The organism is Streptomyces sp. ASQP_92 (assembly GCF_025399895.1).
In the GTDB taxonomy this organism is placed as follows: domain Bacteria; phylum Actinomycetota; class Actinomycetes; order Streptomycetales; family Streptomycetaceae; genus Streptomyces.
This window is the reverse complement of record NZ_JAODUA010000020.1, coordinates 1-57,398: the sequence shown is the minus strand read 5'-3', so window position 1 is coordinate 57,398 and position 57,398 is coordinate 1. Positions and strand designations below refer to the sequence as shown.

At 71.5% G+C, this 57,398-nt stretch carries 48 protein-coding genes and 1 pseudogene (1 of these 49 running past the window's edge); 23 read left to right on the top strand and 26 right to left on the bottom strand.

Features of this window, described 5'->3' with window-relative positions:
- The 3 genes from N4G70_RS30835 to N4G70_RS30825 all read right to left on the bottom strand — a co-directional run.
- Positions 1-352 carry the start of an ABC transporter substrate-binding protein gene (locus tag N4G70_RS30835; protein ID WP_261716058.1) on the bottom strand. The gene continues 767 nt to the left of window position 1, outside the view, so 352 of the gene's 1,119 nt are visible here — the first part of the coding sequence; it begins with the start codon at positions 350-352; its stop codon lies beyond the left edge, outside the window.
- A 250-nt stretch (positions 353-602) separates the two neighbouring features.
- Positions 603-3,479 (bottom strand): AAA family ATPase, encoded by a 2,877-nt coding sequence (locus N4G70_RS30830; protein WP_261716057.1) that lies wholly within the window; start codon positions 3,477-3,479, stop codon positions 603-605.
- 238 nt (positions 3,480-3,717) lie between these two features.
- Positions 3,718-5,886 carry a M4 family metallopeptidase gene (locus N4G70_RS30825; protein ID WP_261716056.1) on the bottom strand — a complete coding sequence of 723 codons (2,169 nt, stop codon included), beginning with the start codon at positions 5,884-5,886 and terminating at the stop codon, positions 3,718-3,720.
- Between the two features lie 346 nt (positions 5,887-6,232).
- On the opposite strand from N4G70_RS30825, the gene N4G70_RS30820 reads away from it, so the two are divergent.
- The 3 genes from N4G70_RS30820 to N4G70_RS30810 all read left to right on the top strand — a co-directional run bounded on the left by N4G70_RS30820 (position 6,233) and on the right by N4G70_RS30810 (position 7,981).
- A complete protein-coding gene (locus tag N4G70_RS30820; protein WP_261716055.1) occupies positions 6,233-6,715 on the top strand; it encodes a two-component system response regulator in 483 nt (160 codons plus the stop codon).
- A 60-nt stretch (positions 6,716-6,775) separates the two neighbouring features.
- Positions 6,776-7,012 carry a DUF5133 domain-containing protein gene (locus N4G70_RS30815; RefSeq protein WP_261716054.1) on the top strand — a complete coding sequence of 79 codons (237 nt, stop codon included), beginning with the start codon at positions 6,776-6,778 and terminating at the stop codon, positions 7,010-7,012.
- Between the two features lie 114 nt (positions 7,013-7,126).
- A complete protein-coding gene (locus N4G70_RS30810) occupies positions 7,127-7,981 on the top strand; it encodes an ANTAR domain-containing protein (RefSeq protein ID WP_261716053.1) in 855 nt (284 codons plus the stop codon).
- Positions 7,982-8,045: 64 nt separating this feature from the next.
- On the opposite strand, the gene N4G70_RS30805 is transcribed toward N4G70_RS30810, so the two are convergent.
- Entirely contained in the window at positions 8,046-8,495 is a 450-nt protein-coding gene (locus N4G70_RS30805; protein WP_120720088.1) for an SRPBCC family protein, read from the bottom strand.
- 192 nt (positions 8,496-8,687) lie between these two features.
- Here N4G70_RS30805 and N4G70_RS30800 point away from each other — a divergent pair, with 192 nt between their 5' ends.
- The 6 genes from N4G70_RS30800 to N4G70_RS30775 all read left to right on the top strand — a co-directional run bounded on the left by N4G70_RS30800 (position 8,688) and on the right by N4G70_RS30775 (position 15,360).
- Entirely contained in the window at positions 8,688-9,107 is a 420-nt protein-coding gene (locus N4G70_RS30800) for a phage holin family protein (RefSeq protein WP_261716052.1), read from the top strand.
- Complete coding sequence (locus N4G70_RS30795; RefSeq protein WP_261716051.1) at positions 9,104-9,550, top strand: DUF3618 domain-containing protein; 447 nt, start codon at positions 9,104-9,106, stop codon at positions 9,548-9,550. Before N4G70_RS30800 ends, N4G70_RS30795 begins: the two co-directional genes overlap by 4 nt.
- A complete protein-coding gene (locus N4G70_RS30790; RefSeq protein ID WP_261716050.1) occupies positions 9,547-9,813 on the top strand; it encodes a DUF4235 domain-containing protein in 267 nt (88 codons plus the stop codon). The genes N4G70_RS30795 and N4G70_RS30790 overlap by 4 nt, the downstream gene beginning before the upstream one ends.
- Before the next feature lie 182 nt (positions 9,814-9,995).
- Complete coding sequence (locus N4G70_RS30785; RefSeq protein ID WP_261716049.1) at positions 9,996-11,543, top strand: M23 family peptidase; 1,548 nt, start codon at positions 9,996-9,998, stop codon at positions 11,541-11,543.
- A 38-nt stretch (positions 11,544-11,581) separates the two neighbouring features.
- On the top strand, positions 11,582-13,243 hold the full coding sequence (locus N4G70_RS30780; RefSeq protein ID WP_261716048.1) for a peptidase M23: 1,662 nt from the start codon (positions 11,582-11,584) through the stop codon (positions 13,241-13,243).
- A gap of 119 nt (positions 13,244-13,362) precedes the next feature.
- Complete coding sequence (locus tag N4G70_RS30775) at positions 13,363-15,360, top strand: glycosyl hydrolase family 32 (RefSeq protein ID WP_261716047.1); 1,998 nt, start codon at positions 13,363-13,365, stop codon at positions 15,358-15,360.
- Positions 15,361-15,411: 51 nt separating this feature from the next.
- Here the strand turns inward: N4G70_RS30775 and N4G70_RS30770 are convergent, their stop codons facing one another.
- The 4 genes from N4G70_RS30770 to N4G70_RS30755 form a co-directional block, all read right to left on the bottom strand.
- On the bottom strand, positions 15,412-15,633 hold the full coding sequence (locus N4G70_RS30770) for a hypothetical protein (protein ID WP_261716046.1): 222 nt from the start codon (positions 15,631-15,633) through the stop codon (positions 15,412-15,414).
- A 46-nt stretch (positions 15,634-15,679) separates the two neighbouring features.
- Entirely contained in the window at positions 15,680-16,408 is a 729-nt protein-coding gene (locus tag N4G70_RS30765; RefSeq protein WP_261716045.1) for a nucleotidyltransferase domain-containing protein, read from the bottom strand.
- A gap of 51 nt (positions 16,409-16,459) precedes the next feature.
- Positions 16,460-17,392 (bottom strand): DUF4232 domain-containing protein, encoded by a 933-nt coding sequence (locus N4G70_RS30760; RefSeq protein ID WP_261716044.1) that lies wholly within the window; start codon positions 17,390-17,392, stop codon positions 16,460-16,462.
- Positions 17,393-17,555: 163 nt separating this feature from the next.
- Entirely contained in the window at positions 17,556-18,545 is a 990-nt protein-coding gene (locus N4G70_RS30755; RefSeq protein WP_261716043.1) for a hypothetical protein, read from the bottom strand.
- A gap of 429 nt (positions 18,546-18,974) precedes the next feature.
- Between N4G70_RS30755 and N4G70_RS30750 the strand changes: the two are divergent.
- Positions 18,975-19,607: pseudogene (locus tag N4G70_RS30750) on the top strand (class I SAM-dependent methyltransferase); the annotation flags it as partial.
- Between the two features lie 209 nt (positions 19,608-19,816).
- On the opposite strand, the gene def reads toward N4G70_RS30750, so the two are convergent.
- From def to N4G70_RS30735, 3 genes are all read right to left on the bottom strand, one after another.
- Positions 19,817-20,509, bottom strand: a complete 693-nt coding sequence (gene def / locus N4G70_RS30745) for a peptide deformylase (protein WP_261716042.1) — start codon at positions 20,507-20,509, stop codon at positions 19,817-19,819.
- A 129-nt stretch (positions 20,510-20,638) separates the two neighbouring features.
- Positions 20,639-22,135, bottom strand: a complete 1,497-nt coding sequence (locus N4G70_RS30740; RefSeq protein ID WP_261716041.1) for an IMP dehydrogenase — start codon at positions 22,133-22,135, stop codon at positions 20,639-20,641.
- A gap of 256 nt (positions 22,136-22,391) precedes the next feature.
- Positions 22,392-22,835: a MarR family winged helix-turn-helix transcriptional regulator gene (locus N4G70_RS30735; protein ID WP_261716040.1), complete on the bottom strand. Its 444-nt coding sequence runs from the start codon at positions 22,833-22,835 to the stop codon at positions 22,392-22,394.
- Between the two features lie 189 nt (positions 22,836-23,024).
- Between N4G70_RS30735 and N4G70_RS30730 the strand changes: the two genes are divergently transcribed.
- Entirely contained in the window at positions 23,025-23,312 is a 288-nt protein-coding gene (locus tag N4G70_RS30730; protein ID WP_261716039.1) for a DUF6355 family natural product biosynthesis protein, read from the top strand.
- A 97-nt stretch (positions 23,313-23,409) separates the two neighbouring features.
- On the opposite strand, the gene N4G70_RS30725 is transcribed toward N4G70_RS30730, so the two are convergent.
- On the bottom strand, positions 23,410-24,339 hold the full coding sequence (locus N4G70_RS30725) for an antibiotic ABC transporter ATP-binding protein (RefSeq protein ID WP_315904312.1): 930 nt from the start codon (positions 24,337-24,339) through the stop codon (positions 23,410-23,412).
- Positions 24,340-24,440: 101 nt separating this feature from the next.
- Between N4G70_RS30725 and N4G70_RS30720 the strand changes: the two genes are divergently transcribed.
- Positions 24,441-25,289 (top strand): NAD(P)-dependent oxidoreductase, encoded by an 849-nt coding sequence (locus tag N4G70_RS30720; protein ID WP_261716038.1) that lies wholly within the window; start codon positions 24,441-24,443, stop codon positions 25,287-25,289.
- 61 nt (positions 25,290-25,350) lie between these two features.
- Here the strand turns inward: N4G70_RS30720 and N4G70_RS30715 are convergent, their stop codons facing one another.
- Complete coding sequence (locus N4G70_RS30715; protein ID WP_261716037.1) at positions 25,351-26,208, bottom strand: NAD(P)-dependent oxidoreductase; 858 nt, start codon at positions 26,206-26,208, stop codon at positions 25,351-25,353.
- A gap of 149 nt (positions 26,209-26,357) precedes the next feature.
- Here N4G70_RS30715 and N4G70_RS30710 point away from each other — a divergent pair, with 149 nt between their 5' ends.
- Positions 26,358-30,557: a caspase family protein gene (locus N4G70_RS30710; protein WP_261716036.1), complete on the top strand. Its 4,200-nt coding sequence runs from the start codon at positions 26,358-26,360 to the stop codon at positions 30,555-30,557.
- Here the strand turns inward: N4G70_RS30710 and N4G70_RS30705 are convergent.
- The 3 genes from N4G70_RS30705 to N4G70_RS30695 form a co-directional block, all read right to left on the bottom strand.
- The gene (locus N4G70_RS30705) at positions 30,554-32,029 is read right to left on the bottom strand and encodes a trehalose-6-phosphate synthase (protein WP_261716035.1); all 1,476 of its coding nucleotides are present in this window, start codon (positions 32,027-32,029) and stop codon (positions 30,554-30,556) included. The two genes, N4G70_RS30710 and N4G70_RS30705, sit on opposite strands and share 4 nt — an antisense overlap.
- Positions 32,026-32,643, bottom strand: a complete 618-nt coding sequence (locus N4G70_RS30700) for an SIS domain-containing protein (protein ID WP_261716034.1) — start codon at positions 32,641-32,643, stop codon at positions 32,026-32,028. The genes N4G70_RS30705 and N4G70_RS30700 overlap by 4 nt, the downstream gene beginning before the upstream one ends.
- A gap of 263 nt (positions 32,644-32,906) precedes the next feature.
- A complete protein-coding gene (locus tag N4G70_RS30695; protein WP_261716033.1) occupies positions 32,907-33,974 on the bottom strand; it encodes a glucokinase in 1,068 nt (355 codons plus the stop codon).
- Positions 33,975-34,928: 954 nt separating this feature from the next.
- On the opposite strand from N4G70_RS30695, the gene rph reads away from it, so the two are divergent.
- Positions 34,929-37,526: a rifamycin-inactivating phosphotransferase gene (rph, locus tag N4G70_RS30690; protein ID WP_261716032.1), complete on the top strand. Its 2,598-nt coding sequence runs from the start codon at positions 34,929-34,931 to the stop codon at positions 37,524-37,526.
- A 106-nt stretch (positions 37,527-37,632) separates the two neighbouring features.
- Here the strand turns inward: rph and N4G70_RS30685 are convergent, their stop codons facing one another.
- From N4G70_RS30685 to N4G70_RS30660, 6 genes are all read right to left on the bottom strand, one after another.
- Positions 37,633-38,688: a threonine/serine dehydratase gene (locus N4G70_RS30685; RefSeq protein ID WP_261716031.1), complete on the bottom strand. Its 1,056-nt coding sequence runs from the start codon at positions 38,686-38,688 to the stop codon at positions 37,633-37,635.
- A gap of 252 nt (positions 38,689-38,940) precedes the next feature.
- Positions 38,941-39,600: an alanyl-tRNA editing protein gene (locus tag N4G70_RS30680; protein WP_261716030.1), complete on the bottom strand. Its 660-nt coding sequence runs from the start codon at positions 39,598-39,600 to the stop codon at positions 38,941-38,943.
- 64 nt (positions 39,601-39,664) lie between these two features.
- A complete protein-coding gene (locus N4G70_RS30675) occupies positions 39,665-40,501 on the bottom strand; it encodes a 2OG-Fe(II) oxygenase (protein WP_261716029.1) in 837 nt (278 codons plus the stop codon).
- 126 nt (positions 40,502-40,627) lie between these two features.
- Positions 40,628-41,266, bottom strand: coding sequence for a LysE family translocator (locus N4G70_RS30670; protein WP_261716028.1), 639 nt, complete (start codon positions 41,264-41,266; stop codon positions 40,628-40,630).
- A complete protein-coding gene (locus N4G70_RS30665; RefSeq protein WP_261716027.1) occupies positions 41,263-41,574 on the bottom strand; it encodes a chorismate mutase in 312 nt (103 codons plus the stop codon). The genes N4G70_RS30670 and N4G70_RS30665 overlap by 4 nt, the downstream gene beginning before the upstream one ends.
- A 43-nt stretch (positions 41,575-41,617) precedes the next feature.
- Positions 41,618-42,934, bottom strand: coding sequence for an MFS transporter (locus N4G70_RS30660; protein ID WP_399037437.1), 1,317 nt, complete (start codon positions 42,932-42,934; stop codon positions 41,618-41,620).
- Positions 42,935-43,043: 109 nt separating this feature from the next.
- Here N4G70_RS30660 and N4G70_RS30655 point away from each other — a divergent pair, with 109 nt between their 5' ends.
- Both N4G70_RS30655 and N4G70_RS30650 read left to right on the top strand, forming a co-directional pair.
- Positions 43,044-44,078 (top strand): Lrp/AsnC family transcriptional regulator, encoded by a 1,035-nt coding sequence (locus tag N4G70_RS30655; RefSeq protein WP_261716025.1) that lies wholly within the window; start codon positions 43,044-43,046, stop codon positions 44,076-44,078.
- Positions 44,075-45,379, top strand: a complete 1,305-nt coding sequence (locus tag N4G70_RS30650; protein ID WP_261716024.1) for a M20/M25/M40 family metallo-hydrolase — start codon at positions 44,075-44,077, stop codon at positions 45,377-45,379. The genes N4G70_RS30655 and N4G70_RS30650 overlap by 4 nt, the downstream gene beginning before the upstream one ends.
- 28 nt (positions 45,380-45,407) lie before the next feature.
- Here the strand turns inward: N4G70_RS30650 and N4G70_RS30645 are convergent, their stop codons facing one another.
- Positions 45,408-47,027, bottom strand: a complete 1,620-nt coding sequence (locus N4G70_RS30645; RefSeq protein ID WP_261716023.1) for a hypothetical protein — start codon at positions 47,025-47,027, stop codon at positions 45,408-45,410.
- 205 nt (positions 47,028-47,232) lie between these two features.
- On the bottom strand, positions 47,233-48,027 hold the full coding sequence (locus N4G70_RS30640) for an inositol monophosphatase family protein (protein WP_261716022.1): 795 nt from the start codon (positions 48,025-48,027) through the stop codon (positions 47,233-47,235).
- Positions 48,028-48,263: 236 nt separating this feature from the next.
- Here N4G70_RS30640 and N4G70_RS30635 point away from each other — a divergent pair, with 236 nt between their 5' ends.
- The 5 genes from N4G70_RS30635 to N4G70_RS30615 all read left to right on the top strand — a co-directional run bounded on the left by N4G70_RS30635 (position 48,264) and on the right by N4G70_RS30615 (position 54,498).
- Positions 48,264-50,243 (top strand): hypothetical protein, encoded by a 1,980-nt coding sequence (locus N4G70_RS30635; RefSeq protein WP_261716021.1) that lies wholly within the window; start codon positions 48,264-48,266, stop codon positions 50,241-50,243.
- A 15-nt stretch (positions 50,244-50,258) separates the two neighbouring features.
- The gene (locus tag N4G70_RS30630; RefSeq protein ID WP_261716020.1) at positions 50,259-51,014 is read left to right on the top strand and encodes a DUF4239 domain-containing protein; all 756 of its coding nucleotides are present in this window, start codon (positions 50,259-50,261) and stop codon (positions 51,012-51,014) included.
- A gap of 144 nt (positions 51,015-51,158) precedes the next feature.
- Positions 51,159-52,313, top strand: a complete 1,155-nt coding sequence (locus N4G70_RS30625) for a hypothetical protein (protein ID WP_261716019.1) — start codon at positions 51,159-51,161, stop codon at positions 52,311-52,313.
- A 165-nt stretch (positions 52,314-52,478) separates the two neighbouring features.
- Positions 52,479-54,014, top strand: coding sequence for a patatin-like phospholipase family protein (locus N4G70_RS30620; protein ID WP_261716018.1), 1,536 nt, complete (start codon positions 52,479-52,481; stop codon positions 54,012-54,014).
- A gap of 193 nt (positions 54,015-54,207) precedes the next feature.
- A complete protein-coding gene (locus N4G70_RS30615; protein WP_261716017.1) occupies positions 54,208-54,498 on the top strand; it encodes an SCO0607 family lipoprotein in 291 nt (96 codons plus the stop codon).
- A 98-nt stretch (positions 54,499-54,596) separates the two neighbouring features.
- Here the strand turns inward: N4G70_RS30615 and N4G70_RS30610 are convergent, their stop codons facing one another.
- Positions 54,597-55,274, bottom strand: coding sequence for a type III effector protein (locus N4G70_RS30610; RefSeq protein WP_261716016.1), 678 nt, complete (start codon positions 55,272-55,274; stop codon positions 54,597-54,599).
- Between the two features lie 128 nt (positions 55,275-55,402).
- On the opposite strand from N4G70_RS30610, the gene N4G70_RS30605 reads away from it, so the two are divergent.
- Positions 55,403-55,834: an Hsp20/alpha crystallin family protein gene (locus N4G70_RS30605; RefSeq protein WP_261716015.1), complete on the top strand. Its 432-nt coding sequence runs from the start codon at positions 55,403-55,405 to the stop codon at positions 55,832-55,834.
- A gap of 233 nt (positions 55,835-56,067) precedes the next feature.
- Positions 56,068-56,502, top strand: coding sequence for a DUF2267 domain-containing protein (locus tag N4G70_RS30600; RefSeq protein ID WP_261716014.1), 435 nt, complete (start codon positions 56,068-56,070; stop codon positions 56,500-56,502).
- A 41-nt stretch (positions 56,503-56,543) separates the two neighbouring features.
- Here N4G70_RS30600 and N4G70_RS30595 read toward each other — a convergent pair whose 3' ends face one another.
- Positions 56,544-56,876 carry a MerR family transcriptional regulator gene (locus N4G70_RS30595; RefSeq protein WP_261716013.1) on the bottom strand — a complete coding sequence of 111 codons (333 nt, stop codon included), beginning with the start codon at positions 56,874-56,876 and terminating at the stop codon, positions 56,544-56,546.
- Positions 56,877-57,398: the final 522 nt, after the last annotated feature.

Here is a 57,398-nt window from a genome sequence, read left to right as displayed (position 1 = left end):
CCGACGAGCAGAGGAACGGCACGCCGAGGGCGTCGGCCCTGGTGGCGGCGGCGCGAGCGACGACGCTGTGGTACTCACCCGCCAGGGCGGCGACCCCCAGGAGGGCCAGTTCGTCCACGGCGGCCTCGGCCCTGCGAGGATCGGCCGCGGTGTCCCGTACCACCAGTTCAAGGGGCCTGCCGCCGACCCCGCCCGCCTCGTTGGCCTCGTGTACGCCCAACTCGAGCCCGGCGAGCAGGTGTTGGCCCGCCTCGACCCAGCCGGGTCGGGTCAGTGGTGCGAGAGCACCGATCCGGACCGCCGGGGCGTCCGTCCGGTGGCCGGACGCGGTGGGCTCGGGTGGTGTGGTCATGGGCGGCGTCTCCCGGACGGTGCTTCGGTGGCCGGCGGACCGAATCCGAATCGGCGCAGTCATCTTCCGTGGCGCCGAGGGTAGCCGAGGCGAAGCCGAACGGTGACGGCGGCCCTTGGCGCCGTGGGCCGCCGCGTGGTGGGCTCGGGCCGCCGCCCGCTCCGGCTGACGTGATGGCGGCCCTTGGCGCCACGGCCCGCCGCGGCGGGCCGGCGCCCGTTCGGCCGCCGCCGTCGAGAGCATCCCGTGGTCAGGACGTGGGCCGTGTCATCACCATGCGGGTGATGTCCACCCGCGATTTGGCGCCCAGCTTGCGGTAGGCGCGGGTGAGGGCCGCTTCCACCGTCTTCACGCTGAGGACGAGTCCCGCGGCGATCTCTCGGTTGGTCGCGCCCTGGGCGACGCGGGCGACGACGCTGCGTTCCGTCGTCGTGAGGTGGTCCGACCACGAGCCGGCTTCGGGTGGGCGGATCGAGGCGTCCTCCGCCCGGTCGCGTTCGGCTCGGGTCGTCGCGATCCAGGGGCGGGCGTCCGCCCTGGTGAAGAGGCGCAGGGCGGACGCGAAGGCGGCGCGGGCGCCGGCCTCGTCTCCGGCGCTGCGCAGGACCCGGCCGAGGACGGCCCTGGTGCGGGCCTCCTCCAGCGGGTATCCCGTGGCCCGCAAGTGCACCGCCGCGCGGCTCAACTTGCTCGCGGCCAGGGCCAGTTCACCTCGGGACGCGTCGACCGTGGCGGAGGCTCGGCCGAGTACGGCCAGGACGCCGGGCCGGCCGAGCCGCTCGGCCTGGTCGCGGGCGTGAGCGATGACCGCCGCGGCCTCCTCCGGGGCGCCGTGGGCGGCCAGGGCCTCGGCGAGGTCGGCGTGCCACCGTCGGGTCGCGGGGTCGCGCTGGCCCTGCGCGGTCTCCAACCGGCCCGCACGGTCGAGGAGTTCGACGGCCGCGCCGGTCTGTCCGGTGAACAGTCTGATCCTTCCCTCGGCGTGCAGTGCCCGGGGCAGAAAGAGCCTGTCGTCGTCGTCCTCGCTGTGCCGTCCGGCCGTCTCGGCCGCGGTGAGCGCTTGGCTCCAGCTGCCTCCGGCGGTCTCGGCGAGGGAGAGCGCGTACCAGGCGGGACCCTGACTCAGACCCGCCTCTTCGATGATGCGCAGGCTCTGGCGGGCGATGCTCAGGGCCGGCCGGCACCGTCCGCGCTGGATCTCCACCTGCGCGAGACCGATGAGGCACTGGCTCAGGCTGTCGGCCGAACCGCGCTGACGGAGCCGGTAGACGAGGGAGCGCAACTCGGCCCTGGCCTCGTCCAGTTCGTCCCGCACCAGATGGAAGCGGTGTTTGAGGTAGATGGGGCCGTTGTGGTGCGTCATGGCATAGGGGTCGTGCGGCGCGGCGAGGGCCGCCGCCAGGGTCGTCTCCGCATGGGGGAGGCCCAGGAAGAGTTCCAGGGACGCCTGTTGGGTGAGGGCCATGAGCTCGGTTCGCCGGTCGCCGGTCCGCGCCGCGAGGTGCGCGGCGCGGACGGCGTGTTCGTGGGCCCGCGCCGCCGACCCGCCGACCATCCATGCGCGCCAGCTCATCCGGTAGTGCAGCGTGGCCAGCAGCTCGGGGTCGCCCGCCGCGTCGCGTACCGCCTCAGGGAAGACGTCCGCGATCTCGGCCATCGCTTGTCCGCAGGAGTCGATGACCACGTTCCAGGCCCGCACCCGGTCGGCCGGCCGATCGGCGTCCCCCAGCACCTGGTGCGCCAGCTGACGGGCGAAGTCCAGGTCACCGGCCTCGATGCCGTCCTCGGCGGCGGTGAGCCTGCGGTCGACATCGACGTACGCCTGCCCGGCCGGTGTGTACTCGGCGGCCAGCCGGCCGAGCCGTGCCGCGGTGCGAGGAGCGCCGCGACGCCGGGCCGCCGAGGCGGCCGCCGCGAGCCGGGTCGCCACCGCCGGATCGGGGCCGGCCGTCAGGCGAGCGATGTGGTGCGCGCGCTCGACGGCGTCGTCGGCCGCCTCGGCGAGTGCCCGGTGCGCGTCCATCAGGCGTTCGTACGGGGTCTCGGCGCGCAGCACCATCGGCGTCAGCGGATCGAGGAACCCGATGGTGTCGTGGTCCGACGCCGGCAGGGCGCGGATGATGCCCTGCCGGGCGCAGACGTCGAGATCGCTGTCGGCGTGGGGGCAGTCCGCGCGGCGCAGCAGCTCCACCGTGGGGCGTGCGGCGGTGGCCGCCACGACCAGGGTGTGCCGGGCCCGCGCGGGCAGGGCGCCGATCCGGTCGAGGATCGGCCGCCGCAGGGAGTCCGGGACGGGGAGCGGCTCCGTGCGGTCGGGTGGCTCGGCCCCCTCCACCCGTACGCGCTCGTCGAGAGCCGAGCTGAGCTCCAGTGCCGTACGGGGGTTGCCCCCGCTCACTCGGTGCAGTCGCGCGACGAGCGCGGGCGGCCAGGAGGGGTGGTCGTGCCGCTCCAGCAGCTCGGCCACCTCGTGGGCGGTCAGGGCGGGGACCACGATCCGGCGGACCGGGCGCGGACACAGTTCCAGCGTGCCGCCCGGGTCGACGACGGGCGACTCGGGGGCCTGCGAGCGCAGGGTCGCGAGCACCACAAGGCCCGGATCGCCGCGCCGGGCAAGGTACTTGAGGATGTCCGCCGTCGGCCGGTCGAGCCACTGGGCGTCGTCCACGACCAGGAGGAGGGGACCGGCGCCGCGCAGTGCGGCGAGCACCTTGCGGACGGCGATCCGCAGGACCAGCGCGTCGCGCCCGGCCACCGGACCGCCCTCCGCCCCGGTGCCGCCCGCCCCAGTGCGGGCGCTGCGCAGCAGGGTCTCTGCGAGTACGTCCCTTTCGTGGGCGGCCAGGGTGTCGAGGGCGGTGTCGTCGAGGTCGGACAGCAGGTCGATGAGGCCGCTGAAGGGGGTGCTCTGCTCGGCGGGGGAGGGGGAGCAGCGCAGCACGGGGTGCCCAAGTCCGGTCAGGTCCGCGGCCAGTTGGGAGACCAGGGTGGTCCTGCCGATGCCCGCGGGGCCGGTGAGCAGGACACCGCCGCCGCGCGACAGCAGGGCCCGTACGGTCTCGCGGATCCCGCCGCGTTCGACGGCGGGCGGCCGCATGCCCGCTGCCAGGGTGGACGGCTCGGTCATCGCAAGCCCTTCCGGACACAGCCTCGTTCACGGCCCGGACATCGACCGTGAACCTGCCCTTCGTGGTGCCGCGCCGAATGTAGGACCGGCCGCGGCGAAAGGTCAAGACCAATCGGGGATCTGGCGGCCCGACCGCCGACAGGGCCCCACCGGGCAACCGCGCACGGCAATCGGGCCGCCGGTCGGATGACCAACGGCCCAATTGCGTACGGAAGTTGCTAGCGGTTGGACGGCGGACTCAGCAGGCTCCCGCGTCCTTCCAGACGGCCCAGGAACCGGGTGCTCCCGGCTCGGCGCCGGTCGAGTACCACTGCGAGGACCACTTGTGGCCGTTGTACGCGACCTGGTCGCCCGGCACATAACTCCGGGAAGCGCTCCAGGCCGGCAGGTCGCCGCAGCCCTGCGGCGGGGTCCCCCCGTCGGTGATCGTCCACGTGAACGAGGCCGTACCGGTGGCGTTGTCCGTGTTCTTCGCGGTGACGGTCACCGACGAGGTGCCGGCGGTGGTCGGGGTGCCGCTGATGAGACCGGTCGAGGAGTTGATCGCAAGGCCTGCCGGAAGGCCGGTCGCGCTGTAGGTCAGGGTCTTGCCGCCGGGGTCGCTCGCCTGGATCTGCACCGAGGTGGCGGTGCCGACCGTGCCCTTCTGGTTGCCCGGGTTGGTCACCGAAGGTGAACCCGGCTGGCTGTTGCAGCTACCGGGAACGGGGTCGGCGCCGGTGACGCTGACCGCCGCCCACGCGGCGTCGACGGTGTTGTACTCGGCACAGTGCGTGCCGTACAGGTCCGCCGCGGCGCGCAGTGAGTCGGTGCGCGCCTGGTGGTAGTTCTCGCTGCTGTTGGCGTAGGAGGCGAGCGCCTTGTACCAGATCTTGGCGGCCTTGTCGTTGCCGATCCCGGTCACCGTCGAGTTGTTGCAGGTGGGGCTGTTGCCATAGCCATGGTCGCCGCTGCCGACGGCCGCGAGGAAGAACCAGTGGTTCAGCGGGCCCATCGAGTAGTGCGGGTCGAGGCCGCCGTTGGCGCTGGTCCAGCAGTTGGGCGACTGGCCGTCGAGCGAGGGGTTGTACATGTAGCGCAGCGGGCGGTTGTCGCCGTTGATGTTGATGAGCTCGCCCATGGTGTAGTCGGGCGTGTCCACCGGGTTGTTGGCGTAGAACTCGACCATCGTGCCGAAGATGTCGCTGGTGCCCTCGTTCATGCCGCCGGTCTCACCGGTCTCGTCCCAGCCGGTGAGCGCGCCGCTCACCCCGTGGCTCATCTCGTGGCCCGCGACGTCGAGTTCGACCAGTGGACGCGCGTTGTTCTGGCCGTCGCCGTACGTCATCTGGGTGCCGTCCCAGAACGCGTTCACATAGGCGTTGCCGTAGTGCGTCCGTGACGGCACGCCCCGGCCGTCGCCGAAGATCCCGTTACGGCCCTGCACGTTCTTGTAGTAGTCGAACGTCTTCGCCGCGCCGTAGTGCACATCGGCGCCGGCCGAGGCGGGGTCGCTGGTGGAGCCGTTGCCGAAGGTGCCGCTGGAGCTGGTGAAGACCGAACCGGTGCCGCTGGTCGCGTGGTTGAGGTTGGTGGTGTAGCCGTTGCCGTGCGCGGGGTCCGTCATCGAGTAGCCGCTGCCGCTCTGGGTGACGTCGAGCGCGACCTTTCCGCTGTAGATCGACTGGCCCGTGCCTGCCACCGTCGGTGCGGCGGCCCGCGCCGCCGCACCGACCTTCGAGGCGGTGGCGCGCGCGGCCCCCTCGGCCGCGAACGTGCTCACCTCGTCACTGGTCCGTACGACTCTGCCCGTGCGGGCGTCCACCAGGACGTGCAGCCGGCTCGGTGTGCCGTCCGGGCGCACCCCGCTGACGACGGTCTCCCAGACCAGCGTCGCCTCGGAGCCTTCCATCCGGACCGCGAGGCGAGAGGCCGAGACCCCGTCGACCTTTCCTTGGAACGCGGCCTTCGAGGCGTCCACGGCGCTGGAGGCGGCCAGTCGGGGCTCGGTGGAGACCGCGCCCGAGGTGTCAGAACCGGTGGCCAGCGACCGGTAGGCGCCGTCCTTGTCCAGGCGCACGACGACGTCACCGCCATAGGCGGGAAGACCCTTGTAGGTGCGGTCGAAGCGGACGGAGGCGGAGCCGTCCCGGTCGACGATCAGGTTCCGCACGGAGAAGGAGTCCCCGTCGGCCCGGTGGGCGGCGGTCGAGTGGGCTGCCAGCGCCTTCTGCGCGGCATCCACGACACGGCTGCGCACGGCGGGCGTCGGATCGGCCGTGTAGGGGGCGGCGGCGAAGGCGGACGGGCCGCCCGATGGCGCGGGGTGCGGCGCCGGGGCGGCCGTGGCGCCGGGCAGCGCGACGGCGGACGCGGACAGACAGGCCAGCGCGACCGTCAGGAGTCTCGCGGCTCTTGGTATCTCCATAGGAGTGGGGGTTCCTTTCACTTCATGCGCGGGGCGTCCACCGCTGGTACGCAAGGGCGTTGGGGAGGCAGCGGACAGGTGCGGACGGTGTGCTGACGGCGCCGCTCGTGGCGGGAGCCGCGCCAACGCACGAGTGTCCGCAGGGAGATGGGCGCCCGCCAGGCACTGGGGCGACTGTGAGGGGTTTCCCTATCTCCCCGCCCCGAAAGGGGATGCGTCGCGGGTCGGTCGGCGGATCACGGATCCCGCCCTGCACACGGCCGGATCTGGCTATGCTCGGATTCCGGAGGAGTCAGGCAGCGGCTCTCCCGCTCATCGCACAGTGACGATCAGTGGAGAGACGCCCATGCCCGCGCAACCGTCCACAGTCGGCCCGCCCGGCCCCCCGCCCCCTACCGAACGCGCGCTCCTGCTCGTCGACGACCACGAGGACAACCTCTTCGCGCTGGAGCACGTACTGGCTCCGCTCGGTCGGAGGCTGTTGAGGGCCACCAGCGGCGAACAGGCCCTCAAGGCCGTGCTGCGCCACCCGGTCGCCGCCGTGGTGATGGACGTCGCGATGCCCGGCATCGACGGCCTCGACACCCTGTCCTACCTCTCGCGCCTGGACCTGACGCGCGAGGTGCCGGTGCTCCTCATCACCGGCACCGGCCGCGACGACCGCCTCGCCGAGCGCGCCTTCCGCATGGGCGCCGCGGGGCTGCTCATCAAGCCCGTCGACCCCTGGGCGCTGCGCTGCCATGTGCGCGGGCTCGCGGATCTGTGCGCCGGTACGCGGCCCGCGGCCGCCGCGCTCCCCGCACCCGCCCACAACGGGCCCAGGGTGTAGGAATCGTGACCGGGGGCAGCAGACACCGTATCCAGACCGTGCCCGACCGGAGGTTCCCCCATGCTGCTGGCCCACCCCGCCGTGCTTCGCGAGCTCCTCGACGAATACGCCGCGCTCAGCACGCTGGAGGCGAGCGAAGGAAACGAGGCGACCCGCCGGCGCCTGGGCGACGTGGCGTACACCCTGTGCGTGTCCACCGGCACCCGGGACATCGACGCCGCCGTGATCGCCGCCCGGCACGGGCTGCCCGGGGCACGCACCTTCGACGACTCCGTGCTGGAGACCGTCGCCGGTTGAGAGCACTCCCCTCCCGCCGGAACGACACGAGTGGCGTGCAGGACGCGGGTTTCGACACATCAGTTGGGCACAGCACAGCCGGCCCGCGCCGGCCATCATTCGGAGGGACCCCGCATGACGGACAGCCCCGCCCCTGACACCCGGGACGTGGCCGTGCTACGGGAGGAACTCGCGCGCCTGCGCGAGGAGGCTCACCATCTGCGGGCACAGGTCCGCACCCGGCCCCTGATCTCGCACGCCCAGGGGATCCTCACGGAGCGCTACCGGCTGCCCGACGCCGAGAGCGCCTTCGCCCTGCTGCGGCTCGCCTCGCAGCACCACAATGTGAAACTCCGGGTGCTCGCGGAGGCCGTGACCCGGGCACCCAGACCCGAGGGCCGGACAGGCCCATGGCTTCCGCGGCCCGCGCACGAGCCCCCGCCGCTCGAATCCATCGGGGTGGACACCCCCGACGAGGTCGACCGGGGCAGGGTGCTGCGCGAAGTGCTCTCCCAGACCCTGGCCGTCACCGGCGCGGGCATGGGCAACGTACAGATCGCCGACCCGGCCGTCGCCGAGCTGCGCATCGTGCAGCACACCGGCCTGGACGCGCAGTTCATCAAGCATTTCGCCGTCGTGGGCGCCGGAACCACCTCCTGCGCCCAGGCGGCCGAGGGCGGAGAGCTGACCACCGTCCACGACGTGGCCACCCACCCCGTCTTCAGCGAGCGGGACCGGCGCGCCATCCTTCTGGCGGGCAGCCGCGCCTGTCACAGCGTTCCGCTCCTGGACGAGGACGGCATGTGCCGCGGTGTCGTCTCCGCCCACCTCGAACACCCCACCAAGGACCTGCACCCCGCCCAGGTCGCCGCGCTCGGCGCCGTCGGCCACGAGGTGGGCCGATGGCTCGGCTGGCAGGAGCGCGGCCTGATCCGCGAGGCCCTGGAACACCTCCACGTCCTGGGCCGCCAGGGTTCGGGGAACGCATAGGGCAGCCCACGGCCGACGGGGTGGGACGCGGCCGGGCCGCCGGCTCCCACCCCGCGCCATCGCGTCACACCTGGCCGCGCCAGGCACCCGTCTCCGTGCCCCGGCTCTCGATGAACGTCTTGAACCGCTTCAGGTCCTGGGTGACCTGGTGCTTGACCAGACCCAGCTTCTCGCCCGCGTTCTCGACCACTCCGTGGGGCTCGTGCTCGAGCTGCAACATCACCTTGGTGTGGCCGTCGTCCAGGCGGTGGAAGGTCACCACCCCCGCCTGTCGCACATCGCCACCCACCGAGGTCCACGCCACCCGCTCGTCCGGGATCTGCTCGACGATCTCGGCGTCGAACTCCCGGGACACACCGTCGACCTTGGTCACCCAGTGGGTCAGGGTCGGGGTCCGCTGCTCGATGCGTTCCACACCGCCCATGAACTGCGGGAACTCCTCGAACTGCGTCCACTGGTTGTACGCGACGCCGACGGGGACGGCGACCTCAACGGATTCCTCTACCTTCGACATGGTTGCGCTTCCTTTCGACGTGTTCGGCTGCGGTGCCGACCCGCGTACCCGAGTCACGCACCCGTACACACCCAACGGCTCCGCCCGACTCGCCTCCGGCCGGGGAGTGGCTTGTTGTACGCGGCCGGGATGGCCCGGCCGCATGCGGGTACTCGCGCGACGCAGGGCAGAGTAACCAGGAGGCGACCCACCATGACCACCCCACCGCCCCGGCACGGCACGGACGGCCCGTCCGAGCCGGTCAATGAACTCGTCCAGCGCGCCTCGCATCAGCTCACCGAGCTGGTACGGGCCGAAATGCGGCTGGCCCAGGCCGAGTTGAAGGAGAAGGGCAAGCGGTACGGCAAGGGCGGCGGCCTGTTCGGCGGAGCCGGACTGACCGGCTTCCTCACCTTGCAGGCGCTGGTCATCACGGCCATCTGCGCCCTCGCCGTCCCCCTCCCGGCGTGGAGCGCGGCGCTGATCGTGACCGCCCTGCTGGGGCTGATCACCGCGCTCCTCGCCCTCAGCGGCAAGAAGGAGGTCAGCCGAGGCGGCCGGCCCACGCCTCAGCAGACCGTCGAAAGCGTCAAGACCGATGTGGCGGAGATCAAGGAGAGTGCACGGCGATGACCCAGTCCCCACACGAGGACCCCAAGTCCCCCACCCGCGAGGAGCTCGGGCACGAGGTCGACGAGGCCCGCCATGAACTCGGCAAGACCGTCGAGGCGTTGGCCGCCAAGGCCGACGTCAAGGCACGGGCCCACGAACGGGCGACGGAACTCAAGGAACAGGTCGGTACCCGGGTCGCCGTCCTGTCCGACGAGGTCAAAGCCGCGGCGCAGGTAGTCCAGGAAAAACTCCCCGCACCCGTCAAGGAGCGGGCCGCGGCCGCCGGTGAGCAGTTGTCCGCCTCGGCCGGACGGCTCTGGCGGGACAAGGCGCCCGACCCGGTGCGCGACAGGGTCGCCCGAGGCGCCCGCTCGGCCCGGGAACACTCGACGGTGCTGTTCGCCGTGGCGGGCGCGACCGGCGCCTGGCTGCTGCTGCGCCGCCGCGACCGGAGGCGCCGATGAACGCGGTCAAGATCGCCTACAAGCCGGTCGGTTTCACACTCGGCATCCTGAGTGGCGTCCTCGCCCAGCAGCTCTTCAAACGGGCCTGGAGCCTGATCGACGACGACGGGGACTCACCCGACGCCACCGACGAGGATCGCACCTGGCGGACGGTGCTGCTCGCCGCCGCCCTCGAAGGCGCGATCCTGGCCGGTGTCAGGGCCGCCGTCGACCGCGCCGGAGCCACCGCGACCCGCCGCGTGACCGGCACCTGGCCGGGCTGACCTCAAGGGGAGCCGGCAGGTGCGCAGTTGATCGGCCGGACACCCGGGGCAGCCGGGTGACCGGCACATCGCAAGCCCGGTCCCGCCCTGTGGCCTGGCACTCCTGAGGGAGTGCCAGGCCATTCCATCGCCATTTCATCGAGCGTCTCTATCGTCGGTCGCCGACGAGCGGGGAGGCTCACATGACGTCCTTGAGATCAGTGCTCGGCAGATGGGTCCTGCTGTTGCTGGCGGGCGTGGTCGCCCTGGGTGTGACCACGCCCGCCGGCGCGAAGGCGGCGGACTCCTCCGACCGCGGCGGCCCCATCACCCGGAGCGAGGTGATCTGGCGCGCCCAGTACTGGGTGGACCAGGCGCCCTCGTACAACCAGCACGGAACCGCGCCGGGTCCTGGCGGCGACTACGACTACCGCACCGACTGCTCCGGGTATGTCTCCATGGCCTGGCACCTCGACGCGGCGCCGAACACGCAAGGCCTGCCCGGCTATTCGCGCCCGATCGGACGCGACGAGCTGCGTCCGGGGGACGTCCTCAACTCCTTCAGGGACCACGTCCTGATCTTCCACGAGTGGCTGGACGACCAGGGCGGGTTCTCGTACTACAGCTTCGGTGGGGGCAGCAGCGGAGTCGAGCCGCCCGGGCACTTCCGCGCGAACATCAACAACGCCTCGCTCGACGGTCACCCCAACGGCGACTACCAGGCGCTGCGTTACCTCAACATCACCGAGGAATCAGCCGCACGGCCGCACCCCTACGCTTCGGGTCGGGTGGTGTCGGGGCGTTCCGCGGATGGTCGGTTGGAGAGTTTCGCGGCGGGTGCTGAGGGTGTGTATCACTCGTGGCAGACCGAGGTGAATGGTGGGTGGTCGGCGTGGCGGTTCGAGGGTGGGCCGCGTAACGCGCAGTTGGCTGTGGCGTCGAATGCCGATGGCCGGCTGGAGTTGTTCGCGTTGTCGGACAGCACGTTGGATCACATGTGGCAGACGGGTCCGAGTGCGGGTTGGTCGGGCTGGGCGAACTTCGGGACGGGTGGTTATCGGCTGGCCGCGGGTAACAACGCGGATGGTCGTATCGAGGTGTTCGCGTCCAACTCCACTGGTGTGTATCACCGTTGGCAGACCGCGCCCAGTGGCGGCTGGGACGAGTGGAAGGGCATCGCAGGCGCTCCCACCACCGCACGCCTCGCGATGGAGACGTCGGCGGATGGACGGCTGGAAGTGTTCGCCCTTTCGGACAGTGTCTTCGGGCACCTGTGGCAGACCGAGGTCAACGGCGGCTGGTCGACGTGGGACAAGTTCGGAGACGGAGGTCATGACCTGACGGTCAACCACAACACCGACGGCCGCCTGGAGGTCTTCGCCTCCAACTCCTCCGGCGTCTTCCACCGCTGGCAGACCGGCTTCGCCACCTGGTCCGAATGGGTCGGGACGGATGGCCCCGCCAACGCGCAGCTGGCCTCGGACCGCACGCTCGACGGCCGGGTCGAGGTGTTCGCGATCAACGGCAGCACCGCGGCGCACATCTGGCAGACCGACCCGAACGCCCCCTACTCGGCCTGGGCGAACTTCGGCGAGGGCGGTACCGGGATCAGCACGGGCCGCAACGTCGACGGACGCATCGAGGTCTTCGCGACCAACAAGACCGGCGTCTTCCACAAGTGGCAGACCGGATTCGCCAGTTGGTCGCAATGGGGCTGGGTGGGTGATTCCGCGGGCCCCGGCATCGGATGAACTCCGCACACTTCCCCTCCACATCAGAAAGTCTCATCATGGCCAGAAGAGGTTTACGTCGCATGCTCAGCAGACTGGCCCTGGCGGTCGGCATCTGGGTGTCGATCATCGGGCTGACCGCCTCCGTCGCCGGCGCCACACCGCCGCCCGTGCCGCCCCCGGGCAGTGACCGGTCCGGTGTCTCGCACTACTTCGGCGGCCCGCAAGGGTTCGCGATCCCCACCGTGCCCTGTGACCCGGCCGGGCCCTCGGCCACCGACGGCATCATGGCCGACCAGCTCGACCCGCAGTTGCACGCGAAGATGGCCGGCTATCTCGACGCCTACAAGATGTCCTGCGCGCGCATGGTGGTGCAGGCGGTGAAGGACCGGGGACTCAACCAGAGGGCCGCCGCCATAGCCATCGCCACGATCATCGTCGAGAGCAGCATGAACAACTACGCCCAGGCCGTCGACTACACCAGCCTCGGGCTCTTCCAGCAGCAGGACTGGTGGGGCACCCGGGAGGAGCGCCTCAACCCGGCCCACGCCACCAACACCTTCCTCGACCACATGGAACAGCAGTACCCGAACGGCTCCTGGAACAACGTGGAGATCGGTGAGGTGTGCTGGCACATCCAGCAGCCGAGGGAGGACCTGCGCGGCCTGTACGCACTTCAGGCGGACGACGCGACGATCATCGCCAACGCGCTGTGGTCCGGCATGAGCAACAAGACCAAGCACCCGTATGCCTCGGGTCGGGTGGTGTCGGGGCGTTCCGCGGATGGTCGGTTGGAGAGTTTCGCGGCGGGTGCTGAGGGTGTGTATCACTCGTGGCAGACCGAGGTGAATGGTGGGTGGTCGGCGTGGCGGTTCGAGGGTGGGCCGCGTAACGCGCAGTTGGCTGTGGCGTCGAATGCCGATGGCCGGCTGGAGTTGTTCGCGTTGTCGGACAGCACGTTGGATCACATGTGGCAGACGGGTCCGAGTGCGGGTTGGTCGGGCTGGGCGAACTTCGGGACGGGTGGTTATCGGCTGGCCGCGGGTAACAACGCGGATGGTCGTATCGAGGTGTTCGCGTCCAACTCCACTGGTGTGTATCACCGTTGGCAGACCGCGCCCAGTGGCGGGTGGGACGAGTGGAAGGGCATCGCAGGCGCTCCCACCACCGCACGCCTCGCGATGGAGAACGCTCCCGACGGGCGCCTCGAGGTCTTCGCGCTGTCCGACAGCACCTTCGGGCACCTGTGGCAGACCGAGGTCAACGGCGGCTGGTCGGCCTGGGACAAGTTCGGTGACGGCGGGCACGACGTCGCCGTCAGCTACAACCAGGACGGCCGCCTGGAGGTGTTCGCCTCCAACTCCACCGGCGTGTACCACCGTTGGCAGACCGGCCCCACCGCCTGGTCGGAGTGGACGGGCACCGGCGGGATGGTCAACGCCGAACTGACGACCTCACGCTCGGTCGACGGCCGGGTCGAGGTGTTCGCCATCAACGCCGACGGCGCCGGCCACGCCTGGCAGACCAGCCCGAACGCGCCGTACTCGGCGTGGGAGAACTTCGGCGGCGGCGGCACCGAGATCGGCGCGAGCAACAACGCCGACGGCCGTATCGAACTGTTCGGCACCAGTCACGCCGGGGTCTATCACCGGTGGCAGACCGGGTTCTCCACATGGTCCGAGTGGGTCTATCTCAACGACTCCGGGCCTGCCGTCAACTAGCCCTCGCGACAAGGGACTTCCGCGGACACGGGCGATCGGCGCCCCCGGTACGGGGCGCGCCGATCCACCGAGGCCGCGGAAGTCCCCTGCCCGGTCTCCCGAGCGGAAACGGATGCATCGTGCGTAGTTCCAGAGCGTTGTGGGTCGTGCTCACCCTCCTGTTCCTGTTGGTCGCGGCCCCGCCGGGCGCGACGACGCGGGCGCTCGCCGTGGCGTGGGCGGGGGCGGGGGAGGCGAGACCCGCGCAGTCGGGAACTGGGCAGCCGGGGGCCGGGCAGGTGGGGGCCACTCCGTTCGTTCAGGTCTACGACCCGAGCGTCGGCGAGGCCGGGCCGTGGTACCTCAACGACCACACCTTCGTACAGGACGACGCGGGCCTGTGGCACCTGTTCGGCATCACCCACCCCGAGCCCTCGAACGACCAGGACGAGACCACCTTCGCGCACGCCACCACACCGAGCCCGCACGGGCCGTGGACGAAGCGGGCGCCGGCCCTGTCCGCCGACCCCGCGTACGGGGAGACACACCTGTGGGCGCCGCATGTGATCAAGGACGGGTCCACGTACTACATGTTCTACGCGGGGGGTGGACCCGACGCCGCCAACTCGGCCATCAGCGTGGCCACTTCGACCGATCTGTACACCTGGGCCCGGCATCCGGGCGGCCCGTTGTTCCGTGACGGCTACGAGGCGCGCGACCCCATGGTGGCGCGCATCGGAACCCAGTGGGTCATGTACTACACCGCCACCTCGGAACCGGGCGGCGGCAACCACGTCGTGGCGTACCGCACCAGCACCGACCTGGTGCACTGGAGTGCGCGGTCGGTCGCGTTCACCGACCCGTCGAGCGGCCGTGGCGCGGGCAACACCGAGTCCCCGTTCGTGGTGTTCGCGGACGGGACGTGGCATCTGTTCCTCGGGCCGCGCGGCGGGTACGACGGCACGGACGTGTTCTGCGCCTCCGACCCGTTCCACTTCTCCGCCGACCAGCTCTGCGGGCACATATTCAGCCACGCCGCCGAGGTGATCCAGGCTGAGGGCCGGTGGTGGATCAGCCAGGCGGGCTGGGGCCGGCGCGGGGTGTGGCTGGCCGGGCTCGACTTCTCGGGGGGCAGTCGGCAGTACGCGGTCGAAGCGGCTTCGGACCCCGGGGACCGGGTGGTGATCGTGTCCGGCGCCGACGGGCGACAGGAGGCGTTCGTCGGAGGGCCGGACCAGGTATGGGGGCGCTATCAGACCGTCGGCAACGGGTCCTGGTCCGACTGGTATCCGTTCGGGGGGCCGAAATCGGCGGTGCTGTCCGCGGCGCGTGACCTCGACGGGCGGCTCGAACTGTTCGCCGCCGGGGAGGGCCGGCTCGATCGCCGGGCGCAGTCGGCGCCCAATGTGTGGCAGGGCTGGGAGAACTTCGGTACCGCCGCACACGATCTGACCGTGACACAGAACGCCGACGGCCGCTGGGAACTCTTCGCCAGCGGACCCCAGGGCATCTACCACCGCTGGCAGACCACGCCCGGCGGCGCGTGGGCGGGCTGGGCGCCGTTCGGAGGCCCGGCGGACTCGGTGATCGCCACCGGCCGTGACGCGAGTGGCCGGATCGAGGTGATCGCGGCCGCGCACGACACGGTGTACCGACGCCTTCAGGAGACGCCGAGCGGTGGCTGGCCCCCGGCCTTCGAGGAGTTCGGCACCGTGGGCGGCGTCCAGCACCTGTCTCTCAACAGGCGCCCCGACGGCTCGCTCGACCTGGTGGCCGCCGGGTCGACCGGACTCTCACGCCGGGTCCAGTCCGGGCCCTCGGGCGACTGGTCGGGGTGGGACGCGTTCGGTGGGCCGCCGAACGCGCGGGTCCACCTGGGTCGCAACGCCGACGGCAGGATGGAGGTCTTCGCCTCCCGGGGCACCGGCACGGCCCACCGCTGGGAGAACGGATCCGGCTGGTCGGCATGGGAGGGCTTCGGGCCGGGCGCGTCCGGCATCGGATTCGGCACCAATGCCGACGGCCGTACGGAGATCGTCGCCGGAACCCCCTACGGCCCGCTGAGCGGCCGCTACCAGCTGGCTCCGAGCGGCAACTGGTCCCCCTGGGCGCCGATCGGCGGGCCGCCGTTGACGTGAGAGGGAGGGCGACGCCGTCGCGGGGAGCGGGGCCGAAGCCGTGCCCGGATTTCAGGCCGCCCCATAGTGGTGGGCGGGGGCGCCCTGCCATTCGATCTCCGGGGAGTCCCCGTCGACCATGGCTTCGGCATCGGTCTCGTCGATTCCCGACTGGCGGAGGAACTCGACGACGTCCCTGTCGGAGTACGCCACGCCGATGTCCTGGCCGAGGGCGGTGACGTGCCGGCCTCCGCGCCCGAGGGGCCGGTGCACGACGATGGGCGGCTCGATCATGCTTCCACCCTGGCCCGGCCACCGGCCCTCCGCACGCCGGGACCGCTCAGCTACCGCTCGGCGGATCGTGCTTGCCGCGGCTGTAACCGGCCCACAACGGCCCGCCGGCCCGGTGCAGGATCTCGTCCACCACCGAGGTGAAGTCGGTTGCTGCGTCGGCCTGGTCGGCGACCGCGGCGGCGGCGGAGTGGGTGAGTCTTCGGTGCAGGTCGGGGTCGGCCGCGCCGAGGCGCCGGGAGAGCCACTTGCCGCTCCCCAGCCAGTGGCCGCCCGTGAGCAGGGCGAGCTCCGACGCGCGCTGGAGCAGCGTGGCCACCAGGTAGGTGCGCTCCAGCGGGTCGGCGCAGCCCCGCAGATCGTCCAGGGTGTCCGTGAGCGCGTACCGGCGGTCCTCCAACTCGGCGGGGGCCACGGGTGGAGGGCCGGCCGCGAGCCGCCGCCTGGATTCGGCCTGGAGCGCGGCGCCGAGCCCGTCCCTGTCGGTCAGCAACAGGCCTTCCGCGCACATGGCGAGGAGCGGTGAATGACGCTCGGCCGTCTCCCGCTCGGCGAACGACCGCCAGACGGCCTCGGTCTGGACGAACAGCTCCACCGGCCAGCCGCCGTATATGAGGCTCTCCCGGAACGGGGCGGGCGGTCCGTGCAGCAGCACCACGATGTCCAGGTCCGAGGTGGGCGTACGCCGCCGGGTCATGACGCTGCCGGCCAGGAAGGCGGCCCTGGCCTTCGGGAAGCGGGCGCGCACCAGTTCCTCGGCGGTCTTCACATGTTCCATGGGCACAGTGTGCCGCCCGAGGCGGGCCGGGTGTTCCCCGAGCGCCCCGCCCTAGCGCTCCGCCTTCACCCAGGGCCTGACGCCGAGCTTCCCGGTGGTGCCGAGGTCGAGGTGCGGGGTGACCGTCACCGGGGCGGCCCCCGTCTTGGCCCGCACCCGTACATGGGGCACGTCGACCGGCGTACCGGCCTCGGTGGTGTTGCGCCACACCAGGCTCGCCCGGGCCGACTCGCCGGGCTTGAGCAGCACGCGCCGGGGCTGCTCGTCGGGTCCGGCGCCGGTGGTGATCCCGCCGCTGCCGTGGAGGATCCTGATGCCGCCGACGGGGTCGAGGTCGTCGTCCAGGAGCTCCAGCTCGGGGTAGCCGTCGACGGTGTAGTCGCGCGCACCGCAGTTGTCGAGGTGCAGGCCCACGATGCGCAGCCCCATCGCCGCGTCGCCCCTGTCCGCGCTGACCCGGATGCCGGAGGCGGGGCAGGTGCCGGGCTGGGCCGGCGCCTCGCCCGCGGGGACCTTGGTCACGTCGAGCACCTTGACCCGCGTGATGCGCGGGGTGGAGGGCGGCAGCTGCCCGGCCCGAACCGTTCCTCGCACCGTCCTGCCCGGCCCGACGTCACGCACGGTCGCGCTCTGGCCGGACATGGCGCCGCCGTCACTGCTCATGAACGTGAAGTTGATGGAGTAGGTCAGGGTCTTGGTGCCGTGGTTGGTGACGTCGAAGGTCGCGGAGATCCCCGAGTCCCCGTCGCGGGGGAGGGCGTCGGCGGAGACGGAGGTGCGGCGCGTGGGGGAGGGGGAGGCCGCCGGCAGCGTGAGCGAGGTGATCCGTACGCCGTCCTTGCCCGGGTCGTCCACTCGTGTGGTCGACGCTCCTCCTGCCGGGCCGGCGCCGGCGTTCGCGGAGCTCGCGCGTTCGCTCCCGCAGGCCGTGAGGAGCAGGGTGGCCGCGGCCATGACCGTCAGGAGTGCACCAGGACTTCGCATGGGGCCACCCCATCAGGGCGCGGCGGGAGCGCGTGTGGTGGAGGCCATAATTCCGGTCACGGGAGGGTCACAAGTGGCGCGCGCCCAGGGGAGGGCCCCACAGGGAAGGGGCCCGGATCCAGGTCTGGATCCGGGCCCCTTGCGTCAGCGGTTGCTGGGACGGTCAGGCCTTGTCCGCGGCCCGCTGCCCGGGCTTGCGCAGCAGTACCGTCGCCGCCAGGACGGCGGCCACCACCGCACACAACACCGCGAGCGTGGTCGCGCCCGTGAACGTACTGCCCAGGCTGTCCCTCAGCAGGTGTACGGAGTTGAGCCCCGCACCCACGGAATGGGCTGCCGCCGTGGCGACGGCCGCGGCCGCGCCGAGCCCCCAGGCCCAGACGGTGTCGTACAGCGCCAGCAGACACGCCAGGGTCAGGCAGACGGCCGCGATGACCACGGACGCCTGGGACGCCGTGCTGCCGGAGCGCACGGCCATGATGTCGGTCGGCAGGTGGATCACGCCGACCAGCAGCAGCGCGGCGGCCGCCGGCCAGCGCAGTACCGACCGCAGAGCCGGCGTTCTCGACGCGGCCGGTGCCGGGGCGTCGTCCGCCACCGGGGCCTGCCCGCGACGGGCCGGCGCGGACATCGGAGGCGGCGGTGCTGCCGGAGTCGCCGGGGCCATGCCCGGGCGGGGCGGCGCCTGGGACGCGTCCGGCGCCGGGGGCGCCGGTGCCGCTTCGGGGGCCGGCGGCGCGGCGGCCGCCGGCCCGAAGCGGGCCAGGGACACCGCCTGGGGCGGCCGGGGTTCGACTCGTGGCACGTCCGCCTCGGGGCGGAGACTGGCGATGAGCGCCGCCACCTCCTCGACGGGCCGCTCCGTGGCGGCCGCGCGCAGAGCCATGTCTGCTTCCTCGTCCGTGTGCGGAGGCTTCTTGAGGAGTGAGATCAGCTCGCGGACTTCGTCCAGCGGACGGGACACGGCGGCCATGTGCAACGCCTCGTCGCCCGGTCGCGGTTGTTCACCGGTCTGGTTGAGGAGGTGCGCCAGGGAGGCGACCTCGTCCAGGGGCCGGGACATGGCCGCTATGCGGAGCACGTCGAGGTGTGACTCGTCGCTCGGATGGTTCGGATGCGGTTCGTCCGGTATGGGGCTGAGATCAGATGCCATGAAACGGTTCCTTTGCCGAGGCTCCGGGATGGACCACTGCGGCAGTCCGTGTGTGCTGTCTGATGCACACATCTGGTCTCATACCAGCGGACATGGGGCACCCTCGCCATTCCTACGGCAGGGCCTGCGGGTACCGCGCGACACGCCTTCGGAGGCCGGGCGGCGGTCCCGTTCGCGCCGCGTGCGCCCCGTCTCCGCCCTGGGCCGACAAGGGATGCGCGGCACTCCGCGTGGTTCGCCGCGCGGTCTTCGCGCCGGGTGCGGAGGGTCGTCGGCGGCCGTGGCCGATGCTCGGCCGAACGAGTGGCGCGCAACGCGGGCGTGGCGCCGCCGGCGGCCCGTAACCTGGTGCGGTCGGCGAGTTGATGAGCGCGGTCGCCTCGGGTGGTCGCCTGGCGAGGACCGGATCCACATCACGGAGGTGCGCCCATGACGCGAGGTTCCGGAGCGGGGCGGCCCGCGGACCCCACGATGCCGCCCGCGGTGCGGGAGACCTACGGCCCGGTCGACCTCGGTTCCCTCGCCCTGTTCGGCGGTGGCTTCATCAACTTCGGCCACTGGCAGGGCATCGATCTGGAGGGGCCGCTGAGCGAGGGCGACCGGGTCCGGAGCCAGCAGGCGATGTACCACCAGGTGCTCGCCACCCTGGCCCCCACCGCGGGGCTCCGGGCCCTGGAAGTCGGCTGCGGGCTGGGGGCCGGCGCCGCGGTGGCGGTGGAGGAGTACGGCTTCGCGCACATCACCGGCATGGACATCCACCCCGAGCAGCTCGCACGGGCCGAGCGGCGCCATCGCGGCCTGCTGGCCCGAAGCCCCGAACGGCTGCGGTTCGCGCGGGGCGCCGCCGAGTCCATGCCGTTCGGTGACGGCGCGTTCGACTGCCTCTACAGCGTCGAAGCCGCCCAGCACTTCCAGGACCTCGGTGCTTTCGCGAGGGAGGCCGCGCGCGTGCTGCGGCCCGGCGGGCGCGCCGTCGTCGCGAGTTTCTTCGTCCCCGACGCCGACGCCTCCCGGGCCGGCCGGCTGGCCGGGCTGCTCGACACCTTCGCCACCGGCCTCGACGTGGCCCACTCCGTGCCGGCGCTGGTCGCCGCGCTGGAAGCGGCCGGTCTGAGCGACGTACGCGCCACGTCGATCGGCGCATCGGTGTGGCCCGGCTGGGACCGCTGGCTCGCCCCCCTGTGGGAGCCCGGCACCTGCCCCGCAACTTCCTGCGGGCCTTCGAGGAAGGCAGCCTCGACTACTACACCGTCACGGCGCGACGCCCCTCGTCATGACCGTGGGGGTGTGCGGTCCTGCTCCCGGTCGACGGCGCCGATCGACCGCGCCCGCTCGACGCGCTGCGCGAGAACGCCCTCGATGAGATCGTCCATCTCCCGCAGCGCCGACCGGCGTTGACGCTTCGTCAGGCGGTCGATGTACAGCAGTCCGTCGAGGTGGTCGCTCTCGTGCAGGAGGCAGCGCGCGAAGTACCCCGAGCCTTCGATCACCACCTCGTTTCCTTCCTTGTCCAGGCCGCGCACCACCGCCTTGTCCTCGCGATGTACGCCGACGCGTGGGCCGGGTACGGAAAGACAGCCTTCCTCGGCGTCGAGCAGGCGGCGCTCGTCCGGGGCCGCCAGGTCCACCACGGGGTTGAGGACGTGGCCGACGTGACGCACGCCGTCGTCGTCGTAGCAGTCGTAGACGAACAGGCGCAGGTCGACGTCGACCTGGTTGGCGGCCAGACCCGCGCCCTCGGCGACGTACATGGTGACGAACATGTCGTCGACCAACTGCGACAGCCACGGCGTGCCGAACTCCGTCGTGGCGGCTTTGCAGGGGCGGTGCAGGATGTCCTCGCCGACCACCGTGACCCGCAGGACCCGCCCGCGCGCCGCCTCGGGGGCCCGCACTGGATAGGCGCCCTCCACCGGCACCCCCTGTACACGGACCCAGTGGTCGGTGGCCGGCTGTGTCGCCATGATCGATGGAGCCCTTCGGTGTGCGTGGTGCTGGACGTCCGCGAGCCTACCTTCGCCAAGTCGGCCGCCTCCAGGGAGGTTTCGGCCCCGTACCGGACGAAGGGGAACGGCACACCCGGTGGGATCCGGTCAGGCGAGGGTGGTCGGGGCTTCCCGCAGGGTCACGTTGGCGTGGCTCTCCTGGAAGCTCTGGTCGGAGACGAGGGTGAGCCGGGCCGTGGACTGGAACTCCGCGAGCGTGGCGGAGCCGCAGGAGACCATGGTCGTCTTGAGCTTGGCGATCGTGAGGGCGAGGCCCTCGTTGAGGTCGCCGGCGTAGGGAACGTATCCGTCGACGCCCTCCTCGAAGATCAGCCCCTGGCCGCCCTGACCGTAGCGCTGCCAGTTGCGGGCCCGGTTCGATCCCTCGCCCCAGTACTCCTTCACGAAGCCGTCCCGGGTGGGGAGTTTGGCGCCGGCCGCCTGGTCGAAGCGGGCGAAGTAGCGTCCCATCATGACGAAGTCCGCGCCCATCGCCAGCGCCAGCGCCACGTGGTAGTCGTGCACCAGGCCGCCGTCGGAACAGATCGGCACGTACTCCCCGGTGCGCTCGCGGAACGCGTCGCGGGCCGCCGCGACATCCAGGACGGCGCTGGCCTGACCGCGCCCGATGCCCTTCTGGTCGCGCGTGATGCAGATGGAACCGCCGCCCACGCCGACCTTGACGAAGTCGGCGCCCGCCTCGGCGAGGAAGGTGAACGCGTGGCCGTCGACCACGTTGCCGCCGCCGACCGGGATCTCCGGGTAGTTCTTCTTCACCCAGGTCAGAGCCTGCGCCTGCCAGTCGCTGTAGCCGTCCGACGAGTCGAAGCACAGGGCGTCCGCACCCGCCTCCAGGAGGGCGGGGACGCGCTCCTGGTAGTCGTGGGTGTTGACGCCCGCCCCCACGCGCAGACGCTTGGCGGCGTCGACGGCCTGGTTCGGGAAACGCTTGTTGTCCGCGTAGTCGGACCGGAACACCAGATGCTGAAGACGGCCCTCGGCGTCCAGTACTGGCAGGCAGTCCAACCGCTGGTCCCACAGCCGCGCGTTGGCCTCGGAGAGCGTGATGTCGGCGGCGGCGTGCGGCAGTTCGGAGATCGCGGTCATACGGCCGCTCACCGGGCCGTCGAGGTCGTGGCGCTGGGGGTGGAAGTCACGGGAGGTCACGAGGCCGAGCAGGCGGCCGCCGGAGCTGCCGTCATCGGTGACCGCGGCGGTGCTGTGACCGGTACGCCGCATCACGGCGACCAGGTGGCTCAGGCTGTCGTCCGGGCGGACATTGGTGTCGCTGGTGACGAACCCCGCCTTGAAGTTCTTGACCTGGCGCACGGCCGCGGCCTGGTCCTCGATGGACTGGTTGTGGTGCAGGAAACTCAAGCCCCCGTTGCGCGCGAGCGCGATGGCGAGTTCCGGAGTGCTCACCGCCTGCATGATCGCGGAGGTGAACGGGGAGCCCAGCTCGATCGCCGACCGCTCGCCCTCGACGTGCCGCACCAGGGGTGTGCGCAGGTCGACCGTCGCGGACGAGCAGTCGGTGCGGGTCCGGTTCGGCAACAGCAGAAACTCGTTGAACGTCCGTGAGACCTCGGCGATGATCTGTGCCACTCGTTCCTCCTGACCCGTCGGCCGGGCCCGACTGCCCCGCCGTGCAGAACGCCCCCGTCGTCCCAGGGCTCGGGCAGGCAGGGGCCGGCACGGCGGTCGTGGGGGTGCCACGGACCACGGCGGATCCCTGACCGGCCCGTGGATCGAACGGGGTGCGGTCGTGACCCGGAACCCTATCGACTCCTCGCTCACTGTACGAATCGTCTCGGGCCGCACCCCCTGGAGAAGCCGCGGGGGCGCGGAGGGTGACGCTCCGTCAGGTGAACGGCCCCTCGGTGACGAAGCGGTGGAGCTGGCGGGCGAAGGTGGCGGCCTCGCCCGGCGGCCAGGAGGCGAGACTGGCCTCGATGTGGTCGGACAGGCGCTGCCGCAGGGTGCTCACCGTGCGCTCGCCCTCGTCGGTGAGGGCGAGCAGGGTGGCCCGCCGGTCGTGCGGGTCGGGTTCGCGACGCAGGAGCCCGGCCGCTTCGAGCTGGGAGGCGCGGCGAGTGACCCCGGAGCGGTCGAGGCCCACGTCCGGAGCGAGGTCGGCGGCGCTGCGCGGGCCGCTTCTGGCGAGCGCGCTGAGGATCGGATAGGTCAGTTCGTCCACGGCGTCGCCCAGGCCGGCGGTCAGGGTTCGGTACAACTGCGTACGGGTGCTGCGCTTGAGCAGGACGCCGAGGGCGTCGGAGATCGCGTGTCCTGTGCTGGTGTCCACACGGCCAGGTTAACGTGCGTGACGCACGCAAGCAGATGGGGTTGGCCGCCGTGTACCCGATCCGGTGGACTTCCTCACCCGTGTGAGCGACGCGCGTCGGCACATGATCGCGGGGGCCGCACGCTGTGGCACCCTCCGAAAGCACCCGTCGGTGTCTGCACCCGTACGTCCTCAAGCAGGAGTTGCCCCATGGCCTTTCGCCGCTTTCTTCCGGCCCTTCTCGGCGCCGCAGCCCTCACACTCGCCTCCCCGGTGGCGGCCTCCGCCGTGCCGACGGCCGTCATGAACCCCTGCGGCTTCTACAAGACCGGCAGCGACGCGTTCTACAACCACTGCACGGGCGATGGTTCCCACGTGGTCATCAAGGTCGAGGTGGCCAGGGAGCGCGACTACGAGTGGTGTGTGGGTCCGGGCCGAAGCTGGCTGGGCGCGGCCAAGAAGATCCAGGGCGCCCATTACACCGGGCGCACCTGCTGACGTCGACAACGGCGACCCGAGTCGGTGCCTCAACAGCCGCACTCTTCAAGGGCGTTGAGGCGCGCTCGGCCCTCTGGAACACCTCGGTCCGTCCGGGTCAGAGGCCGAGGCCGTCCGCGATGGCCCTGCCCGTGACCGGGGCCGTCAGATAGCGGCTCATGGAGTGCATCTCGACGCCGTTGTCGATCTCGTGGTCGTCGACGCCCGAGCCGAAGCGCGGGGCGAGTTCCTTGACGAGGGCCACGATGTCGCGCGCGTCCGCGACGTTCGTCCAGGCGCGTACTCCGGGCGGCCAACGGCCGTTGCCCGCCGAGGGAGTTGGCAGAAGCCGGTCGAAGACCAGGCCGCGCAGTCCCAGCGGTGAGCCGAGGGTGACGAGGGTGGGGATCTCCCACTCCGGGTGCGCGGCCCGCAACGACTCGTCGCACAGCACCTCGTAGGCCGCCACGGTGCCCAGCGAGTGCCCGACCAGGACCCGGGTGTCCGGCCCGATGGTTCGGGCGACCGCCTCCTGTACGCGCTCTCGCAGCCCGGGCTCGGTGAAGTACCGCCGTACCTGCTTCAGCCCGAAGATCAGCAGGGGCTCGGCGACGCGGGCGAAATAGGGCGCGTGCGTCAGCGCGTTGAGGGCGCGGCGCACCATGGGGCGCTTCAGCGGGAGACTGGCCATGTATCCGGCCACGCCACGGGACTTCGCGTCGGGGCCCAGCACCTCCGGGTAGACCCGTGCCGCCTCGAGCCACCATGCCAGGAGCAGCTCCGACTCGTAGTCGGACTCGACATCCGTCTCGTCGTAGGCGGGCAGTGTCGTGGCCCGCGTGCCCGGCCGTACGAACGCGTCGCCGTAGAAGGCGCAGGCGATGTCGTCGTCACCCAGGTCCGGGGCGGGCCCGTCGACGGACGCCGCCGCCACCCCGTCGCGCAGCGCGGGTGCCACCGAGGCGTGCAGCGTCCGGGCCCCCTTGAACTGCTGGGCGACCCCGTGCACCACCACGATCCGCGCCATGTGTACTCCCGGGATACGCACCGAAGTGGTCACCTTACGAAGAGGCCAGCACAACGACTATAGTCCGTCCGCCACATCCGCGTGGCGATCCGTCAGATCACTTGGCCGGTAAGGGAGTTGAGATGCGGGTAGCGGTGACCGGAGGTCTTGGCCGGATCGGTCGGGCGGTGGTGGCGGGGCTCGCCGGGCAGGGGCACGACACCGTCCAGGTGGATGTCGCGCCGATGCGCGGGCAGGGCCCGGGCTACCGGCGGGCGGATCTGCGTGAGCTCTGGCAGGCCGTGGACGCCCTGGACGGGGCGGACGCGGTGGTGCACCTCGCCGCGACGGGCGTCCCCGACTCGCACACGCTCCACCCCGAACTGGCCGAGGGCGCGACGTACGCGGCGAACGCGGCCTCCACCTACAACGTGTTCCAGGCGGCGGCGACGCATGGCATCGGCCGGGTCGTCTGGGCGTCCAGCGAGACCGTCCTCGGCCCGCCCTTCCGGATCGCGGACCCCGTGCGCCTGCCCCTGGACGAGGCACATCCCGTGCGTCCGGAGAGCTCCTACGCCCTGTCCAAGGCGATGGGCGAGGGGCTCGCCCATCATTTCGCCCACCGCTGGGGAATGTCGCCGGTCGCCCTGCGCTTCTCGGTCGTCATGGATCAGGGGGAGTACGCGGCTCTGCCGGAGTACTGGGCCGAACCGGAACGCGGCCGCTGGAACCTGTGGAGCTATGTGGACCTCGCGGATGTGGCGGTGAGTTGCCGGCTGGCCCTGACGGCTGAACTCGCCGGGGCCACCGCGCTGATGATCGCGGCTCCCGACACCCTGTCGGACAGGCCGACCGCGGAACTGCTGGACACCTATTGCAAGGGAGTGGAGGTCACCAGGGCGCTGGGCGCCTTCGAATCCCTGCAATGTTCCGCGAAGGCGGGCGAGTTGCTCGGATGGCGCCCTGCCCGCTCCTGGCGGGACGCCGTCTGAGCCCGGCCCGCATTCCCGACCGCCCGTGATCACCGTCCGCCGTTGAGGGGGCGGTTCGCATTCACGGGGAACGATCCTCGTTTTCGCTGCCACCGGAAGGGGAGGGGCTGTGGCCGTGCGGAAGGCCGGTGAAGAGCTCTTCGAAATGCGGTGAGAGACGCATGAAGTCGTACGCGGGCTCGTAGCCGAGCAGTTCGCGTGAGCCGGTGATGTCAAGGCGCTTGAACCAGTTGTCGCTGACCGCGTGGAAAATTCCGAAGCGAATTCCCTGGATACGGATGGCGCGTTCCAGAAGGCGATACAGATCCTGCTCCGCGACGAAGGTGCCGATCATCCAGTCGGAATCCGGTTCGCGCGCCGCTTCGGGTTTCTGGAAGGCGCCGATGCGTACCGCGAGGACGGTGAGCCCCTCGCGTTCGGCCATATAGCGCCCCAATGCCTCGCCGAAACATTTGGAGACCCCATAGAGATTGCCCGGGTTCACCGGCGCGTCCGATGTGATCTGGCGGCCGGGGGCATAACCGGAGACGGCGTGCACCGACGAGGCGAAGACGACCCGCGGACAGCGGGACAGCCTGCTGGCGGTGAAGGTGTGGTAGGTGCCCACGATGTTGCTGGCGAGCACGCTTTCCCACCCGGCGGCGGTGTTCGAATCCGCCGCGAGGTGCAGCACACAGTGGGCGCCGCGGCACAGATCCGTGAGCCGGGGAAGGTCCGCCAGGTCGCAGTGCTCGGTCCGCCCGTAGGGGGCGAGTCCTGAGAGATCGACTCCGGGGCGGTCCAGCAGGGTCAACTCGAAGCGGTCCGCGGCGAATTCGGCGAACCCGCTGCCGACGCGTCCCGCCGCGCCGGTGATGATCACTTTGAGACAGCCCTCCGTGAATGGCAAAGGTGTTTGAATTGTTACCGCGTCGCCCATTTCCGTCCCAGCTGTGAGTGCCGATCCTGGATCAGTGTCTTCCCGTGGCCGGCGAAATGCTACCGATTCGAACGCGGTGCGCGTAGGGTACGGGCTCAAGACGTGGGTTCCGAGGGGGCGGACGCAGTCGAATGATGGCGCATGAGTCAATGGGAACCGAAGGCGAGGAACCCCGCAGATTCGTGATCGCGGCGGGGACGGGCAGCTACTCGCAGCCGGGCATCGACGACCTTCCGGGTGTCGAGGGCGATGTCGAAATCATGGCGAGTCTGTTCGATTCCCTCGGCTACGAACGCGTGCTCCGGGACCGGAGCAGGAATCCGACCGCACGGGAATTGATCTCCGGTCTGGAGGAGTGGCTGGGTTCGCCGGACCGCCGGCCGGACGACATCATCGTGCTCTACTACGCCGGCCACGGCGTGCGCGCCAGCGGGGGACGCCACTATCTGCTGTGCACGGACAGCGCCGAGAACCGCCTGGTGTCGACCGCCATCAGAACGGACGACCTGGCCCTCATGTTCGCCGACGAGGCGGTGAGCGCCCGGGTACTGATCGTGCTCGACACCTGCTACGCCGGGTCGGGAACGACCGATATCGCCATGGTCGCCAACCAGTTGGCCGCCGGGCGCACCACGGTGGCCGGGAACCTGTGGCTCCTGGCGGGCGCCCGGGCCCGGGACGAGGCGGGCGAAGGCGTCCTGACCGGTGCGCTCACCGGCACCCTCGCCGCGCCCAGGGCCGGCGCCCACCAGCAGTACATCGATCTGTCGGAGATAACCGAGCGCGTCAACGAGCACTTCCGCGAGCACCATCCGTACCAGCACGCGAGTTGCACCTCGGTGGACACGGCCGGAGTGCCGCCGTTCTTCCCCAACCGCAACTTCGTTCCCGGCCTGTTCGGCGGGGAGTTGGACGTCGAGACGCTCACCAGGATGCGGCGGGAGCGATCCGCCCACTTCGACCCGCGCGCCCGCGGCGTGGAGTACGTCGGGGAGGTCGGCTCGTACTTCACCGGGCGGGTCGCCGCCCTCGCGGCGCTGTCCCGCTGGCTCTCCCAGCCCTCCCACGACCGTCGCGCGCGGGTGGTCACCGGCGGTCCGGGTTCCGGTAAGTCCGCCCTGCTCGGCCGGCTCCTGTACCTCGCGGACACGCCGGACGCCGACCCCCGGACGCCCCCCGAGACGGTGCCCCCCACCGGTTGCATCACCACCCACCTCCATCTGCGCCGCCGCACCCTGGACGACGTGGTCGCCGAACTGGGCCGGGCCGTGGGCTGCGTGGCCGCCACGCCGGACGACCTGCTGGGCTTCCTGAGGGACCGATCCGCCCAATTCACGGTACTGCTCGACGCGTTGGACGAGGCCGGCATCGTCGGCGACCAGGCCGAGGCGACGCTGATCGCCCGGGCGTTGCTGCGGCCGATGTCGACGATGGCGCAGGTGCGGCTCATCGTCGGCACCCGGGGCGACCCGATCGACGCGCTGGGCACCGCCGTCGAGCTCATCGACCTGGACCGGCCGGCCTACGCGGGTCACAAGGACGTGGCCGACTACGTGGCGGCCCTGCTGCTCGCCGAGGACGACCCCGACAGCCTCTCCCCCTACCGCGGCCATGCCTCGCTGGCCGCCGCGGTGGCGGACGGGGTCGCGGTCAGGGCCGGGCAGTCCTTCCTCGTCGCCAACATGACGGCACGCTCGCTGATCAACCGTCAGGTCAAGGTGGACCCCACCGAGGACGGCTGGCACCGCCGGCTGCCCAACGAGGTCAAGGACGTCTTCGCCGCCTATCTGTCCCGCTTCGGAGTCAACGAATGGCGGGTGCGCAGGCTGCTCACCCCGCTCGCCTACGCCGAGGGCCAGGGGCTTCCCTGGGACAACCTGTGGGCGCCGCTCGCGTCGGTCCTGGCCGGGGTGCGCTGCTCCGACGAGGACATCAACTGGCTCCTCGGGAACGCCGGGGCGTACATCGTCGAGGTGCGGGTGGGCGACCGGTCGGTGTTCCGGCTCTACCACGAGACGCTCGCGGAGTTCCTGCGCGACTCCCGCCGCGACAAGGAGGCCCACCGCCGGATCACCACCACCCTCCTCGAGCAGGTGCCCACCTCGGCCGGGCGCCGTTCCTGGGGGGATGCCCACCTCTACATACGCAGCCACCTCGCCAGTCACGCCGCGATCGCCGGGAGCCTGGACGAACTGCTCGCCGACGCCGAGTTCCTGGTGCACGCCGACCCGGGCGTCCTGGCCCCCGCACTGCGCTGGGCCGGCAGCGAGCAGGCGCGCATGGTGCGCTCGATCTACCGGTCCTCCCTCACGCTGCACCGCCAGTCCGACCCCCTGACCCGCCGGCAGATCCTGGCCTTCGACGCGGCCAGCCACCAAGTACGGGGCCTGGCAAAGGAGTTGAGCGCCGACCTGCCCTGGCGGGTGCGGTGGGCCACCGGCTCCCAGGTCAATCCCGCGCTCCAGATGTCCTTCGTCGACCACTCCCATGGAGTCAAGAGCGCCGACTGCTTCGAGCTCGACCAGCAGCCCTTCGCCGTCACCGCGGACACCGACGGCATGCTGCGCCTGTGGGACCTGAGCAACGGCAACCTGCACGGGATGCTGCGCGGCCACATGGCCGAAGTGAACTCCGTGAGCCACCTGAGGTTCCAGGGCGAACCCCTCGGCATCAGCGCGAGCAGCGACGGCACGGCCCGCGTCTGGAACTTACGGGACGAGAGCGAACGCGCGGTGTTCAGCGGGCATGTGGGCCGGGTGGGGGTGGCGGTCGGGCTCGTCGACGCGGACCGCCTGGTGCTCGTGAGCGGCGGCGACGACCGCACCATCCGGCTCTGGGACTTCGCGACCGGTCGGGAGGAGCAGCGCCTGATCGGCCACACCGGGGCTGTGCGGGCACTGGCCTGCGGAGAGGTCGACGGTACGCCGCTCATCGCCAGCGGGGGGAGCGACGGCAGAGTACGCCTGTGGGAGCCGTCCCCCACCGTGCCGGAGGGGCCCGGGGGCGAGGGCCGGCACTGGCGGGAACGGGCCGTCCTGAAGGGGCATTCCGGTGAGGTGAACACGGTGGCCTTCGCCGAGCTGGCCGGATCGCCCGTCCTGATCAGCGGGGGAGACGACCGCACCGTCCGCATCTGGGACGTCCGGGAGCATGAGCAAAGGTGCCTGTTCTCCGGCGACATGGGCTGGGTGCGGGCGGTGGCGTGCATGACACTCGACGGCCGGAGCGTCGTGGTGTGCGGCACCGACAGCGGCCACGCGCACATCTGGGACCTGGAGCGTGAGGTCGAACTGAGTGTGCTGATCGGCCATACGCACTGGGTGCGGGCCGTGGCGGGCGTGGAGATCGAGGGGCGCACCGCGGTCGTCACGGGTGCCAGCGACGGCACCATGTGTGTGTGGGATCCCAGTGTCGAGGCGAGGGCCAGGGACGTGGTGGGCCACGCGGGCGGGGTGAACGCGGTCGGTGCCATGACCGTGGACGGCTGTCCGCTCGCCGTGAGCGGCGGTGACGACCGCAGCGTGCGCGCCTGGGACATCGATTCCGGTCGCCAACGCGGAGTCATCAAGGGGCACACCGGCTTCGTCCGCGCGGTGGCCTGTACCGAGTTGGGCGGGACACCCGTGGTCATCAGTGGCGCCAGCGACGGCACGGTCCGCGTGTGGGACCTCAAGAGCCAGCGTCGGCGTGCGGTGCTGACCGGGCACACCGACTGGGTCAGCTCGGTGGCCTGCACGCAGATCAGGGGCAGGCCCGTGGCGGTCAGCGGCAGCGACGACTGCACCCTGCGGGTCTGGGACCTCCAGAGCCACGGCGAGCGCGCCATCCTGTCCGGGCACACCGGCGGCATCAACACGGTGGCGTGCACCTCCCTGGACGGCCGCCCGGTCGCCCTGACCGGGGCGTTCGACGGCTCGATCCGGCTGTGGGACCTGGAGACCGGGCGGGTCTCCGCGGTTTTCACCGGCCACACGGGCTGGGTACGGGCCCTGGACTGCGCCACGCTCGACGGGCGCCCGGTGGTGGTCAGCGTCGACGACGACGGGGGTGTGTTCGTGTGGGACCTGAAGGACCGCAGGAGGTGCCTGCGCCTCAGTGACGCGGGGGCCGGCACCAACGCCATCGCCTGTATGCGGCTGCGCGACCGCACGGTCGTGGTGACGGCCGGGGACGACCGGATCGTACGGTTCTGGGACCTGCACACCCGCGAGCGCCAGGCGGGCTTCGTCCTGCCCGCGCCGGGCTGGTCCCTGGCCGCCGCACCCGACAACCGGCTGGTGGTGGGCACCGGGCGGGAGGTCTGCGTGTTCGACCACTACGGCGAACCGTCGCCCGGCGCGATCGGCTAGAGCAGCCCCTCCAGCTCCTGGAGCTGCCCCGCGAGCCAGCGCACCGGATCGCCCCCGGCCACGGCCGCCCGCAACCGTGAGGCCCGTCTCTCGCGCTCGGCGAAGGGCAGGGTGAGGGCGTTGTGCAACGCCCTCGCGGTCGCCTCCACGTCACGCGCATCGTGCAGCGACTCGGCGTGCGCGCCCAGGAGATCGCTGCTGCCCGCGCCCCGGGAGAGCACCAGCGCTCCGTGGCGTGTGTTGAGCAGCGGTCCCTCCTGGGACACGAGGTTCATGCCGTCGCGTACCGGATTCACCAGCAGCACGTCATAGGACTTGAGAGCCGCGAGACACCGGGACACATCGTGTCCGAGCCGTATGTCGAGACACCCGGGAAAACGCTGGTTCAGCCGCGCCGTCAGATGCCGGATGCGCTCCGTGTGGGCGCGATACTCCGGGATGCGTTCCCGGGACGGGGTCAGACAGGCGGTCATGGTGACCCGGCCCCGCAGCGCGGGCGAGCGCTCCAGAACGATGCCGTACGCCTCCAGGCCCCGCGGCACGTTCTTGGACGGGTCGATCCGGTCCACTTTGACGATGTGCTGGATGGCCGGATCCAGAGCGAACTCCCGCTCCCAGGCCCCGACCGCGGGGTCCCGGGCGTTCGCCGTGAGCAGCGCCGAGTCCGCGGGCACGGGGTGACAACTGACGGTGGTGGTACGGGTGGTGCGCGCACTCCCGGTGGGCCGCGCGGGACACGTACTCTCCACGACGCCGATGGGATCGCTGCCCGGGGCGCCCCGGTGGACCCGGTGGCCCCAACTCTCGCAGCAGTCGAGGAAGTTGGCGGCCCAGCGAGGCGACTGGAAGCCGACCAGATCGGCGGCGAGGATGCCGTCCAGGAAGGCGCCGGTGATGGACGGGGGGAGCTTGCCCAGTTCCTCGGGGGTGCTGAACGGTGTGTGCAGGAAGAGCCCTATGGGTTGGCGTGGCCGCAGGACCCGGATGAACCAGGGGGCGGTGGCCAGTTGGTAGTCCTGCACCAGGACCGGTGTGCCGGGCCCCGTCTGCCGCACGATGCTCTCCGCGACGGTCCGGTTCACCTGCTGGTAGGAGCGGGTGAAGGCGGTCGGATCCGGCGGTGGGGCGCCCGTGTCGGCGATGTCCGGCCACAGGCCGTGCAGCGCCAGCCAGAGCATGCGCACACCCACGTCGTCGTAGTACTCGCGGTAGTGGCGCTCACCGACGGGGGCGGGGGTGTAGTCGTAGCCCAGGTGCCGGGTGAGCCGCGCGTGGTCCGCGGCGTCGAGGCCGTTCCGTTCGGCCTCCGCGTCGGAGGGGGCGACCCACAGCGTGCGCCGGGGTATGCCCCGGGCGGCCGTGTCCAGGAGGGCGGTGACGCTGCCGGGGCGGCGCTCCATCCGTAGCCGCGGCCCCGCGCCGGACAGGGTCACGGGGCCGCGGTCGGAGGCGATCGCGAGGGTGTCCGTCACGGCGGAGGACCGATGGCGAGGTCGACCGCCTCCGCGCTGACCGTCCGTGGCGCGGTCAGCGCGTGGCCCCGTAACGCGTTGGCCAGGGCGTGCACCAGGCCGAGGTGGACCGTCTCGACCACCCCGTAGTCCCAACTGGGCACATGCAGCGCCACATCGACGCGGTGCAGGGCGCGCCCGCCGTCCGAGCCGAGCAGTCCGATGGTGGCGGCGCCCAGTTCCCGCGCTGTCTCCAGGCCCGCCAGGACGTTCGGCGAGTTGCCGCTGACGCTGACGGCGACGACGACGTCCTCCGGGTCGAGCAGGGTGTCCAGCTGGCGGGAGAAACCCTGGGTGTCGCCGTTGTCGTTCATCCAGGCGGTGAGCGTCGCCGTGTTGTCGCTGAGCGCCATCGCGCGCAACCGCTCGTGTCTGGTGCGCCCGATGCCCTTGGCCAGGTCGCAGGCCATGTGGCTGGCGGTTGCGGCACTTCCGCCGTTGCCCATGACGTAGACCCGCGCCCTGCGGCGCCGGGCCGTGTTGAGGAGCGTCACGGCCTGACTCACCGCACCCGGGTCGACCGCCCCGAATCCGGTGCTGGCGTCCCGCAGGAAGAGTTCGTAGGTGTGCGTCACGGAACGACCGTGACGGCTGGGTGGGTGGTGGCCGGATGGTGCTTGAGTGGTGCGTGCTTGACCGCGTCGGAGAACTGTCGGGTCATCCGACACGTTCGGCGGTCCCTGTTCGGAAACGGCGGTCACGGCTTGCGCTTTGGCGTCGGATTACCCAAGACATCGGCGGTGAGCTCCTAGCGCGCGACGACACTGACGTGCGAACTTGCCTTGCGTGCCATGGATGTTAGCCCAGCGGTCACACATCCGCAGGGGTGTTGGCGGCTTTAGTGGAGTACGGCGGGCTCCTGTTCGGCGGCCTGACGGGTGAGCGCGAAGGCCCCGCGCACGGCCACCTGACGATCCGTCACGGCGAACAGGGGGATCTCCTGCATGAGCTCGGCGTGCTCCGCGCCGGACGCGATGAAGCGCTCCAGGAACGCCGTGTCCGAGATGAGGAGGTCGCAAACGCCCGGGGCCTGCAACACCCCGCTCGTGAGCCACACGGAGCCACCCTCGCTCATGCACATCAGCACGTTGCTGCGCAGGAACTGCCCCAGGATGGCGCCGAAGAGACGCATGATCTCGCGGCAGCAGGCGTCACCGCCGACGGCCGCCGCGGTGATCACCGGGCCGATGCCGCGGTGCTCGCGCCGGAAGCGGTCGACATGCTCCTGGATGTAGGGACCGGGCTTCTTCCGTGTCGTCATGAAGTCATACATGTGGTCGATGCCGCGCAGCCCGCCGATGGACAGCTCGACCGAGATCGGAATGCCCGGGCGGAGCCGCTGCAGGGAGCGCAGGTACTCCTCCTCCAGGACGGTCACCGGCTGCCAGGCGACATGGCCGGATTCGGCGGGGTGGGCCTGTCCCTCGCGGTCCACCGAGGCACTGCCGACGCCGGTTCCGACCGACACGGCGAGCAGGGCGGGACCGGGGTGGGGCGGGACGTCGGGGGTCAGTGCCACCCAGTCGGACTCGTCGAGGTCGGCGACTCCGGCCGTCGTGGCGACCATGTCGTTGATGGTGACGAGTGACATGTCCAGGTCCGTGGCGAAGGCTCGCCGCCGGAAAGTGGGCCACTGCGGGTGGTTGGTGATCCTGACGTCTCCGTCGCGCCCGGGCCGGCCGGCCACACCCGCGACCAGGGACCGCGGCAGACAGCCCGCCATGTCGAAGCAGCCGTAGAAGAGGTGCTCCAGGGAGTCGTAGTCGGCCGAGCGCGCCTGAACGTGCCTGATCTCTCCGGTGACCGGATCCAGGAAGCGCATGTGCGTCTTGGTGCCACCGGCGTCGATACCGGCGATCTCGGTACGGGGAAGACCGATGATCCGCTCTCGGGAAATATGCGGCATTGCATTCCTCATTTGTAGGTGGCCGGAGGTATCGGGCCACGCGAGTCGGGCAGTTGGCGGCAAACTACTGGGCGCCGCAGCCGCCCGGTGCCGAAGTGCCCGTGGCCGTAACGGTGTTCCCACTCGTGCCGACGGACGTAGAGGATCGTCAGGACGCCTGCATCAGGGAAGCAGGTTCGGGCCGTGGTCGTGGGGAGCTTCTCCATATCCAGAGTAGGGTCCGAAGCGTCTCCCGCAGAATCCCTCTAATTGGCGAACTTTCCTACGGGCACCGGCTTTACGCGCCACCCTGTCCGGCATCGGGGGGACGTCGGTCCATGAGATTCCGGAGGGCCACGAGCGATGCGTTTCGCCTTCGAAAGTTCTGGGTGACTCCTCGGTGCCCTGCCTCCACGGCCGGACAGCGCTCGCCACGCCGGCCCGGGCCACCCACCTACTGCGCCTCGGCGTTCTGGTGACCGACACCCACTGGCGCACTCACCGAGGCACTGCCACGGCTGCCCTGAGAACCCACTCCGGTCACGATCGGGGCGATGGCGTCAACTGACCAGGAAAACAGGGGGAGTTGGGGCGCCGGGGGATGGGGCACTGAGAGATGGCGCGCGCTGCCACTCGGTGAGTCGCCCGGCCGGCGTCGTCGGCCATGACAGGGGCCCACGACGGCGGCCCATGACAAAGGCAAGGAGAGTGATCTCCTTGCCCTTTTCAACTTATAGCGCGTGGGGGGGCTTGCCGCAAGGCCCCCATGACGGCGCAGAATCGTCCGCCGTGGCCACAACCGGGTGCGGTGGTGGCCGTCGGCGTGGGGTGCGCAGGCACGAGATGCGACGCGCCGGAGGGAAGACAATCGGGGATGAGGACGTGCGCGACAACAGGTTCGACAGAGTGGAAGGCGCCGGTGTGTCCATCGGCCACCGCACGGCGACGGAGCACGGCTGCCTCGGAGGTACCGCAGTGACTGAGCAGTATGTGAGAGACCTGGACGAGGTCGACGAGACACGCATCTCGATGGTCGGTGGCAAGGGGGCACATCTGGGCGCGCTCTCCCGCATCGACGGCATCCGCGTGCCCGGCGGCTTCTGTGTGACGACGGACGCCTTCCGGCAGGTCATGGCCGAGGAACCGGCGGTCGGCGACCGGCTGGAGCGGTTGTCCCAGGTGGACCCGGAGGACCGCGAGGCGATCCGCGCGCTGAGCGCGGAGATCCGTCAAGCCGTCGAAGGGATCGCGATCCCGGACGACATCGCGAAGGCGATCACCTGTGCGCTGGTGGAACTCGGCGAACGGACCCCCTGTGCCGTACGGTCCAGCGCCACGGCGGAGGACCTGCCGACGGCGTCCTTCGCCGGCCAGCAGGACACGTATCTGAACGTGGTGGGGCCGGCGGCGGTCCTCCAGCACATCAGCCGGTGCTGGGCCTCGACGTTCACCGAGCGGGCCGTGACCTACCGGCTGCGCAACGGCATCGACCATCGCACGGTCCACATGGCCGTCGTCGTGCAGGAGATGGTGTTCCCGCAGGCGTCCGGCATCCTGTTCACGGCCGACCCCGTCACGGGCAACCGGAAGGTCGCCACCGTGGACGCCGGATTCGGCCTCGGCGAGGCGCTGGTGTCCGGTCTGGTGAACCCGGACGTCTTCACGGTCCGGGACGGCGAAGTGGTGTCCAGGACGATCTCCGCCAAAGAGCGGGCCATCGAGGCGCTGCCGGCCGGCGGAACACGGGAAGTGGAGATCGCGTCGCAGCGGCAGGAGGAGCCGGCTCTGACGGATGCGCAGGCCCTGCGGCTCGTCGAGATCGGGCGGCGCATCGAGGCGCACTTCGGCCGCCCTCAGGACATCGAGTGGTGTCTGGTCGACGACGACTTCCGGATCGTCCAGAGCCGCCCGATCACGACTCTGTTTCCCGTCCCCGAGACGGACGACGGCGAGAACCACGTCTATCTCTCCGTCGGGCATCAGCAGATGATGACCGACCCCATGAAGCCCCTGGGGCTCTCCGTATGGCAGTTGACGGCCATGGCACCGATGCGGGAGGCCGGCGGAAGGCTGTTCGTCGACGCCACCCGGCGCCTCGCCTCGCCCGCGAGCCGCGCGAGCCTCCTGGACATCGTGGGGCGAGGGGACCCGCTGACGAGGGACGCGCTGGAGACCGTCCTCGACCGCGGCGACTTCATCCCCTCGATCCCGGACGCGAGCCCCGGCCACCCGGCTGCCGTCCTTCCGACCGCCTCCATCGAGACCGATCCCACCATCGTCACCGAGGCGATCGAACGCACCCGGGCCTCCCTCGCCGCGCTGGAGCGAGACATCCGGACGAAGACCGGGCCGGAGCTCTTCGACTACCTCCTGGAGGCCTTCCAGGAGCACAAGCGCGTGCTCGGTGACCCCCTGAGCCTTCAGGTGATCATGGCGGGGATGGAAGCCACCTGGTGGCTCAATGACAACCTGCTGGAGTGGCTGGGCGAGAAGAACGCCGCCGACACACTGACCCTGTCCGCCCCCGACAACATCACGTCGGAGATGGGACTCGCGCTGCTCGACGTCGCCGATGTGATCCGCCCGCACCCCGAGGTGGCGGAGTTCCTCCAGGGAGTCGACGACGAGGACTTCCTGGACGAGCTGGCCGAACGCGCGGGCGGAGCCGAGGCGCGCGACGCCATCGAGGCCTACCTCGACCGGTACGGCATGCGCTGCGCCGGCGAGATCGACATCACCAGGCCCCGGTGGCGCGAGCGCCCCAGCACGCTCGTGCCGGCCATCCTCGACAACGTCAGGAACTTCGAGCCGGGGGCGGCCGAGCGGCGCTTCGAGCAGGGGCGCCAGAAGGCGTGGGAGAAGGAACAGGACGTGCTGTCCCGTCTGCGGGCCCTGCCGGACGGGGACCAGAAGGCCGACGAGACCAAGCGGATGATCGACCGGGTCAGAACCTTCATCGGATACCGGGAGTACCCCAAGTACGGCATCATCAGCCGCTACTTCGTCTACAAGCGGGCCCTGATGGCGGAGGCGGAGCGCCTCGTGGAGGCCGGGGTGATGGCGGCGCCCGAGGACGTCTTCTACCTCACGTTCCAGGAACTCCACGACGCCGTGCGCTCGAACGAGGTGGACGAAGGGCTCATCCAGCAGCGCAAGGACGCCTACCGTTCGTACCTCGCGCTCACCCCTCCCCGCGTACTCACCTCGGACGGCGAGGTCCTTGACGGCGCGTACCGGCGCGACAACGTGCCGGCCGGCGCGCTGGTCGGTCTGCCGGTGTCCGCCGGGACCGTGGAGGGCAGGGCCCGCGTCATCCTCGACATGGCGGACGCCGATCTCGCAGCGGGCGACATCCTGGTCACCACCTTCACGGACCCCAGCTGGTCACCGCTGTTCGTGGGCATCGCGGGTCTGGTGACGGAGGTGGGTGGCCTGATGACCCATGGCGCGGTGATCGCCCGGGAGTACGGGCTGCCGGCCGTCGTGGGCGTGGCCCAGGCCACCCGGCTGATCCGGGACGGGCAGCGGATCCGGGTGCACGGATCGGACGGGTACGTCGAGATCCTGCCCTGACCGGGCACGGGGTCCGGCCGGCCCCCTGACAGCGGTGTCACCGTCAAGGCCGTGAGGTGCCGCTACGGCCTCCCCGGGGGTGACACCGCGGCCGGTCGTGTGGTGTTCAGGCCGCCTCAGGGAGCCGGCCCACCAGGTCGGACGGGTCCGTGTTGGAGCCGCAGAGGATCACCGCCACCTTCTCCCCGGGGCGCGGCCGATAGCCACGGCCGACGGGCCCGCCGTCGGGCGACGGCGGGCCGCTCTCCTGGTCATCGGGGGCCAGCAGTGGCGCGAGGGCGGTCGCGGCGGCGTGTTCGACGGCGATGCGCCGCTGGTCCCACAGGGCTTGCCGGGCGGTGACGATCTCGGAGTCGGCGACGAGCACGGAGCGGACCAGATCGTGCTGGGCCGCGTCGAGCGCCCCCTGCCAGGTACGGCGGGCGCCCAGCGAGTCCGCGGCCACGGAGGCCACCTCGACGTCGACGGGGTGGCCCGCTTCGATTCCCGCGTTCCAGGCCCGGCAGTTCTCCGGCTCGACGCCGACGGTGCGGATGCCGTGGTGCTGGGCGGCGATCGCGACGCCGGCGAACAGGCCGCCGCCCCCCACCGACACGAGGACGGTGTCCAGATCGGGGACACGGGCGAGCACCTCGTCGAGGAGGGTTCCCGCTCCGGCGCCGATGAGCGGATGCGCGTACGCGTGACTGGCCAGCGCGCCGGTGGCGGCGGCGAACTCCTCGCAGGCCGCGAGCGCCGCGGCGTACTCGCGGCCCGTCAGACGGACCTCCGCCCCGTACCCGCGCAGCCGCTCCACCTTCACCCTCGGCGCGTTTTCGGGCAGGAACACCGTTGCCCTGACGCCGTGTTGCTGTGCCGCCCACGCGCAGGCCAGTCCGGCGTTGCCGCCGGAGGCGATGGTGAGGCCGGCGTCGGGCAGGGTGCCCGCCTCGCGGTGGGCCAGCAGGAAGTTCTGCGCGCCGCGTGCCTTGAAGCTCCCGGTGTGCTGCATGTACTCGTGCACCAGCCAGACCCGACAGTCCTGGCGCTCGTTCGCGGCCAGCGGTCCGCGGGGCGCGGCGGGAACCACACCGCGCTCCATCTCGGACACGACGGCGGGCCGGATGCGGCCGGCGACGCGGCCCGCGGCCGCTCGGACGTCACCGTAGGTGAGCTGGTGCACGCGCACTTCCTAACGAAGGGGGTTCAGGAGGTCGCAGGGTAGAACGTCGCGGGCGTGCGGGGCGAGCGGCGGCCGTGAGGGGAGCGGGGCGCGGTGGGTCGCGGGTCACCCACCGCGCCGCAAGGGGGTGCGCCGACACCCCCGGATGCCGGCTGCCGCCCGCAGGGCTGCTACCGCCCCCGGATCTCGGCAGACGCCCGCAGCGGGCTGCTATCGCCCCCGGATATCGCCCCCGGATCTCTACGGCCGTCCTCAGCGGTCGACCGGGGCGACCGTGAGGCGGGCGGTGTCACGGCCCTTGCCCTTGACCGTCACCACCAGCGGGCCCACCTCGGAGGTGCGCCGCACATGAGTGCCCCCGCACGGAATGGGCGGGTGGCCCTCGATCCGCCACTCCCAGCGGCCGGCGCCCTCGTCGACGACGTACCGTTCGATGGGCAGGTCGGCGGCGACCAGGGTGTCCAGACGCGCGGTGAGGGCCTCGGCGGACGGACGCTCATCCTTGCTCCAGGCGACATCGAGACGCGCCTTCTCCGGACGGATCTCCCCACCCCGGTCCTGCTGTTCGGGACCGTACTCCTGGGTGAGGGCGAGCCACAGCAGATGCTGGGCGCTGTGCAGCCGCATCAGCGCGTACCGGCGCTCCCAGTCGACGTAACCGGCGACCCGGTCACCCGCGCGCAGCGGGTCCCCGGTCCACGCCATCCGGTGCAGCACGCTGAGCCGGTCCTGGGCGACCACGGTGTCCACGACCTGGTGGCCGCCCAGGACGCCCTGGTCCCCCTGCTGCCCGCCGCCGCGGGCGTAGAACGCCGTGGCGTCCAGTTCGACGATGTCGTCCTCGGCCCGTACCACCGTCGCCTCGAAGCTGCGGAGGTAGGCGTCCTTGCGGTGGAGTTCTTCGGTGCGCACTGTGTCTTCCCTCTGGTCCTCGGTGTCGAGACGTACGGCGGTGCCGGACCGCACCCGTGCGGGTCTAGGACCAGAGCACGAGCTTGTTCTCCGGGGTGACACCGCAGAAGAACGAGATGGACAGGCGGCGCCCGGCGGTGTTGGGCGTGATGGCGTGGAAGTTGCGCGAGTCGAACCACACCGAGTCGCCCACCTCCGGCTTGACCATGACGCGGGGCTCATCGGCCGCGACGCGCTCGGACCAGCCGTAGCCGATGCGCTCGCGCTCGTCGCTCGGCTTCCAGCGGCGCCGGTAGACGACGAGGTCGCCGCCGTCCTCGGGCACGCTGATGTAGCAGTTGAAGCCGAACTGGGCCACCAGCTCCTGGTCCACCACACCGGGGAACTCGCGCATCAGCTCGTCGAAGTGCATGCGGGCGCCGCCCGTCAACTCGCGCACCATGCCGACGAACAGCTCCCGGCCGCCCACGGTCGCGGGCTCCACCGGGCCCTGCCAGATGAGGCGCAGCTCCGAAATCAGCATGTCCAGGGGGTCGTTGTCGCCGACGATCCGCTTCCAGGTGCGGCGCGACTGCTCGGCGTGCTCCCAGTACTCGGCGCGGATGGTGTCATCGAGGTAGTAGTCGAAGACGGCGGGGCCGAGCTTGGTGACCGGAGGGAAGATCCGCCGCTCGTCGTAGGTGTCGAACTCGCAGTCATCGAGCGCCCGCACCAGCTCGGCGCATCTGTCGGCGGGCAGGTGGGACGGTATGCGCACGGCGGCCAGGGTGCCCGCGGCCAGCCGCACGAGGTCGGAGCGGTAGGGGACGGTGCTCGATAACACGTCGAAGAGCGGGTCGATCTGCTGGATGACATCCGTGTTCTCGGCGACGAGAGAAGCGTCATGAAGGGTGCTGGACATCGGTGCTCCTGGCTGGTGAAGCGGGGATTCCGCTGAGCGTGGGTAAGGGGGACCGGGCGTGCGACTTCCGTTACTGCGACCGGAGTTCACGGCTCCCGGAGGGGTGCGGCACGGTCGGCGCGGGGGTCAGGACACGACGACGAGGAATGCCGCGATGGATACGAGGACGAGACCGGTGACGGCGTTCAGGGCCCGTCGCGCTGCCGACTTCCTGAAGACGGCCTGGAACGCGCCGACCGCCAGCGACACCGCGCTGAACCACGCCAGCACGGCGAGCACCGTGATCGCCCCGAGGACCGCCTTGTCCGCCCAGGTCGAGCGGTCGGTCAGGAACTGGGGGAGCAGTGCGATGAGGAAGACCACGGACTTGGGGTTCAGGACGTTGGTGATCAGCCCCTGCCGGAACGCGACCCAGGGCACGGTCGTGCGCTGTGCCTCCGGCTCGCTCTCCGGGGCGGCGCCGTCGTCCCGTTGGCGGGCGGCGAGCAGCGCGCGGACCCCGATGTAGCAGAGGTAGGCGGCGCCCGCCAGGGTGATGGCGCGGAAGACGGCCGGTGAGGCGGCCAGGGCCGCGCCGACACCGCACACGGCGGCGATCGTGTTGACCGCCATCCCCGCGGCGACACCGGCCGCGGCGCCGAGTCCCACGAGCCGCCCCTGGAGGGCCGCGAAACGGCTGACCAGGGCGAAGTCGGGGCCGGGCGACATCGCGCCCAGGAGGGCCACGACCGAGTACGACGCCACCACTCCCGCGCTGATCATCATGCCCGCACCCCGCGCGCCATCGCGAGCGAGTGGGGCAGGGTCCCGCGGCAGTCGGTCAGCAGTAAGTTGGCCAGCGCGATTCCGGCCGGGCCGAGGTCCGCGGCGTAGCGCTCGATGATCCGGCGCTCCCTGGCGAGTTCGGTACGCGGTCCTCCGCGGTGCAACCGGCTTGCCTGTACCGCGTGGGAGTAGGCCCGGCGTTCCGCGACCAGGCGGGTGATCTCCGCGTCGATGGCGTCGATTTTGCTGCGCAGGCTGGTGATGTCGTTGGGGGCCACGGCGGGCAAGGACATGTCTGTCTCCGGCACGGATTGGAGGGTGGGGGGTCGACGGGGCGCTCGGCCCCTCCGGTCAGGGCATGCTGAGGCGTTCGGCGTGGGGCGCCGGGTCCGGGACGGCGGAGCCGCGACCGTGGTCGAGCTTGCGCCAGGCCACGGCGAAGGTGAGCACACAGAGCAGGGCGACGTAGACGGGGAAGGCGGCCTTGGGGCCGTGTCCGTCCATCCAGACGCTCACATAGGGCGCGGTGCCACCGAAGGCAGCCACGGTCGCGGCGTAGGGGAGCCCGACCCCGATGCCGCGTGCCCCCAGGGGGAACAGCTCCACCATGACGAGCGCGGCCGTGGCTCCGTACCCGCTGAACAGCAGCAGGCCGATGACCTCGGCGGTGAGCAGGCCCGTGAACGAGCCCTGGGCCAGGGAGTAGAGGGGGACGCACAGCAGCGCGAGACCGCCGGAGAACGCGAGGATCAGACGGCGCGGCCCGACGCGGTCCGCGAGCATCCCGACGAACGGCAGGGCCGCCAGGAGGAGCGCCTGGGCGATGGTGGCCGCCAACAGGGCCTGTCCCGGGCCGAGTTGACCGCCCGCGACCGCGTGTCCGGGCAGTGCCACGATCCAGGTGTAATAGGCGACCGTGGCACCGGCGGTGATGCCGCACAACACCATCGCGGCCGGAGCGTTCCGACGGAGGGGGGCGAGGATCCCCTCGCCCGCGGTGTCCCGGCGGACCGACGGAGGCAGTGTCTCTTCCATCTGACGCCGCATCAGTCCGAGGAGGACGGCCGCCACGCCACCGACGAGGAACGGCAGGCGCCAACCCCACGCCGTCATCGCGTCGTGATCCAGGACCAGGGCGAGCAGGGCGCCGAGCCCTGTCGCCAGGAGGGTGCCGACCAGGTTGCCCGTGTACAGGAAGCTGGAATACAGGCCCTTGCGGCGGTCGGGGGCGGACTCCACCAGGTACGCCGCCGAAGCGGCGAACTCCCCACCCGCGGACAGGCCTTGGACCAGCCGCGCGAACACGAGCAGCAGCGGCGACAGTACGCCGATGGCGTCGTGCGCCGGGGTGAGCCCGATCAGAAGGCTTCCCGCCGCCATGAGCGCGATCGACCACAGCATCGCGGTCCTGCGGCCGCGCCGGTCACTGATCACTCCCATGACCAGGCCGCCCACCGGCCGGGCGACGAAGCCCACCGCGAAGACCGCCAGGGAGGAGAGCAGTGCGGTGGTGGCGCTTCCCGCGACGAAGAACCGCGTCGCGAAGAAGGGCGCCATCAGCGCGTAGACGTTCCAGTCGTACCACTCGAGGGCGTTGCCCACGGTCGCGGCAACCAAGTTCCTGCGCCCCGGAGTTGGGGCGGCTGGTGTCCTGCGTCCTTCGTCCACGGTCTCCCCCCGGCAACCTTCCGTGCTGCGTCAGTCACTGTGGCAGTACTGAATGGAACCGTCAAGGCTGTATCTGCCCTTGCATTGTTCCGCCATAATGGCGCCAATTATGAGTAAGAATGGCATCGCAGATGCGACAGACAAGCGTATCGCCTCGGCCCTTCAACTCCATGGCCGCGCGCCGTGGGACCAGATCGCCCAGGTCCTGGGGTTGTCCGAACGCACCACCGCGCGCAGGGGCCAGCGGTTGCTCGACGAGGGGATGATCCGTGTCATCGGCGTTCTCGACACCCAGCTCATCGGCCGTCCCGCGCCGGTGCTCCTGGGGCTGCGGGTGGAGACCGGGAGCGCCCGCGCGATCGCCGCCTCGCTCTCCGACTTGGCCGAAACCCGCACCGTCATGGCGCTGTGCGGCTCCTTCGACCACTTCGTCGAGGTCATCCCCGAGAGCCAGAGCTCGCTGCGCACCTTCCTCTTCGACCGGCTCCCACCCCAGGTGCGCAGCTCGTCCGCGTACCCGGTGCTGCGCTTCTACACCGGCACCCACGAGTGGAACGGCGGCGCGCTCACCGAGGACGAGGAGCGGGCGCTGCGGCAGGAGCCCCGCTCGGCGTTCGGCGGCCGGTCCGGCGTCATCGACCTGCATGCGGAGGAACACCGCATCACCGAACTCCTCGCGCGGGACGGGCGGATGTCCACCACCCGGCTCGCGGGTGAACTCGGCGTCAGCCAGGCCACGGCCTCCCGCCGGCTCACCGCCGTACTCGAACAGGGAGTGGTGCGCATCCGGGCCGACGTGGCGCCCTCCCTCTTCGGTCTGACCACCGAGGCGCTCCTGTGGCTGCGCGTCTCCTACCGGCACCTGGACGACGTCGGGCAGACCCTGTCGGAGCGGCCGGAGGTGATGACCCTGGTCTCGGTCAGCGGGTCGTACCAGATCTGCGCGCATGTGGCGGTGAGGGACACCCACCACCTCCAGGCGTTCCTCACCGATGTGGTGGGCGCCCTGGACGCCGTCTCGGAGATCGACGTCTCCATCCTGCTGGAGACGTTCAAGCGCGGGGGCTTCGCCCTTGCCGCGCCCTCTCCGGCGCGCCACGCCCCAACCCCAACGCGCCCTCGGGCGGAAGGAGAACGGACATGAGTACCACCACCGAGGCGGTCACCACCACCTCACACGTCGTTCAGTACTGCTCCGACCTCATACGCATGGACACCACCGTCGGTCGCCGTCCCGAACGGGAGGCGGCCGAGTACGTGGCCGCCCGCCTCGCCGACGTGGGCCTCGAACCGCTCCTCCTGGAGGGCAGTCCCGGGCGTACCAATGTCGTGGCACGCGTCGCGGGCCGCGAACAGGACCTGCCGCCCCTGCTGATCCACTGTCACCTCGACGTCGTGCCCGCCGACCCCACCGGGTGGTCGGTGCACCCCTTCTCGGGGGAGGTCGCCGACGGATACGTGTGGGGCCGGGGCGCCGTCGACATGAAGGACATGGTCGCCATGACGCTGGACGTGGTGACCGGCATGCACGCCGCGGGCCGCGCCCCGCGGCGCGATCTGGTCCTCGCCTTCGTCGCCGACGAGGAGGACGGCGGAGGTCATGGGGCCGGCTGGCTGATCGAGAACCATCCGGAGCTCTTCGCCGACTGCGAGGTGGCCATCGGAGAGGTCGGCGGGTTCAGCGTCCCCACCCCCAGGGGCTTTCTCTACCTCCTGGAGACGGCCCAGAAAGGGGCGTTCACCCTGGAGCTCACCGCACGCGGCCTGGCCGGGCACGGCTCCATGCTCAACGACCGCAACGCCGTTCAGGCCCTGGCCCGTACGGTCACCGCCATTGCCGACCATCCCTTCCCCTTGCGCCTTACCGACACCACCCGTGACTTCCTCGACCAGTTGGGGGAGGCCTTCGACCTCGACGACGCCTCCGGCGACCCGGACGAGGCGCTGGCGGCGGTCGGCGCCGTGGGCCGCATCGTCGGGGCGACGCTGCGCCACACGGCGACCCCCGTCGTGCTGCGGGCCGGTGGCGCGCCCAATGTGGTCCCGTCCGACGCGCATGCCCAGATCGACTGCCGCAGCGTGCCCGGCTTCGAGGACGAGTTCCTCGCCGCGCTGCGTCGCCTGATCCCGCCCGAGGTCAACTGGAACGTCATCCCGCGAGGCCAGGGACATGAGAACGGCCCCGACGCCGCGCTCACCGAGACCATCGCCGCCTCGCTTCTCGCCGAGGACCCCACCGCCCGGCTCGTGCCGTTCTGCATGTCCTCCGCCACCGACGCCCGGCACTTCTCCCGCCTCGGCATCCGCTGCTTCGGCTTCGTGCCGCTGCGCCTGCCCCACGACAGCGACTTCGTGTCGATGTTCCACGGCGTCGACGAACGGGTGGCCATCGACTCCCTCACCTTCGGAACCCGGGTCCTGGACCGCTTCCTCTCCGCGTACTGAGGTACCGGCCACGGCCGTTCGGCACCGCCTAGGAGACGAGCCCTCCCAGCGGCAGGACGCGCTCGGTGAGGCGGCCGCGCAGGGTGCCCCCGCCCGTGTCGACCTCGGTCAGCCAGTCGGCCGCCACCAGGAGCTCGGCGTGGTCGGCGATCTCGTCGGGTGAGACGCCGCAGAACAACGCGGCCTGTTCCAGAGGCAGTTCACCGTTCTCGGGCCCTGCCAGCGTGCCGTCGGCGCGGGCGTGGGCGGCGGTGTACAGGGCGAGCAGGCGGGTGGCGGCGCCCAGCCTGCTCTTGCGGATCTTCCGGTCGCCGACGGCTTTCTGGGCCCAGCCGGAGATCCTGGCCCGGCTGGTCTTGCCGAAGTCGAAGGGCCGGGGCTGCTCGGGCAGCAGGGCGGGAACGGTGATCGCGGTGGGGTCCTCGGGCTGGGAGGCCAGCGCTTCGGTGACGGTGGCGGGCAGACGCAGCCAGTCGGCCGCGACCAGGCTCTCCAGTACGTGTTCGGCGTCGCCCTGCAACCAGCCGGTGAGGTCCTGTCCTGTGATGTTCCCCGTGCCGCCGCGGGCCGCCCGCAGGGTGAGCATGAGGACCGCGAGACGTACTTCGGGCTCCGGCCCCGGGGCCTGGGTCCGGACGTACTCCAGCACGGTGCGCGCGTGCGTGGCCTGCTTCGGGGTCAGCAACCGCTCCGGCGCCGCGGGCCCGCCCCCGGGGCTGCCGGTGCGGTTGTGGTGCATGTCGAGCGTGGTCTGCGCCGCCTTCTCGGCGCGCCGCGCCTCATGGCGCAGGGCGCTGTCGCCGCTGACGTCGGCCCACAGGGCGAACGCCCGGGCCTTGCGCTCGTGGAGTTCGGCCAGGAGTACCAGGTCGGGTTCGGTGCGCTGCTGGTAGGCGCGGAACGCGTCGCCCAGGTCGATGAGTTCCAGCCGCAGGGCGTCGGGCTGAAGGTCGGGCGGCACGATGCGCTGCGCGATCTTCCCGCGCTGGTTGCCCCGCCCGGCCGCCGTGCCCGGCGGGGCGACCCGGGCCCGTGGCACCGGGGCGGCCTCGGTGGCGGGGACCGGCGGAGCGTCACCGGCGGGGGAGGGGAGCCGGTCGGAGAACACGGGCGCCACGCGGTCCCCGGCCGAACCGGCCGGGGGCTCCGAGGCCGTGACGCGCTCGCCCGCCGCCCGGTCCACCTGCGCCGGGGGCGGCGCGGTGTCCAGGGCGCGGCAGCCGGGGGTGGCGGCCGCGCAGCGCGCGCACGTCTCCGCGATCCGCCACAACCGCCCGGCCCGGTCCGCGTACACGGTCAGGACGACCGGGCCGCCGCACCGGGAGGTGGCCGCCGTCGGCGGAGCCTCGCGGCGGCGGACGGCGGGGTCGGGGGTGTGCCAGGCGCAGTCGGCGGCACGACAGGCGCACCACGCCTCGCGGCGCGGTCCGCCGCTCGTGCGGATGTGGGCCAGGTGCATGTTGACGTGGCCGACCGCCGCCTTGCGGCCGGCGGCGGCGCCGTCGGGGAAGCGCTGGTCGGCGCAGGCGGGGCGCGAGCAGGACAGTGTCACCGCCCCGGCGGAGGGTCGGCCGTGGGGGGCCAGGCGCACCGTCCACACCCGGCCCGGGACGCGCTCCTCCTGCCGTGAACCGGCCTCCATCGTCATGTGCGTACTCCCCGTCCTCCTCGATGCGTTGCCCGGGCGGTCCTCATCATCGGGGATGGAACGGGCGGCCTCCGGATGAAGCGGAACTTCGGGCCCGGCGTGTCTGGCCGCACACAGTTTCGGGTGGCGAAACTGCCTCGTAGGACGCCGGACGGCGGGGGCTACTACCGGTGCGGCGCGGGGGCGTTCTCTCCCTGAGGCCGGATCATCGAGGCCGGATCATCGACATCAGGAGCTCATGAGTCTCGGCATCGGCCGCCGCCACGACTCCGGGCCCGCCCTCGCCGATCGGGGCGCCGTCGATACCGGTGACCACGCAGCCCGCGGCCCGGCACAGTGCGATACCGGCGGCGAAGTGGACGCTGGCGGAAAGGTCGGCGCCGTCGGTGACATAGGCGGCTCGCTTGCCCGCCGCGACCCAGGCCAGGGCGAGCGTGCTGGACACGACGCGGGGCCGGAAGCGCGCGACGAACGTCGGGTGCCCCAGCAAGTCCGTGGCGCGGAACGTGGGCGCGTGGGGAAAGGGCGGATCGAGGTTGACGTCCACGAGCCGGGTCGCCGCCGTCGGCGTCAGGGGGGTGTCCCTGCCGTCCTGGCGGACCCGCGCGGTCACGCCGTCGGTGAAGAAGACCTCGCCGGTGAAGGGGTCGGCCACTGCCGCGGGGCCGCCGCGCAGGGCCACGTTGACGGCCACCACCATCGTGCCGACGGCGTAGTTGAGCGTGCCGCACAACGGATCCACCAGCCACTGCCGGGACGCGTCGAGGGCGCCCCGCTGCCCGCCTTCCTCGCCAAGTACCGCGTCGTTGGGGCGAGTTGACCGAATGACGTCGAGGATCGCCCGCTCGGCCGCCAGGTCGGCCGCGGTGGCGAAATCCCCGCCGCCCTTGTCGATACGGGCGAGGTGCTGCCCGTAGCCGCCGCGTACCACTTCGGCACCGGCACGCGCGGCAGCTATCGCGACGTCGGCGTCTTCGGAGCGGGTGTAGGTGTTGATCATGCGGCGCAGGCTACCGGGGTGGTCCTCGCCGCTCTCGGATCCATCCGTCGCCCGACTCCGGAAGAGACAGGAACAGACCCCCCATAAGAGTTACATTTATAAGATTATCGGAGCATTGCGGCACGCCTGAAGGCCCCGCCCCCTTCCGTCGGTGACGATCTGTCCGCAAGGCGCTTCTCCGGCGGAAGGGAATCGGGATGGGGCTCCCGCGCGGTTGTCCGACCGCTCGGCGGACGGTGTTCGTTGTCGCGTTCACGGCCGTCGCCACCTTGCCCGGGGTGCTCGCCGGAGCCGTGCCGACCGCCCGCGCCGGTGGAACGAGCACGCACAGCTTGCAGCTGACCGTCACGGTGAACACGCGCCCCGGGCTCGGGGCGCTGCGGCCCGGTATCCGGGTGGGCGCCCCGGTGGTCAAGGTGTACCGGCTGACCAACCACGGCGAGGCCGATCTGTCCGCCGTCCGGCTGACCGACCCGGCCGTGCCGGGCGCGCTGATCCGCTGCCGCGGGGGCGCCGGGCGCCCCGGTTACCTGCCCGCGCTGTCGAGCACCACCTGCACGGCCGAACTGCCCGCGGACCCCGGGGCGCACACCGCCTGGGTCGTGGCGACGGGCGAGATCCCGTCGCTCGACATGCGCATCCGGGCCTCCGCGCGGAGCGGATACGAGGGGGTCACCGGCGGCCTCGCGCTGTCCGAGAGCGCCCGGCTCATCAGCTTCAACGAGGCCGAGATCCGCTACGTCCTGGCCAACCCCGGCAACCGGCCGGTGTACGACATCCGACTGGCCGACCCGGTCCTGGCGTCCGCCCGCAGGGGGTCGGCAGATCCGGCTCTGGCTTCGGCCGGTGCCGGGTTGGCTCGTCCGGCGGTTCTGGGTTCGAGTCGTGCTGGGTTGGGGGGTGCGGGTGTGGGTTCGAGTCGTGCTGGGTTGGGGGATGCGGGACTGGCTTCTACCGGTGCCGGGGTGGCGGATCCGGCGCCGGCTGCCGCCCATCCCGCGTTGGCTCGTCCGGCGGTTCTGGGTTCGAGTCGTGCCGGGTCGGGGGATGCGGGTGTGGGTTCGGCGGGCGCCGGGTGGGCGGATCCGGTGCTGGGTTCGGCGGATGCCGGGGTGGCGGACCCGGCGCCGGCTGCCGCCCATCCCGCGTTGGCGCATCCGGCGGTTCTGGCTTCGACTCGTGCCGGGTCGGCGGATCCCGTTCTGGCTTCGGCGGGCGCCGGGTTGGTCGAGCCGGCCATGGCTTCGATGAGCGCCGGGTTGGTCCAGCCGGCCATGGCTTCGGTGGGCACCGGGTCGGCCGAGCCGGCCCTGGCCTTGGACCGCACCCCGGTCGCCGATCCGGCCCCGGCCCCGGCTCGCATCGACTGCTCGGGCCGGGAGGACGTGCCGGAGCTGGCACCCGGCGCATCCGTCGTCTGCACCGTCCAGGTGCGGCGCGATCCCGGCACCTACTTGAGTGCGGCCACCGCCACAGGAACCGACCGGATCGCCACGCTGGGTCCGGGCGGGCTCGGCGTGGAGCCACCGGTGCTCAGCGCCCGGTCCACGGCTTCGTTCGTCCTGCCCGAGCCCCCGGCCGTCACGCCGCCGTCTTCGCCGGTGAACCCGCCGTCGTCCAGCGTGCCCGGCGCCGGGCAGCAGCCCCGAAGGCCGCCCGGCGCGGCGAGGCCGCCCAACAGGCGCGCACCTGCCGCGCCCGTCGCGCCGCCCGCCTTCGGCGTACCGGGTGCGCCACCGCCGTTCGGGTCCCCCGGCACCCCCGCGGGGCCGGGCGGACCGGGCGCTCCCGCCGCGCAGCCCGGCGCGCCGCAGCCGGGCGAGCAGCCGCCGGCGGAAGCGCCTCCCGCGCCACCCGGGGCCGCACCACCCGGGGCCGTGCCCCCCGGCGCGCCGCCGGCCGGCGTCGCGCCCCCGGGCGCGGCACCCGCACCGGCCGTGCCGCCCGCCGCACCCGCCGCGCCACCCCCGGGGAACAACCCGGCGGCGCAACCACCCGGCGAGGGAGTCGTGGGCCCAGCGCCCGTACAGCGCCCGGCAGTTGAGAACCCGGCCCGTCCGAACGTCGCCCAGCCGCGCGAGCGGTCGACGTCGTTCCTCGGCAGGCTGCACCACCACGCCCAGGAGCACCGCGCTCTGTCGATGATGGCGCTGCTGCTCCTGTTTCTCATGCCGGCCGTCCTGGCGGCGCTGCTCCTGGGCTCACGCCGGCCATAATCCCGAGGAGCTCTCGTGTCCCCTGCCATGCAGGCTCTCGCCATCACCCTCGCGGTGGCCCTCGTGGCCGCCGCGACCGTGATGGCGAAACACCGTTTCTTCCCCCCGGATCCGGACGACGAGCCGCGCGAGGACGTCGCCGAGTACATCTCGATGATGGTCGGTGTGCTGTACGCGCTGGTGCTGGGGCTCGCCCTGGTGTCCGTCTGGGAGACCACCGACAACGCCTCGTCCCACGTACAGGCGGAGGCCGGCGCCCTGCACCAGACGTATCTGGTGGCGGACGCCCTGCCGCCCGACGAGCGGAGCCGGGTCAGGGCCATCTCGGAGCAGTACGCCCGCCACGTCGTCGCCAACGAGTGGCCGAGGATGGCGGCCCGCGACGACCTCGGCTCCGAAGGCTGGACCATGCTCGATCAGCTGCGCACCGCGGCTCGCGTCCCGGCCACCGCCACCCCGGCGCAGCAGATGGCCGCCCAGGAACTCCTCTCCCAGCTGGGCACGCTCGACGAGGCGCGCCGCGGCCGGGAGGAGGACGCCCAGAGCAGTCTCTCGCCGGTCCTGTGGCTCGGGTTGATCCTGGGCGGAGTGCTGACCGTGGCCTTCATGTTCCTCTTCGGCATCCAGCGCAACCTCACCCACATCGTGATGGTCATGGGCCTGGCCGCGCTCATCACCTTCCTGGTGCTGCTCATCCACGAACTGGACGCGCCCTTCGGCGGCTACCTCGGCACCGACACCTCCGCGTTCACCCGTTACTTCACGGTGTGAGCCGAGCCCCGGTGACCGCTCGTTCGTCTCACGGCCTTCGCCGGTACGGAGCCCCTGGGCGTCCAATCGGCCGTACATACCTCGTCCCGGTCCGAGGGGTGGCCCGGCTTGCGCGGGTCTGTCACGTGTGAGACCCAATTGTCCATGAACCCCATGGAGCAGGGAGTCGGTCCGGCCATGCCGGAGGCGGTCTGCCAAGTGCCCGCGCACACGGCTCGCGGCAGCCTGGAGGACGGGCTGCGCGCCGTGCTGAGGGCGCTTCATACCTGCGGCCGGCTCGCCCTCCTCGTGGCATGTGTGCTCGTCGTGCTCGGCCTGTCCCCGCTGCTGCTGATCCTCGGAGCGTGTGCCCGCCGGCTGCCCCCGCCGGTGCGGGGCGGGACCCGACTGGCGCTGCTGTACGGCACGTACCTGCTCACCTGCGAGGTGAGCGCGGTCCTCAACGACATCGGGTTCCACGCGTCCCGGCGGCGCACCCCCCTAAGTCAGTCCGAACACCACGCTCTCTGTCTGAATCTGGTGCGCCGGTCGACCGGGCTGTTCTTCGGCCCCGGTCTGCGTGCGATCGGCGTACGGGTGCACTGGCCGGAGCCGCCGCTCCTCGACCCCGAGCGGCCCGTCGTCGTCCTGCTGCGCCACGCCGGGCTCCTGAACATGCAGCTCGGAATCCATCTGGCCACCGGCGTGCTGCGGCGACGTCCGTACGGCGTGTGCAAGAGCGCCGCTGCCTGCCTTCCCGGGGCGGCGGCCCTGCTGCGGCTCACCTCCGTGATGCCGCTGCGCTGGAACGCCGAAGGGCGGGCCAGAGCCGCACGCGAATTCGCGGCCATGGGGCCCCGGTTGGGCCGTGACGCCGCGGTCATCCTGCCCGAGGGCACGAACTTCAGCACCCGGCGACGGTGGGCCCGCATCGCGTATCTGCGTCGCTCCGGGCGGCACGACCTGGCTACCGCGGCGGAGGCGATGCCCCATGTGCTGCCGCCCCTCGCGCGCGGCGCGGGGGCGTTGCTCGCCACCGCCCCCGACGCCCAGGTGCTGGTGGTCGGACACACAGGGCTCGAGGACGTGCTGCCGTGGCGTCTGGGCCCGGGCTACTCGTCGTACGACGAGACGGCCCTCCACATCTCCTGGCGGAGCTTCGCACCCGAAGAGGTGCCGCGTGACCCGGACGGTTTCGAGACCTGGCTGTACGAGCGCTGGCGAGAGCTGGACGCCTGGGTGCTGGCCACCCGCACCGGCCGGGTCGGCCGGGTCGGCCGCACCGACCGGGTCGACTGGGACGACCCGCCACGCCGCTGAGCGACCACCCGCTCGGCCGAACCCGCCGGGACAGCGCGCCAGGACCCGGGACCGCGCCTCAGGCCCCGGCCCGGCGCCCACGGTTCGCCGGGAACGCACCACGGCCCCCGGAAAGGCACAACGGCCGGCCCGTCAGGGCACGGAGAGCGTCATCAGGAGGAAAGCATGCCCGCAGCGGACATCCCCCCGACGGCTTCGCCCGAAGCCGCCCCCCGCACCGCGTTCGTCCTCGGCGGCGGCGGGAAGCTGGGCGGCTACCAGGTCGGCATGCTGCGCGCGCTGTTCGAGCGTGACATCGTCCCGGACCTCGTCTTCGGCACCTCCGTCGGCGCCTTGCAGGGCGCGCTGCTCGCCAAGAATCCCACCCCGGCCGTATGCGACCAACTCACCGAACTGTGGCGGGAGTTGCTCGGTAGACGCGTCATGGCCGTGACGGTACGGGGCGTGCTGACCAATACCTTCAGGCGGCACCCGGCCTTCGCGTCCATGGACGCCCTGCGCGAGGTGGTCCGCCCCTACTTGGGCGAGCGGACCCGGATCGAGGATCTGGCGCTGCCCTACCAGTGTGTCGCCAGCTCCATCGAACGCGCCGCCGCCCGCTACTTCGACTCCGGCCCGCTCCTCCCCGCCGTCCTGGCCTCCTGTGCCATCCCCGGACTCTGGGCGCCCGTACGGATCGGCGACGAGCACTATGTGGACGGGGGCATCGTCGAGACCGCGCCGGTCAGCAGGGCGGTCGCCTACGGCGCCACCACCGTCTACGTCCTGCGGATGCGGCAGCGCGAGCGACCGCTGCGGCCCGCCCGGTGGCCCTGGCAGATCGGCCCGACGGTCTTCGAGATCTCCCGGCGCCACCGGCTCGCCCAGATCCTCAGCAGCCATCCGCCCGGTGTCCGCGTACACATTCTGCCCAGTGGCGAAGCGGGCGCGGAGAGCTCGGACGTCGCCCTGCGAGCCGGCCCGCGCGAAGAGCTGGCCCTCAACCAGCGCCGCGCGGCCGCCGGTTACCGCGCGACCTGCGAGTACCTCGACGCCCTCGACCAGGGACGTTCGCCCCACTTCGCCGCCTCGGCCAACCCTGTCGCGCGCTCGTACCTCACCACCACCAGCGCGAAGCTCGCGCCGTCCGGCGCGGCTTCCGGCCGAGGGGCCGTCACGCCGTTCCTGGCCACCAAGTACCGCACCTTGTTCGGCCTGTTCGACAAGGACCAGGACGGCCTGATCGCCGAGGGCGACTGGCTGGGTGCCGCCGCCGAGATCACCGCGGCCTTCGGGCACAGTCCCGACTCCTTCAGGGCGGCCACCCTCGGCAAGGCGTTCCAGGAGTCCTGGGCGCGGCTGTGCGAAGCGGCCGGTACGGAGCTGTCGGCGCCCCTGGATCGTGACACCTTCGAGGAGGCCGTGGCGCAGTTGGTGGGCACCCCCCACGCCTATCTCGCCAATTTCCTGCCCATGGTGGTGGCCTTCCTCACTACGGCGGACACCAACGGGACCAACATGCTGGAGGCCGAGGAGGCCCAGCGCCTGCTCCAGACCTTCGGGGTCGCCCCCGCGGACGCCCTCACCGTGACCCGCCGCGTCGACACCAACGGCGACGGCGCCGTCAGCCTCGACGAACTCAGCGAGGCCTTCCAGGACTACTTCACCAGCGAGGAACGCGGCTGCGCCGGGAACATGCTCTTCGGCCCGCTGCCCGACTGAGCCCCCAGCCGCCCCCAGACCTCCACCGAAGGAGGACACGCCCACAGAACGCGTCCCGATGTACAACCGGCATTCGTGTACGCCGACATTGTGGGCAGGGTGGGTGGCAGCGACTACTCACCGGGAGTTCACCGTGCCCCAGCCCCCGCCCCCGCCCTCTCTGCCCCTCCGGAAAGCGTCGTCGTGCACCGGCATGCGACGACACCGCATGCCGATGTGGTGTGCGGCGGCCTCGGCGGTCCTCCTGTCTGCCCTGACCGGCTGCTCCTCGCAGGACGCGATCTGCGGAGGCGGTGAGTACCCGGTCCACACCGTGGGCTCCACCGGCAGGGCCTGCGTCGACGACGATCAGCAGCCGCCCAAGGGCTACACCCGCTACCCCGAGGGGAAGGTCCCCCAGCACGTGGGGGACAAGTGGGACCAGTACTGGCAGACCCACACCGTCGACGAGAAGGGACGGATCATCCAAGTCCCCAAGAGCTGAAGGGGGTTGGGTTCCCGGGGAGCGGGGACGGCGCCCGCCCTCGGGACCCTCCTCGGGCCCCGGACCTCAGGCCCCGGCCCCCGGGAACTTCAGTCCCCTCAGGCTCCGCGGGACCGCTTCGGGGCTGAAGCTCCCCTGGAATCACGGGAGTTGAGCAGTGCGTCGAGGCGGGCGGCGAGGTCGGGGTGGGTGTTCGTCAGATGGGGGCGGGCGGCGCCGAGCGGGTCGACCAGGGCCGTGGGGTCGTTGTCCCCGAGCGCCGCGTCGAGCCGGGTGAGGGGGCCGCGGGAGGCCGGGGCCAGGTCGCCGAGAGTGGAGATCTGACTCGCGATGCGTCGCAGAGCCGCCGCGTTGTCGCGAGCCCAGGCGGCCGTGGTGCGGTCGGCCGCGCGGCGTTCGCGGGTGGCCTGGACACGCTGCTCGCCGGTGGAGCCGTCGGGGCCGGGGCGGTTGCGCAGATAGCGGCGTTCGGCCGCCTGGCGGCTCGCGACACCGAGGGGCTGCGCGAGCTCCGCCCAGCTCGCACCGGCTTCACGCGCGGACTCGATGAGACCGGTCTCCCATCCGGAGAGCTCCTCGCGGATCTGCCGGAGCAGCAGGAGGGAGGCCAGCGCCTGCTCGGGGCCGTCGGTGAGGGCGTCCCGGGCGCTCGCCGGTTCGTGCTGGGCGGCGCGCAGCTCGCCCTCTATGGCCTCCAGGGCCGCCGCGGCGGCGAAGAACGAAGCGGGGCTCTGGGCATCGGTGCGGGCAGGGGACGGTTGGTCGGCTGCTGTCACGGGACGCCTCCTTCCGACTGTCATCCGATCGACGACATCTGGCTTGTCGTCCATTGGATGACATGTTACAACGGTTTCAGTGAAGCGCATTGGCAGGTACTGCCCGAACCTTCTGGAGGTGTTTCGCGATGTTGATGCGCACCGACCCGTTCCGCGAACTCGACCGGCTCACCCAGCAGCTGGTGGCCCCGGGTACCTGGACGCGGCCGGCCACGATGGCCATGGACGCGTACCGCGAAGGCGACGAGTACGTCGTGGCCTTCGACCTCCCCGGTGTCAGCGCGGACGCGATCGACATCGATGTCGAACGGAACATGCTGACCGTCAAGGCCGAGCGCCGCCCTTCGCCGAAGGCCGACGACGTGAAGATGGAGCTGTCGGAGCGCCCTCTGGGCGTCTTCTCCCGCCAGATCGTGCTGGCCGACACGCTGGACACCGAGCGGATCAGGGCCGACTACGACGCGGGTGTCCTCACCCTGCGCATCCCGATCGCCGAGCGGGCCAAGCCCCGCAAGATCGCCATCGGCGTGGGGTCCTCCCGCCAGCAGATCTCCGGCTGAGTCCCCGGCAGCCGTAGCAGCCGTAGGAGACGCGGCAGCAGCCGCGGTCGACGCGAGCGGAGGGCGGGCGCCGAGCCCCCGAGCCCGCCCCCCCCTCGTCGTATGCGTGCACCCGTCAACACGCCGGCCCCGGCACCGAAATGCCGGACAGTCGAACACCCGGCCACCGGCGGCCGCCGGATCCGGCCGCCCGGGCCACTCGACCCCTGTCACGAGAAAGGCGACAGCGCTCCATGTTCCACCGCAACGACCCGGCCCAGCACGTCCCCGTGACGACGTACGAGCAGATGCTGGAGAAGGTCCGGTACGAAGGCGCCTATCCCACCCGGGAGCAGGCGGAGCGGGCCATCCACACCGTACTCGCGGGCCTGGGGCGCCAGTTGACGGGCGACGAACGGGTCGAGCTCGCCGCCCGACTGCCCGTCGAGGCCGCCCTCGTGCTCACCGCGCAGATCCCGGTCGCCGAGCCGCTCACCGGGTGGGCCTTCGTCAAGGACCTCGCCGCCCGCACGGGCGCGAGCATGGCCACGACCCGCTGGGACACGGGGGCGGTCCTCACCACGGTCGCCGCGCTGGCGGGTCCCGACCTCCTCGCCCGCATCCTCGATCAACTCCCCTCCGGCCACGCCCTCCTATTCGGTCGCGCCGAACTCACCCAGGCCGCCTGACCGCTGGAGGCGGCGTTCCCCGCCCGGGCCCGCGTCCGCGGCTACCTCTGCGGCTCGCGGTCCCGGGTGCGCAACTCCTCGTTCATGCGCCGGGCCTCTTCAAGTTGGTCCTCGAGGATGACGATGCGACAAGCAGCCTCTATCGGGGTGCCCTGATCCACCAGTTCACGGGCGCGGGCGGCGATACGCAGCTGATAGCGGGAGTAGCGGCGGTGGCCGCCCTCGGAGCGCAGGGGATTGATCAGGCGGTGTTCGCCCAGCGCACGCAGGAAGGCGGGGGTGGTGCCGAGCATCTCGGCGGCCCGGCCCATGGTGTACGCGGGGTAGTCGTCGTCATCGAGCTTGTCGACGGGGCGGGGTTCGACAGCGGGCATAGACCTCTTCTTTCGGGGACGCGTCGAGGGGCCCGGGTGCCGTACTGGCGACCCGGGCCCCGAGCTTTCAACACCATCTACCGGCACAGTGCGCCGGACTGTTTATCCGCAGGTGCCGTCCGAGCGGGCGGGACTGCGGGGATCGCGGATGCGTGACCGGGGACCACCTTCCAATCCGGGGTCTGCGGTACCCGAGCGGCTTGTGCCTCGCCCGGGCGATCCTGATGGCGTTCGCTCCTTACCTCGGTTTGTTACTGGCGTTGTACTGCTGGATACCGCGGGTGGTGCTCGCGCCCGAAGGCACGTCCTGCTTGCTGCTCGCAGGGCAGTTCAGGTCTGCCCTGCTCTGTGGTCCTCAACTTCTGGCTACAGCAGAAACCGTAACCCTTGAGCCGTCCAATGTCTACCCTGGCCATGTTAGTTTTTCTGTCTGCGAAACGTCGTCGGGACAAGAAGAGGTCTGGTTGTGACTGCCGTGGCGACCGGGACGAGGATCACCGAGCCGGAGACCGGACACGGGAT

What these genes read in the sequence shown, in the direction of transcription:
- N4G70_RS30830 (WP_261716057.1), bottom strand. Translation starts at nt 3,479, where the DNA reads ATGACCGAGCCGTCCACCCTGGCAGCGGGCATGCGGCCGCCCGCCGTC.
- N4G70_RS30825 (WP_261716056.1), bottom strand. Translation starts at nt 5,886, where the DNA reads ATGGAGATACCAAGAGCCGCGAGACTCCTGACGGTCGCGCTGGCCTGT.
- N4G70_RS30820 (WP_261716055.1), top strand. Translation starts at nt 6,233, where the DNA reads ATGCCCGCGCAACCGTCCACAGTCGGCCCGCCCGGCCCCCCGCCCCCT.
- N4G70_RS30815 (WP_261716054.1), top strand. Translation starts at nt 6,776, where the DNA reads ATGCTGCTGGCCCACCCCGCCGTGCTTCGCGAGCTCCTCGACGAATAC.
- N4G70_RS30810 (WP_261716053.1), top strand. Translation starts at nt 7,127, where the DNA reads ATGACGGACAGCCCCGCCCCTGACACCCGGGACGTGGCCGTGCTACGG.
- N4G70_RS30805 (WP_120720088.1), bottom strand. Translation starts at nt 8,495, where the DNA reads ATGTCGAAGGTAGAGGAATCCGTTGAGGTCGCCGTCCCCGTCGGCGTC.
- N4G70_RS30800 (WP_261716052.1), top strand. Translation starts at nt 8,688, where the DNA reads ATGACCACCCCACCGCCCCGGCACGGCACGGACGGCCCGTCCGAGCCG.
- N4G70_RS30795 (WP_261716051.1), top strand. Translation starts at nt 9,104, where the DNA reads ATGACCCAGTCCCCACACGAGGACCCCAAGTCCCCCACCCGCGAGGAG.
- N4G70_RS30790 (WP_261716050.1), top strand. Translation starts at nt 9,547, where the DNA reads ATGAACGCGGTCAAGATCGCCTACAAGCCGGTCGGTTTCACACTCGGC.
- N4G70_RS30785 (WP_261716049.1), top strand. Translation starts at nt 9,996, where the DNA reads ATGACGTCCTTGAGATCAGTGCTCGGCAGATGGGTCCTGCTGTTGCTG.
- N4G70_RS30780 (WP_261716048.1), top strand. Translation starts at nt 11,582, where the DNA reads ATGGCCAGAAGAGGTTTACGTCGCATGCTCAGCAGACTGGCCCTGGCG.
- N4G70_RS30770 (WP_261716046.1), bottom strand. Translation starts at nt 15,633, where the DNA reads ATGATCGAGCCGCCCATCGTCGTGCACCGGCCCCTCGGGCGCGGAGGC.
- N4G70_RS30765 (WP_261716045.1), bottom strand. Translation starts at nt 16,408, where the DNA reads ATGGAACATGTGAAGACCGCCGAGGAACTGGTGCGCGCCCGCTTCCCG.
- N4G70_RS30760 (WP_261716044.1), bottom strand. Translation starts at nt 17,392, where the DNA reads ATGCGAAGTCCTGGTGCACTCCTGACGGTCATGGCCGCGGCCACCCTG.
- N4G70_RS30755 (WP_261716043.1), bottom strand. Translation starts at nt 18,545, where the DNA reads ATGGCATCTGATCTCAGCCCCATACCGGACGAACCGCATCCGAACCAT.
- def (WP_261716042.1), bottom strand. Translation starts at nt 20,509, where the DNA reads ATGGCGACACAGCCGGCCACCGACCACTGGGTCCGTGTACAGGGGGTG.
- N4G70_RS30730 (WP_261716039.1), top strand. Translation starts at nt 23,025, where the DNA reads ATGGCCTTTCGCCGCTTTCTTCCGGCCCTTCTCGGCGCCGCAGCCCTC.
- N4G70_RS30720 (WP_261716038.1), top strand. Translation starts at nt 24,441, where the DNA reads ATGCGGGTAGCGGTGACCGGAGGTCTTGGCCGGATCGGTCGGGCGGTG.
- N4G70_RS30715 (WP_261716037.1), bottom strand. Translation starts at nt 26,208, where the DNA reads ATGGGCGACGCGGTAACAATTCAAACACCTTTGCCATTCACGGAGGGC.
- N4G70_RS30710 (WP_261716036.1), top strand. Translation starts at nt 26,358, where the DNA reads ATGGGAACCGAAGGCGAGGAACCCCGCAGATTCGTGATCGCGGCGGGG.
- N4G70_RS30695 (WP_261716033.1), bottom strand. Translation starts at nt 33,974, where the DNA reads ATGCCGCATATTTCCCGAGAGCGGATCATCGGTCTTCCCCGTACCGAG.
- N4G70_RS30675 (WP_261716029.1), bottom strand. Translation starts at nt 40,501, where the DNA reads ATGTCCAGCACCCTTCATGACGCTTCTCTCGTCGCCGAGAACACGGAT.
- N4G70_RS30670 (WP_261716028.1), bottom strand. Translation starts at nt 41,266, where the DNA reads ATGATGATCAGCGCGGGAGTGGTGGCGTCGTACTCGGTCGTGGCCCTC.
- N4G70_RS30655 (WP_261716025.1), top strand. Translation starts at nt 43,044, where the DNA reads ATGAGTAAGAATGGCATCGCAGATGCGACAGACAAGCGTATCGCCTCG.
- N4G70_RS30650 (WP_261716024.1), top strand. Translation starts at nt 44,075, where the DNA reads ATGAGTACCACCACCGAGGCGGTCACCACCACCTCACACGTCGTTCAG.
- N4G70_RS30645 (WP_261716023.1), bottom strand. Translation starts at nt 47,027, where the DNA reads ATGACGATGGAGGCCGGTTCACGGCAGGAGGAGCGCGTCCCGGGCCGG.
- N4G70_RS30640 (WP_261716022.1), bottom strand. Translation starts at nt 48,027, where the DNA reads ATGATCAACACCTACACCCGCTCCGAAGACGCCGACGTCGCGATAGCT.
- N4G70_RS30625 (WP_261716019.1), top strand. Translation starts at nt 51,159, where the DNA reads ATGAACCCCATGGAGCAGGGAGTCGGTCCGGCCATGCCGGAGGCGGTC.
- N4G70_RS30620 (WP_261716018.1), top strand. Translation starts at nt 52,479, where the DNA reads ATGCCCGCAGCGGACATCCCCCCGACGGCTTCGCCCGAAGCCGCCCCC.
- N4G70_RS30615 (WP_261716017.1), top strand. Translation starts at nt 54,208, where the DNA reads ATGCGACGACACCGCATGCCGATGTGGTGTGCGGCGGCCTCGGCGGTC.
- N4G70_RS30605 (WP_261716015.1), top strand. Translation starts at nt 55,403, where the DNA reads ATGTTGATGCGCACCGACCCGTTCCGCGAACTCGACCGGCTCACCCAG.
- N4G70_RS30600 (WP_261716014.1), top strand. Translation starts at nt 56,068, where the DNA reads ATGTTCCACCGCAACGACCCGGCCCAGCACGTCCCCGTGACGACGTAC.
- N4G70_RS30595 (WP_261716013.1), bottom strand. Translation starts at nt 56,876, where the DNA reads ATGCCCGCTGTCGAACCCCGCCCCGTCGACAAGCTCGATGACGACGAC.